The 57671-nt window shown below is 66.2% G+C and carries 52 protein-coding genes (2 of these 52 running past the window's edge); 10 read left to right on the forward strand and 42 right to left on the reverse strand.

Features of this window, described 5'->3' with window-relative positions; translation table 11 throughout:
• The 4 genes from OCS65_RS23275 to OCS65_RS23290 form a co-directional block, all read right to left on the reverse strand.
• Positions 1-77, reverse strand: partial view of an SDR family oxidoreductase gene (locus tag OCS65_RS23275; protein WP_050034676.1) — the beginning only. Its footprint begins 724 nt before the window's first position; only the first 77 of its 801 coding nucleotides appear in the window; its start codon is at positions 75-77; the stop codon falls past the left edge of the window.
• Entirely contained in the window at positions 70-1281 is a 1212-nt protein-coding gene (locus tag OCS65_RS23280) for a cytochrome P450 (protein ID WP_006936246.1), read from the reverse strand. The genes OCS65_RS23275 and OCS65_RS23280 overlap by 8 nt, the downstream gene beginning before the upstream one ends.
• A 3-nt stretch (positions 1282-1284) precedes the next feature.
• The gene (locus OCS65_RS23285; protein ID WP_006936248.1) at positions 1285-1845 is read right to left on the reverse strand and encodes a TetR/AcrR family transcriptional regulator; all 561 of its coding nucleotides are present in this window, start codon (positions 1843-1845) and stop codon (positions 1285-1287) included.
• A gap of 73 nt (positions 1846-1918) precedes the next feature.
• Positions 1919-3142 (reverse strand): cytochrome P450, encoded by a 1224-nt coding sequence (locus OCS65_RS23290; protein ID WP_102799934.1) that lies wholly within the window; start codon positions 3140-3142, stop codon positions 1919-1921.
• A gap of 86 nt (positions 3143-3228) precedes the next feature.
• On the opposite strand from OCS65_RS23290, the gene OCS65_RS23295 reads away from it, so the two are divergent.
• On the forward strand, positions 3229-3822 hold the full coding sequence (locus tag OCS65_RS23295) for a TetR/AcrR family transcriptional regulator (RefSeq protein WP_050034675.1): 594 nt from the start codon (positions 3229-3231) through the stop codon (positions 3820-3822).
• A gap of 50 nt (positions 3823-3872) precedes the next feature.
• On the opposite strand, the gene OCS65_RS23300 is transcribed toward OCS65_RS23295, so the two are convergent.
• The 5 genes from OCS65_RS23300 to OCS65_RS23320 form a co-directional block, all read right to left on the reverse strand.
• Entirely contained in the window at positions 3873-4529 is a 657-nt protein-coding gene (locus OCS65_RS23300) for a TetR/AcrR family transcriptional regulator (protein ID WP_006936256.1), read from the reverse strand.
• A 114-nt stretch (positions 4530-4643) separates the two neighbouring features.
• Positions 4644-5486: an enoyl-CoA hydratase-related protein gene (locus OCS65_RS23305; protein ID WP_263507756.1), complete on the reverse strand. Its 843-nt coding sequence runs from the start codon at positions 5484-5486 to the stop codon at positions 4644-4646.
• A 28-nt stretch (positions 5487-5514) separates the two neighbouring features.
• Positions 5515-7032, reverse strand: coding sequence for a class I adenylate-forming enzyme family protein (locus OCS65_RS23310; RefSeq protein ID WP_263507758.1), 1518 nt, complete (start codon positions 7030-7032; stop codon positions 5515-5517).
• A 124-nt stretch (positions 7033-7156) separates the two neighbouring features.
• On the reverse strand, positions 7157-8533 hold the full coding sequence (locus tag OCS65_RS23315) for an MFS transporter (RefSeq protein ID WP_232334106.1): 1377 nt from the start codon (positions 8531-8533) through the stop codon (positions 7157-7159).
• A 71-nt stretch (positions 8534-8604) separates the two neighbouring features.
• Complete coding sequence (locus OCS65_RS23320) at positions 8605-9567, reverse strand: PDR/VanB family oxidoreductase (protein ID WP_082120195.1); 963 nt, start codon at positions 9565-9567, stop codon at positions 8605-8607.
• A gap of 112 nt (positions 9568-9679) precedes the next feature.
• Between OCS65_RS23320 and OCS65_RS23325 the strand changes: the two genes are divergently transcribed.
• The 3 genes from OCS65_RS23325 to OCS65_RS23335 all read left to right on the forward strand — a co-directional run bounded on the left by OCS65_RS23325 (position 9680) and on the right by OCS65_RS23335 (position 12107).
• Positions 9680-10471 carry an SDR family NAD(P)-dependent oxidoreductase gene (locus tag OCS65_RS23325; protein ID WP_029541674.1) on the forward strand — a complete coding sequence of 264 codons (792 nt, stop codon included), beginning with the start codon at positions 9680-9682 and terminating at the stop codon, positions 10469-10471.
• Between the two features lie 23 nt (positions 10472-10494).
• Positions 10495-11358: an alpha/beta fold hydrolase gene (locus OCS65_RS23330; RefSeq protein ID WP_006936263.1), complete on the forward strand. Its 864-nt coding sequence runs from the start codon at positions 10495-10497 to the stop codon at positions 11356-11358.
• A gap of 86 nt (positions 11359-11444) precedes the next feature.
• Entirely contained in the window at positions 11445-12107 is a 663-nt protein-coding gene (locus OCS65_RS23335; RefSeq protein ID WP_044475956.1) for a TetR family transcriptional regulator, read from the forward strand.
• 96 nt (positions 12108-12203) lie between these two features.
• Here the strand turns inward: OCS65_RS23335 and OCS65_RS23340 are convergent, their stop codons facing one another.
• The 3 genes from OCS65_RS23340 to OCS65_RS23350 all read right to left on the reverse strand — a co-directional run bounded on the left by OCS65_RS23340 (position 12204) and on the right by OCS65_RS23350 (position 15705).
• On the reverse strand, positions 12204-13700 hold the full coding sequence (locus OCS65_RS23340) for an aldehyde dehydrogenase (protein WP_029541665.1): 1497 nt from the start codon (positions 13698-13700) through the stop codon (positions 12204-12206).
• Between the two features lie 19 nt (positions 13701-13719).
• A complete protein-coding gene (locus OCS65_RS23345) occupies positions 13720-14544 on the reverse strand; it encodes a mycofactocin-coupled SDR family oxidoreductase (RefSeq protein ID WP_006936270.1) in 825 nt (274 codons plus the stop codon).
• Positions 14545-14670: 126 nt separating this feature from the next.
• Positions 14671-15705 (reverse strand): GNAT family N-acetyltransferase, encoded by a 1035-nt coding sequence (locus tag OCS65_RS23350; protein WP_263507768.1) that lies wholly within the window; start codon positions 15703-15705, stop codon positions 14671-14673.
• Between the two features lie 164 nt (positions 15706-15869).
• On the opposite strand from OCS65_RS23350, the gene OCS65_RS23355 reads away from it, so the two are divergent.
• Together OCS65_RS23355 and OCS65_RS23360 are read left to right on the forward strand one after the other, a co-directional pair.
• On the forward strand, positions 15870-17039 hold the full coding sequence (locus OCS65_RS23355) for an aromatic ring-hydroxylating oxygenase subunit alpha (protein ID WP_006936272.1): 1170 nt from the start codon (positions 15870-15872) through the stop codon (positions 17037-17039).
• A gap of 52 nt (positions 17040-17091) precedes the next feature.
• On the forward strand, positions 17092-18243 hold the full coding sequence (locus tag OCS65_RS23360) for an acyl-CoA dehydrogenase family protein (RefSeq protein WP_029541658.1): 1152 nt from the start codon (positions 17092-17094) through the stop codon (positions 18241-18243).
• A 52-nt stretch (positions 18244-18295) separates the two neighbouring features.
• Here the strand turns inward: OCS65_RS23360 and OCS65_RS23365 are convergent, their stop codons facing one another.
• The 16 genes from OCS65_RS23365 to OCS65_RS23440 form a co-directional block, all read right to left on the reverse strand.
• Positions 18296-19555: a cytochrome P450 gene (locus tag OCS65_RS23365; protein ID WP_050034670.1), complete on the reverse strand. Its 1260-nt coding sequence runs from the start codon at positions 19553-19555 to the stop codon at positions 18296-18298.
• Between the two features lie 20 nt (positions 19556-19575).
• Positions 19576-20799, reverse strand: a complete 1224-nt coding sequence (locus tag OCS65_RS23370) for a cytochrome P450 (RefSeq protein ID WP_006936278.1) — start codon at positions 20797-20799, stop codon at positions 19576-19578.
• Positions 20800-20839: 40 nt separating this feature from the next.
• Complete coding sequence (locus tag OCS65_RS23375; protein ID WP_080688541.1) at positions 20840-21073, reverse strand: ferredoxin; 234 nt, start codon at positions 21071-21073, stop codon at positions 20840-20842.
• 2 nt (positions 21074-21075) lie between these two features.
• Complete coding sequence (locus tag OCS65_RS23380) at positions 21076-21957, reverse strand: SDR family NAD(P)-dependent oxidoreductase (RefSeq protein WP_029541648.1); 882 nt, start codon at positions 21955-21957, stop codon at positions 21076-21078.
• A 270-nt stretch (positions 21958-22227) separates the two neighbouring features.
• Positions 22228-22380 (reverse strand): DUF1059 domain-containing protein, encoded by a 153-nt coding sequence (locus OCS65_RS23385; protein WP_373867490.1) that lies wholly within the window; start codon positions 22378-22380, stop codon positions 22228-22230.
• A gap of 274 nt (positions 22381-22654) precedes the next feature.
• Positions 22655-24004 (reverse strand): MFS transporter, encoded by a 1350-nt coding sequence (locus OCS65_RS23390; protein ID WP_263507773.1) that lies wholly within the window; start codon positions 24002-24004, stop codon positions 22655-22657.
• Between the two features lie 235 nt (positions 24005-24239).
• Entirely contained in the window at positions 24240-25430 is a 1191-nt protein-coding gene (locus OCS65_RS23395) for an aromatic ring-hydroxylating oxygenase subunit alpha (protein WP_029541646.1), read from the reverse strand.
• 47 nt (positions 25431-25477) lie between these two features.
• Positions 25478-26893 (reverse strand): aldehyde dehydrogenase family protein, encoded by a 1416-nt coding sequence (locus tag OCS65_RS23400; RefSeq protein ID WP_065922959.1) that lies wholly within the window; start codon positions 26891-26893, stop codon positions 25478-25480.
• Positions 26894-26985: 92 nt separating this feature from the next.
• On the reverse strand, positions 26986-27648 hold the full coding sequence (locus OCS65_RS23405; RefSeq protein WP_043799821.1) for a TetR/AcrR family transcriptional regulator: 663 nt from the start codon (positions 27646-27648) through the stop codon (positions 26986-26988).
• The gene (locus tag OCS65_RS23410) at positions 27648-28184 is read right to left on the reverse strand and encodes a flavin reductase family protein (RefSeq protein ID WP_102799942.1); all 537 of its coding nucleotides are present in this window, start codon (positions 28182-28184) and stop codon (positions 27648-27650) included. Before OCS65_RS23410 ends, OCS65_RS23405 begins: the two co-directional genes overlap by 1 nt.
• A 70-nt stretch (positions 28185-28254) precedes the next feature.
• A complete protein-coding gene (locus OCS65_RS23415) occupies positions 28255-28749 on the reverse strand; it encodes a lipocalin-like domain-containing protein (RefSeq protein WP_043799817.1) in 495 nt (164 codons plus the stop codon).
• An 18-nt stretch (positions 28750-28767) separates the two neighbouring features.
• Entirely contained in the window at positions 28768-29943 is a 1176-nt protein-coding gene (locus OCS65_RS23420) for a thiolase C-terminal domain-containing protein (RefSeq protein WP_263507776.1), read from the reverse strand.
• Positions 29940-30422, reverse strand: coding sequence for a Zn-ribbon domain-containing OB-fold protein (locus tag OCS65_RS23425; protein WP_029541633.1), 483 nt, complete (start codon positions 30420-30422; stop codon positions 29940-29942). Before OCS65_RS23425 ends, OCS65_RS23420 begins: the two co-directional genes overlap by 4 nt.
• Before the next feature lie 75 nt (positions 30423-30497).
• Positions 30498-31310 carry a mycofactocin-coupled SDR family oxidoreductase gene (locus tag OCS65_RS23430; protein WP_006936302.1) on the reverse strand — a complete coding sequence of 271 codons (813 nt, stop codon included), beginning with the start codon at positions 31308-31310 and terminating at the stop codon, positions 30498-30500.
• A gap of 51 nt (positions 31311-31361) precedes the next feature.
• Entirely contained in the window at positions 31362-32585 is a 1224-nt protein-coding gene (locus tag OCS65_RS23435; RefSeq protein ID WP_006936303.1) for an LLM class flavin-dependent oxidoreductase, read from the reverse strand.
• A 1-nt stretch (position 32586) separates the two neighbouring features.
• Positions 32587-33063: a cupin domain-containing protein gene (locus OCS65_RS23440; protein WP_006936304.1), complete on the reverse strand. Its 477-nt coding sequence runs from the start codon at positions 33061-33063 to the stop codon at positions 32587-32589.
• A gap of 418 nt (positions 33064-33481) precedes the next feature.
• On the opposite strand from OCS65_RS23440, the gene OCS65_RS23445 reads away from it, so the two are divergent.
• Complete coding sequence (locus OCS65_RS23445) at positions 33482-34720, forward strand: cytochrome P450 (RefSeq protein WP_050034668.1); 1239 nt, start codon at positions 33482-33484, stop codon at positions 34718-34720.
• A gap of 82 nt (positions 34721-34802) precedes the next feature.
• On the opposite strand, the gene OCS65_RS23450 is transcribed toward OCS65_RS23445, so the two are convergent.
• The 8 genes from OCS65_RS23450 to OCS65_RS23485 all read right to left on the reverse strand — a co-directional run bounded on the left by OCS65_RS23450 (position 34803) and on the right by OCS65_RS23485 (position 44180).
• Positions 34803-37229, reverse strand: coding sequence for a CaiB/BaiF CoA transferase family protein (locus OCS65_RS23450; RefSeq protein WP_102799946.1), 2427 nt, complete (start codon positions 37227-37229; stop codon positions 34803-34805).
• Positions 37230-37273: 44 nt separating this feature from the next.
• The gene (locus tag OCS65_RS23455; RefSeq protein WP_065922960.1) at positions 37274-38734 is read right to left on the reverse strand and encodes an aldehyde dehydrogenase; all 1461 of its coding nucleotides are present in this window, start codon (positions 38732-38734) and stop codon (positions 37274-37276) included.
• Positions 38735-38757: 23 nt separating this feature from the next.
• A complete protein-coding gene (locus tag OCS65_RS23460) occupies positions 38758-39951 on the reverse strand; it encodes a thiolase C-terminal domain-containing protein (RefSeq protein ID WP_006936315.1) in 1194 nt (397 codons plus the stop codon).
• Positions 39948-40403 carry a Zn-ribbon domain-containing OB-fold protein gene (locus tag OCS65_RS23465; RefSeq protein ID WP_006936317.1) on the reverse strand — a complete coding sequence of 152 codons (456 nt, stop codon included), beginning with the start codon at positions 40401-40403 and terminating at the stop codon, positions 39948-39950. Before OCS65_RS23465 ends, OCS65_RS23460 begins: the two co-directional genes overlap by 4 nt.
• Positions 40400-40717, reverse strand: coding sequence for a hypothetical protein (locus OCS65_RS23470; protein ID WP_029541620.1), 318 nt, complete (start codon positions 40715-40717; stop codon positions 40400-40402). Before OCS65_RS23470 ends, OCS65_RS23465 begins: the two co-directional genes overlap by 4 nt.
• Before the next feature lie 77 nt (positions 40718-40794).
• On the reverse strand, positions 40795-42282 hold the full coding sequence (locus OCS65_RS23475) for an acetyl-CoA acetyltransferase (protein ID WP_006936321.1): 1488 nt from the start codon (positions 42280-42282) through the stop codon (positions 40795-40797).
• Entirely contained in the window at positions 42279-43316 is a 1038-nt protein-coding gene (locus OCS65_RS23480) for an LLM class F420-dependent oxidoreductase (RefSeq protein ID WP_050034664.1), read from the reverse strand. The genes OCS65_RS23475 and OCS65_RS23480 overlap by 4 nt, the downstream gene beginning before the upstream one ends.
• 48 nt (positions 43317-43364) lie before the next feature.
• Positions 43365-44180, reverse strand: coding sequence for an enoyl-CoA hydratase/isomerase family protein (locus tag OCS65_RS23485; RefSeq protein ID WP_006936325.1), 816 nt, complete (start codon positions 44178-44180; stop codon positions 43365-43367).
• Between the two features lie 96 nt (positions 44181-44276).
• Between OCS65_RS23485 and OCS65_RS23490 the strand changes: the two genes are divergently transcribed.
• The 3 genes from OCS65_RS23490 to OCS65_RS23500 all read left to right on the forward strand — a co-directional run bounded on the left by OCS65_RS23490 (position 44277) and on the right by OCS65_RS23500 (position 48739).
• Positions 44277-45155 (forward strand): glucose 1-dehydrogenase, encoded by an 879-nt coding sequence (locus OCS65_RS23490; protein WP_029541613.1) that lies wholly within the window; start codon positions 44277-44279, stop codon positions 45153-45155.
• Positions 45152-47293 carry a molybdopterin-containing oxidoreductase family protein gene (locus tag OCS65_RS23495; RefSeq protein WP_102799947.1) on the forward strand — a complete coding sequence of 714 codons (2142 nt, stop codon included), beginning with the start codon at positions 45152-45154 and terminating at the stop codon, positions 47291-47293. Before OCS65_RS23490 ends, OCS65_RS23495 begins: the two co-directional genes overlap by 4 nt.
• 84 nt (positions 47294-47377) lie before the next feature.
• Positions 47378-48739 carry an MFS transporter gene (locus OCS65_RS23500; RefSeq protein ID WP_029541610.1) on the forward strand — a complete coding sequence of 454 codons (1362 nt, stop codon included), beginning with the start codon at positions 47378-47380 and terminating at the stop codon, positions 48737-48739.
• A gap of 128 nt (positions 48740-48867) precedes the next feature.
• Here OCS65_RS23500 and OCS65_RS23505 read toward each other — a convergent pair whose 3' ends face one another.
• The 6 genes from OCS65_RS23505 to OCS65_RS23530 form a co-directional block, all read right to left on the reverse strand.
• The gene (locus OCS65_RS23505; protein ID WP_029541609.1) at positions 48868-49608 is read right to left on the reverse strand and encodes an SDR family oxidoreductase; all 741 of its coding nucleotides are present in this window, start codon (positions 49606-49608) and stop codon (positions 48868-48870) included.
• A gap of 7 nt (positions 49609-49615) precedes the next feature.
• Positions 49616-51139, reverse strand: a complete 1524-nt coding sequence (locus OCS65_RS23510) for a class I adenylate-forming enzyme family protein (protein WP_029541607.1) — start codon at positions 51137-51139, stop codon at positions 49616-49618.
• A gap of 88 nt (positions 51140-51227) precedes the next feature.
• On the reverse strand, positions 51228-52862 hold the full coding sequence (locus tag OCS65_RS23515) for an FAD-dependent oxidoreductase (protein WP_050034661.1): 1635 nt from the start codon (positions 52860-52862) through the stop codon (positions 51228-51230).
• Positions 52859-54091: a 3-hydroxyacyl-CoA dehydrogenase family protein gene (locus OCS65_RS23520; protein WP_263507785.1), complete on the reverse strand. Its 1233-nt coding sequence runs from the start codon at positions 54089-54091 to the stop codon at positions 52859-52861. The genes OCS65_RS23515 and OCS65_RS23520 overlap by 4 nt, the downstream gene beginning before the upstream one ends.
• A complete protein-coding gene (locus OCS65_RS23525) occupies positions 54088-56325 on the reverse strand; it encodes a molybdopterin-dependent oxidoreductase (RefSeq protein WP_065922964.1) in 2238 nt (745 codons plus the stop codon). The genes OCS65_RS23520 and OCS65_RS23525 overlap by 4 nt, the downstream gene beginning before the upstream one ends.
• Positions 56315-57671, reverse strand: the 3' portion of a protein-coding gene (locus OCS65_RS23530) for a molybdopterin-containing oxidoreductase family protein (RefSeq protein WP_263507787.1). The gene runs 767 nt beyond the window's last position; 1357 of the gene's 2124 nt are visible here — the last part of the coding sequence; its start codon lies off the right edge, out of view; the stop codon is at positions 56315-56317. Before OCS65_RS23530 ends, OCS65_RS23525 begins: the two co-directional genes overlap by 11 nt.

Consider the following 57671-nt stretch of genomic DNA (forward strand, 5'->3'; position numbering starts at 1 on the left):
GTGGCCGTACCGATGCCGGAGGAGGCGCCGCTGACGATCGCGGGCCGGCGCGGCGGATTGGGTTCGAATCTAGGCATGTCGCCGGGTCACCTCTACGGGCAGGGCCGCGAGGCCTCGGACGTTGGTGGAGTGGACGCGTTCACAGCGGTCGAAGTCGACGTCGTAGTCGGCGACGCGCGCGGCGAACTGTTCGAGCGCGATGTTCGCCTCGAGGCGCGCAAGGTGGGCACCGAGGCAGAAGTGCACGCCGCCACCGAAACTGGCGATCTTGGACGCGCTGTCGCGGCCGATGCGGAAGGTGTCGGGATCCTCGAACACCTCGGCGTCACGGTTGGCCGAACCGATGAGCAGCAGCACCTTGTCGCCCGCGCGGATGGTGCTGTCGTGCACGTCGATGTCGGTGGCGGCAGTGCGCGCGACGATCTGGCTGGAGGTGTCGTAGCGCAGCGTCTCCTCCACCCAGCCCGGGGCTGCGTCCGGGTTGCCGAGGACGCGGGCCACCTCGGTCTTGTTCTTCGCGCCCCAGTACAGTGCGTTGCCGAGCAGTTTGGTGGTGGTCTCGTTGCCCGCGACGACCATCAGGAACATGAAGCCGATGATCTCGTCGTCCTCGAGGCGGTCTCCGTCGACCTCGGCGTCGAGCAGGGCCGAGGTGAGGTCCTCGCTCCGGTGGGCGCGGCGCTGCGCCAGCATGTCCGCGTAGTAGCCGACGAGGTTCAGCGACGCCTCCATCGCCGCGACGGGCACGTCGAGTACGCCCCGCTCCCGGTGGACCACCAGATCCGCCAGCCGGCGCAGTTCGGCGCGGTCGGCCTCGGGCACGCCCATCAGTTCGGAGATGACGTCCATCGGGAGCTTGCCCGCAAAGTCCGCGATCCAGTCGAATTCGTCCTTGTCCAAGGCGGTGTCGAGGTAGTGGAGAGTCAGCTCGAGGATGCGGCCGCGCAGGTCGGCGACCCGGCGCGGGGTGAAGCCCTTGGAGACGAGCCGGCGCATGCGCATGTGGCGGGGGTCGTCCATCGCGAGGAACGACATGACCTTGTGGGCGTGGGGGCCGTAGGCCGCCGGGTCGAGGGACACCCCGTTCGCGCTGGAGAGCCGGGTGTGGTCGCGGAAGCCCGCGACGACGTCGGCGTGCCGGGACAGGGCCCAGAAGCCGAGGTCGTCGTTGCGGTAGAGCGGCGCCTCCTCGCGCAGGCGCCGGTAGATCGGATACGGGTCCTCATGGAAGCCGTAGTCGTAGGGATCGAACAGGAGCGGTTCGAGCGAAGCCTGGGTCATGCGCTACTCCAATAGAAGTTTGGCGGAGGTCTCCAGCCGATCGGCGATCTTCTCGTAGGTCTCGTACCCCATGCCCGCCCGGACGAGGGCGCCGGCGTAGAGCATTTCCAGCGCTTCGATCTCGTCGGGATCGGCGTCGGGGCCGAGGGCCGTGGCGAGCCGGTCCCGGATGTCGAGGCCGATGCGGGCGCGCAGGTGTTCGACGTCGGGGTCGCGGCCGAGCAGCGCGCTGGTGACCGCGCCGGCGAGTTCGGGCTCGTCGGCCATCATCAGCGCGACGTTGCGCAGCACCGCGACCACGCGGTCGACCCGGTCGGTCGTGGCCGCCTCGGGTTCGGGCGAGGCGGCGAGCCGGCGCCAGAACACCTCGGCGACGAGGTGCTCCTTGGACGAGAAGTAGGTGTAGGCGGTGGCCGGTGCGACACCGGCCCGAGCGGCGACGTTGCGTACGGTCAGTCCTGCGAACCCCTCTTCCCGCAGGACCTCGACGGCAGCGCGCGTCAGACGGTCCACGGTGTCGGCCTGCTTCTCGGTGAGACGGCGGCGGGTGGATTCGAGATTCACATTTCTGGACACGTGTCTGGACATTACTACGGTCGCCTGTCCGAGGCAATGGTCCCACCCACCCGAATTCGCTTCAGACCTTCGGATACACCCGTACGGGCATGGATTTGATGCCGTTGATGAAGTTCGAGCGCAGCCGCCGGACCGGCCCTGCGGGCTCGATGCGCTCGATCCGGCGCGCCAGGGTCTCGAACAGGATGCGCAGTTCCAGGCGCGCCAGGTGGGCGCCCAGGCAGAAGTGCACCCCGGTGCCCCCGAACGCCACGTGCGGGTTGTGGGTCCGGCCGATGTCGAAGACGTGCGGGTCCTCGAAGACGTCCTCGTCCCGGTTCGCGCTCGGGTAGTAGACCACCACCTTGTCCCCCGCCTCGACGGGCTGGTCACCGATCGTCGCCGGACACGTCGGCGTGCGGCGGAACCCGATCACCGGGGTGACCCAGCGGAGGATCTCCTCGACCGCGCCGGCGGCGAGTTCCGGCTCGGCCTGCAGGCGGCGCCACTGATCCGGATGGTCGATGAAGGCCTGCATGCCGCCGGCGGTGGCGTTGCGCGTCGTCTCGTTCCCGGCCACCACCAGCAGCACGAAGAACATGTCGAACTCCATCTCGGTCAGCGTGTCACCGTTCTCGTCCGGCCGGACGAGCCGGGAGACGATGTCGTCGCGTGGCTCCACCCTGCGCGCCGCGGCGATCTCGTTGGCGTACAAGAAGATCTCCGCGGCGGCGAGTTCCCCGTCGGCCTGGGTGTTGCCGTACTCCGGGTCGTCGAACCCGATCATCCGGTTGGACCAGTCGTAGAGCCTGCCGACGTCCTCCGTGGGTGCGCCGAGCAGGGCGGCGATCACCTCGAGCGGAAGCGGGGCGGCGGCCACCGGCACGAAGTCGACGACCGCGCCGTTGCGGCCCCGCTCGATCAGATCGTCGACGATGCGGTTGCAGATGTCCCGGATGCGCCCTTCGAGCGTCCGGACCATCCGGGGCGTGAAGCCGCGGCTGACGAGCTGGCGCAGCCGGGTGTGCGCGGGCGGATCGAGGTTGACGAGCATCGCCGCCTGCTTGAGGCGGGTCTCGCCGTCGAACTCGTCGATCTGGGTCGTGCCGAGCGCCGACGAGAACGTCGCGCTGTCGCGGGAGACCGCGGTGACGTCCGCATGGCGCGTCACCGCCCAGTAGCCGGGTCCGTCCTCCTCGTCCTGCCGGTAGACCGGGCAGCCGTGCCGCAGCTCGGCGAAGAAGTCGTGGGGTACCCCCTCGGTGTAGAGATCGGGGTTCTTCAGGTCGATACGTGATGCCGTCACGGGACCACCTCGCACTTGTTTACGAATGATCGTCGTTTATAAGCTACACACATTCGTTTGAAATGGAAGACCCGTAGGATGGGCGGATGGAAACCGAGAAGAAGAGGCCGATGCGCCGTCGAAACCTCAGCCGCGAGAAGGTGATCGAGGCGGCACTGGAGGCGGTGGACGAGTCGGGCTGGGAGCAGCTGACAATGAGCACCCTCGCCGGCCGCCTCGGCATCGTCACCGCCTCGCTCTACAACCACGTCCGTGGTCTCGACGACGTCCGCGGCGAGATCCAGGTGCGGACGATGGCCGACCTCGGTGAGCGGCTGCGCGAGGTGGCGATGGGGCGCAGCGGGCCGGAGGGCCTGCGCACCCTGATCGATGCGCATCGTGCGTGGGCCGCCGAGCATCCGCACCGCTACCAGACGCTGACGACGGAACCGATCGAGCGCAGCGCCCTGATCGCGGCGGCCCTCGACGCGAACAGGGCGCTCCGCTCGATGCTCGCCTCCTGCGGGGTGCCGGAGGAGGACACGCTCGAGGCCGCGGTGAGCCTGTTCACCGCGATGCACGGGTTCGCCACGATCGTGCGCAGCGGCTTCCTCGGCGACGAACTCGACCTCGACCGCATCTACGAGAACGTGGTCGCGGGAGCCTTCGCGGCGGCGGGGGTGACTCCGCTGCCGCGCTGAGCCATTACCCGGTTCGGCGTCCGGGGTCTACCACTCCGTACCCGCGATCTTCAGTGGGTCGGAGTAGCAGCTGCCCCACCGGACCGCAGCTGTTCCGCCGCCTCCTCCGTCACGATTCCCGGAAGCAGGAAGTTGGTGAGCATCCGTCTGTTTTCCGGGTCCCCCTCGGAGCCGAAATCCATCCGCCCGACCAGGATGAGCTGCACCAGCGCGATCCACTGGCAGATCTCCTCGTCGGTGAGGCCTTCGCGGATCTCACCTCGTTCGCGGGCCTCGTCGAGCAGCGGCGCCCACATCTCCTGGGTCAGCCGGACCGCCAGTCCGGTGCTGCCGATCAGAGCCGTCGCCATGTCCATGTGTTCGGGGCTGACGATCAAGCGGACGATCGGATCGTGGCGACCACGGTCGACGAGAAAGATCAGGCCGTCGACGATCTGCTCCGCGAACGTCGTCCGTTCCCTCAGGAACGCACGAGCCTTGTCGAACAGCCGGCGCGACCGCAACTCGATCAAGGCCGTGATCAGCGTGTCACGGTCACCGAAGTAGCGGTAGACGGTCGGCCGCGAAACGCCGGCCTCCTTGGCGATGTCGTCCATCGTGGTCTTCGAGAGCCCGTACCGCTGGAACATCGACTCGGCAGCCTTCAGTATCTGCCCTCGCGCCACCTCTGCGTTCTCACTGAGGACGTTCGCCCGCCGTCGCGCCATGTCGCACCCCCGAACTCGTCCTCACCGACTCCTACGGGCAATGATACAAGTAATGACCATTGTCAAGCATCGGGCCCGCGACTGTGGCACGGAGCGTCCGACGCGGCACCAGTGTCACTCGAACAGATCCGGCAGTCCATCCGAGACGCGATCAGGAAACTTCGGATCACGTTTTTCGAGGAAGGCGTCGACACCTTCGCGCACGTCGTCGGAGGAGCCCCGGACATAGATGCCGATCGACTCGGCGCGGTGCGCAACCTCGGGTTCCGACGCGCCGAGCATCCGCCACATCAGCTGACGGGTCAGTGCCGCCGATACCGGCGACGTGCCCGAAACCAGTTCCCGGGCGACCTCGAGTGCGCGATCCAGTACCTGATCGGCGGGCACGACCTCACGTACCAGACCCCGGTCGAGAGCTTCGGTGACCGGCACCATCTTCCCGCCGACCGTCCATTCGACGGCGGTGGAGATTCCGACCGCCCGCGGGAGGAACCACGTCGAGCATGCCTCCGGCACCAAGCCGCGGCGAGTGAACACGAAACCGAACTTGGCCGTATCCGAGGCGATGCGGATGTCGGCCGGAAGTGTCATCGTGACGCCGACGCCTGCTGCAGGCCCGTTGATCGCCGCGATCACCGGCTTCAGGGAACGGTAGATCCGCAGCGTCATCTGACCACCCGTGTCGGCGGGGGCTCCACCGGTCTCCGGATCGTCGCCGAGGACGAACGTGTCGCCGCCTGCGGCGAGATCGGCGCCCGCGCAGAACGCGCGGCCGGTTCCGGTGAGCACAACCGCGCGTACTTCGTCGTCGGTGTCGGTCTCGTCGAAGATCTCGATGAGCCGGTAGCACATCGCATTGGTGAACGCGTTGAGCCGATCGGGACGGTTCAAGCGCACGACGGCGATCTCTCCGTGCCGCTCGAGGATCACCGCGTCGTCGGTTCCGGTCCGAGCCACGAGGGCTCCTTTCTGCGCGACGGGTGCGTCAGCGCACCTTGTCGAATCGTTCGGAGACGTCCCGGTACTCGGACCGGATCGCCGTCTTCGACAGCTTGCCACTGGGGAGCCGGGGCAGCGGCTCGTCCCGGATCACGACGTAGCGCGGAACCTTGTAGTCGGCGACCAAACGGTCGCAGTATTCCACGATCGTTGCCGCGTCGACCCCGTCCTTCACAGTGACGATCGCCGCGGGCGTCTCGCCGAAACGCTCGTCGGACGCGGCAATGACCGCGACCTCCTCGACACCCGGGATCGCACTGATGACACGCTCGATCTCGACGGGCGAGACGTTGATGCCGCCGGTGATGATGAGGTCCTTGAGGCGGTCGACGAACTTGACGCGCCCGCCCTCGTCGAGGGTGCCCAGGTCCCCACTGTGCAGCCAGCCGTCGCGCAACGCGGACGCCGTCGACTCCGGATCGTTCCAGTAGCCGGGGGTCACGCCGGGTCCCCGCAGCAGGATCTCCCCCTCTTCGCCGGGCTCTGCGTCGGTGCCGTCGGTGCGGACCACCTTCGTCTCGGTGAAGATCGAGCCGGACCCGCAGGTGTCGGGGTGGTCGAAGGCTTCGGAGACGAGAGTCGCAGTCGCGACCCCGCCGGCTTCGGTCATGCCGTAGATCTGACGCAGCGCGACGCCCTTGTCGGCCCACCGCTTCAACAGGGCCGGTGCGACTGCCGCGCCGCCGACGATCGCGGTGCGCAGCGACGACAGGTCGGCCTTCTCGAATTCGGGCGACCGCGAGATCGCTTCGAAGATCAGCGGAACCCCGAACAGAGCCTGCACCTTGTGCTCACCGAGCAGTGCCGCGGCACGACCGGGATCGAGTTCCTTCTCGATGATGAGCGTGCCACCGAGCACCGTGGACATGACCAGCCCCCACACGAGGCCCGGGGTGAACACGAGCGGCAACACCAGCAGCGACGTGGAACCCGGACGGAAGCCTTCCTCGGTGAGGGTGGCCTCGAACACGATGTTGAGCAGAGTCCGATTGGTGCAGATGACGCCCTTCGACAACCCCGTGGAGCCACTGGTGAACAGAAGTGCTGTGGGGTCGTCGGGCGCGAGGTCGACGCGGAAGTCGTTGCGCTCCCCTTCCCGCAGCGCCGCGATGTCGGTGAACCCGAACGTGTCGAAGGGATCGCCGAGGTCACGCGCCTGGGCGACCGTTGCGGAGAACTGTTCCGGCGCGATGACCAGGACGGCACCCGCGTCATCGACGACCTTGCGTAGTTCCGCCGGCTTGAACCGGGGATTCAGCGGGACGAGCACCGCACCGGCCTTGAGTACGCCGAGTGCCACCACGGGCCACGTCACCGAATTCGGGCCGAGCACTCCGACACGCTCACCCGGCTTGATGCCCCGGTCGACGATCTCACGAGCGACGCGGCTGGACCAGTCCTGGAGTTCACGGTAGGTCAGAGCCTCACCGGCAACGATGATCGCGTTCTGTTCCCCCTTGGTCTTCGCCCACCAATACAGGGCCGAGCCGACGGTGGCAGCCATGTGTCCCTTGCCTTCCTTGACCGAGAGAATACGAATCTGTTTTGTGTACAAGAATTTTCAGCGCGAGAGGAGCGCGGGTCCTCATATCGCGTACACCTCAGGCTATAGGCTCACTCATGAGACGTCAATCAAATTTTGTAAATTGCAAAGGGCGGCTCGCACCGGCGACGAACCCGGCGGCAAGCGCGGCCACACCGCCGATCACGAATGCGGCCACAAACGCACGCTCGGAGGGAATGTCGGCACCCGCGATCGTGATCGTCGCGAGGAGCATCCCCACCAGCGCGCTCGCCAGCGAACTGCCGAATGTCCGTGCGATGGCGTTGATGCCGTTCGCAACACCGGTGTCGTGCAGCGACACATGCTCGACGAGCATTGCCGGCAGGGCGCCGTAGGCAACGCTGACGAAAACATTGAGGACCGCCACCGCAACGATCACCTGCCACGGGCGGTCGTGGGCGAACCCGACAAATGCGAACCCACACACGCCGATAGCGCACGCCACCATCAGCACCCGCTCGGCGCGGAACCTCCGCACCAGGAACCCGCTCACCGCAGCCGCGGAGATGCCGACAACCTGCCCGGGCAGCAGGTACAGCAGGCTCGTCTCGAGCACCGAAGCACCGAACCCGTACCCCGCTTCCTCCGGGGCGGCCTGCACGAACACGGCTGTGGCCAGGAACTGCACGAACATCGCGATTCCCACGAGGAACGCGGCAAGGTGGGCGGGCGCCACCGCACGTGCGGTCAGGAGGGCTGGGGCCACCAGCGGCGCATCGGATCGCCGCTCGTGCCGGTACCAGGCGGCAAGCACGAGCACACCCGCGACGACACAACCGATCGTCGGCACGGACACCCAACCCCACGTCCCGCCCTGCGCGAGCGCCAGAAGCAGTGCGGACAGGCCGACCGCGAGCCCGACCGCACCCCAGAGATCGGATCCGGATCCGGTCCCGGAACCGGGCGAACCGGGAACGACCGCCCACGCAAGTGCAGCTGCAATCACCGCGAGCGCCACCAGCAGCCAGAACACGCGACGATAGTCGTCGCCGTCGCTGTACAGCAGTCCGGCGGCGATCATTCCCGCACCGCCGCCGACGCTCATCGTTCCCGACATGATGCCGAGCGCCGCCGTGAGCCGATACGGCCCGAGAGCACTGCGCAGCACAGCGACGCCGATCGGAAACAGCGCGAACGACGTCCCCTGCAGCGCTCGCCCGGCGATGAGTACCGGCAACGAGTCCCACGCGACACACAGCAACGAACCGACGAGCACCACTCCCAGGATGCCCAGCAGCACTCTTCGTGGTCCACGTCGGTCGGCGAGCCTGCCCAGCAGCGGCGTACAGACTGTGGCCGTCAGAAGATTCCCGGTGACGATCCATCCCACCGCATTCGTACCCACCCCGAGCTGCGCCGCGATATCGGGCATCAGCGGCACGACGGCGGTCTGCATGACCGAGGTGATCATCACGACGAAGCAGAGCGCCGGGATCAGCACACCGGGCGAGACGGCAGGTGTGCGCACACGCGTTCGCGCAGTGGCGAGACGGAGGGTCACCATGGGCCGATCTACAGATCCAGAGTGAGCTTGGGGGTGCAGCTGCGGGATACGCAGATCATCATGCAGTCGTTCTCCGCCTGCTCGTCCTCGGTGAGGACGGAGTCGCGATGATCCGGAATTCCTTCCAGCACAGTGGCTTCGCACGTACCGCAGGTTCCCTCGCGGCACGAGAACGGCGAATCGACGCCCGAGCGGAGCACCGCGTCGAGCAGTGTTTCGCCCGAGTCGACAGTGATCGTCTTGCCCGATTGCCGGAGTTCCACCTCGAATGCCCCGTCGACGGCGTCGGCCGGCCGCTCCTTCGCGGCGAACCGTTCGACGTGCAAGGTGACACCCGAGCGGTTGCGGCACTCGTTCTCGATGGCGTGCAGCAGTGGTTCCGGCCCGCAGCAGTAGACACCGGTGCCGTCCCCGAGGGCGTCGAGCGCTGCCGCCAGGTCGAGGAGCCCGCATTCGTCCTGAGGCCGGAGCTCGACCCGGCCGGGATACCGGGCGACGAGGCCGTCCGCGAAAGCCATGCTCGCGCGGGTACGTCCGCCGTACAGGAGCCTCCAGTCGGCGCCGGCCGCGTCGGCCGCCCGCACCATCGGAAGTATCGGCGTGATGCCGATTCCGCCCGCGACGAAGAGATACGACTGCGCGGGCTCGAGGCTGAAGTTGTTGCGGGGGCCGGCGATGCTGACGAGGTCGCCGACCTGCAGCGAGTCGTGGATCCACCGCGATCCGCCGCGTCCGTTCTCCTCACGGAGGACCGCCACAGTCAGGCAGGTGTCGTCGGCCGGGTCGCCGCACAGCGAGTACTGCCGGACCGTCGACTCGTCGATGATGACGTCGATGTGCGATCCGGGTTCCCATGCGGGGACGGTCCCCCCGTCGGGATCGGCGAACCGCACCGCCACGACGCCGTCTGCAAGTGCGTCCTTGCCGATCACCTGCATCTTGCCCTGCTCCACATCGGTGCTTCCGGCCATCAGTGTTTCCGTTCCCCTGGACATCACCTACGCTCTAATCTTAAGTAATTAGTTTTAAGGGACGCAAGGCCCGCAGACGAACCCCATGACACGCAGCACCGGGAGCAGCCACATGACCTCGACAGATACCGCACACGACACCGGCTCGATCCTCGACCTCTTCAGGCTCGACGGGTCCGTCGCCGTCGTCACGGGCGCCGGCAGCGGCCTCGGAGCAGGGTTCGCGCGCGCCCTCGCGGAGGCCGGGGCGGACGTGGTGATCGCCGCACGCCGTCGCGAGAAGCTGGACGCCGTCGGCCCCACGATCGAGGCCACCGGCCGACGCTGCCTCATCGTCCCCACCGACGTCACCGACCCCGAGCAGTGCGACGCCCTCGCCCGGGCCACGGTCGCCGAGTTCGGTCGGCTCGACATCCTGATCAACAACGCCGGCGTCACCCATTCCGCACCCGCGACACGCGAGCGACCCGAGGATTTCCGTTCCGTGCTGGACGTGAATCTGCTCGGCGCGTATTGGGCAGCGCAAGCATGCGGACGCGTGATGAAGCCGGGCTCGAGCATCGTCAACATCGCGAGCATGCTCGGGCTGGTCAAGTCGGTGCTCCCCCAGGCCGCCTACGCCGCGAGCAAGGCCGGTCTCGTCGGCCTCACCCGCGATCTGTCCCATCAGTGGTCGCAGCGAAAAGGGATCCGCGTGAACGCGATCGCGCCGGGTTTCGTCGAGACCGACCTGATCGCCGAGATGTCGTCGGATACCCTCGAGGAGTTCCTGCGCGGCTGCTCGCTCGGTCGCACCGCCACGCAGCGCGAGATCGACGCCGCCGTCGTGTTCCTCGCCAGCCGTGCTTCCGGCTACATCACCGGGTCGACGCTCGCCGTCGACGGTGGGACTTCCGGACACTGACTCCGACGACGAAGGGCGAAACGATGACGATCTCCAGCACCGTGACCACACTTCGGGGCGACGGCGTTTCCCTGGTCGCCGATGTCTGGGAGCCCGCGTCCGAGCGGAAGGGGACCGTCCTGCTGTTGCACGGCGGCGGGCAGACGAGGCACTCGTGGCAGCGCACCGGAATCCGCCTCTCGGAACAAGGATGGCGCTCATACGCGATCGACGCGCGCGGGCACGGCCACAGCGGATGGGCCGACGACGGCGACTACAGCTCCGACGCACACGCGCGCGACATCTGCACGATCGTCGACGAACTCGGTGAGCCACCGGTGCTCGTGGGAGCGTCGATGGGCGGTATGGCCGCACTCGTCGCCGAAGGAGACAATCCGGGGCTCTCCCGCGCGCTGGTGCTGGTGGATATCACCCCGAAGGCCGAACCCGAGGGGTTGGCCAAGATCACCGGATTCATGCGCGCGGGACTGGCGGGCTTCGACAGCCTGCACGACGCGCTCGACGCCGTGATCGCGTACAACCCGCACCGGAGCCGTCCGCCGCGGGTGGAGGGGTTGCGTAAGAACATGCGCGAGCGAGACGGTCGCTGGTACTGGCACTGGGATCCGCGGATGCTGTCGCATCGGACGAACCTTCCGGATGCTGCCGCGGAGCGCGAGGAGCGGGCCCGGGCCGCGGCGCGCGCCGTCGCGGTTCCGACCCTCCTGATTCGTGGTGCCCAGTCCGACGTCGTCAGCATCGAAGGTGCGCGCGAACTCCTGGAACTGATCCCCGGGGCGCGGTACATCGACGTGGGCGGTGCCGGGCACATGGTGGGCGGCGACGACAACGACGTGTTGAGCCGCGGCCTGGTCGAGTTCCTCGACGAGGCCGTCCTCACGGCGTAACCACCGGCCGGACCGGAACAGATAGCATCTATAGGTCACCCGCCGGGCAGACCCGCCCGGTGGACCGCACGAGCTGAAAGTAGATGATGGCCCGACCGTCGAAGCCTCTCATCAGTCGCGCGTCCGCGGTGGCGGCTTCCATCGAGATCATCGACTCCGAGGGACTCGATGCCTTCAGCCTGCCGCGGCTGGCGAAGCACCTCGGGGTACGGGCGCCCTCCCTCTACCACCACTTCGCCGACAAGTCGGAGATCCTCCAGGCTGTCGCGCGACAGATTGCCGGCGCCGGCACCCTGCCACGCCGCAGGCCCGGCCCGGACTGGCCCGAGTACTTCGTGACGCTGAGCATGAATCTGCGTCAGTCGATCCTCAAGCACCGCAATGCCGCGCCGATCCTGCTCCAGTATCTTCCGCGTGATCTGCTGATCGGCACCTACGAGGACACTGCCCGATTCCTGGAGGAGTCCGGCGTGCCGGCCCGCCTGCACGTCCAGATTCTCGACGGCATGGAGCGTTTGACGCTGGGCGCAGTGCTCACCGAGGCGATGCGCAAGCCGAGTACGAAGAACACGATCTTCCCGAACGTCGACCCGGAGTCGCAGCCGCTGCTGGCGCGGGCTCTCGCCGAGAACGAGATGACCTCCCGGCAGTTGTTCGAGGAGATGATCCGCAGCTTCCTCCACGGCGTGGTGCGCAACGCTCAGGTAGAGATCGCGGACAAGAGCCAACTGAGCGTGTCGACCCACTGAGCGTGTCGGCCCACTGACCTGTTCGGCAGTCGTACGACCACCCACGACGCAACGACGACGCCCCGCGGATCGAATCGCGGGGCGTCGTCGTCGGTCCTACCGGGCCGGAGCGGGCATGTGGACGGTCTTGATCTCGAAGAACTCCTCGAGACCTTCGAGGCCGCCCTCACGGCCCACGCCGGACTGCTTATAGCCGCCGAACGGCAGGGTGAAGTCCATCGTCGCGGTGTTCACGCTGATGGTGCCGGTGCGGATGCGCCGCGCAACCTCGAACCCGTGGTCGATGTCCTCCGTGTACACCGCACCCGACAGCCCGTACATCGAGTTGTTGGCGATCGCGATGGCGTCCTCTTCGTCTTCGTAGGTGATCACCGAGATGACCGGACCGAAGACCTCTTCCTGCGCGATCCGGGAGTCGGGGTCGACGTTGTCGAGCAGTGTCGGTGCGACGAAGAAGCCCTTGTCGAATCCCTCCGGTCGACCGCCGCCGAGCACGACCTTCGCGCCGTCCTCCTTCGCGATGTCGATGTATCCCAGGACGCGATCCTGCTGTCGCTTCGACGCGAGCGGGCCGAGGAAATTGGTCGGCTCCCACGGGTTGCCGATCGGCAACGCGCCATACGCGGCCTTCAGGACCTCGAGCACCTCGTCGTGACGCTTGCGGGAGACGAGCACGCGCGAGAGGGCGATGCACGCCTGACCGGACTGCATGCAGCCCCCCATGGGGAGCGTCTGCACCACGTGGTTGATGTCGGCGTCGTCGAGGATGATCGCCGCGGACTTGCCGCCGAGTTCGAGCGAGACACGCGCGATGCGCTCGCCTGCCAGCGACATGATGCGCCGGCCCGCCGCGGTGCTGCCGGTGAAGGTGACGTGGTCGACGTCGGGGTTGGTCACGAGCGTCTCCGACACCTCGCGGTCGGCGCACAGCACGCTGACGACCCCCTCGGGAATGCGACCTTCCGCGACCAGCTCGGCGATGATGTCCGCGAACACCGACGGCGAGAGCGGTGCCTCCGGTGCGGTCTTGAGCACGACCGAGCAGCCCGCGGCCAGCGCCGGGGCGAGCTTGAACGCGATCGTGCCGACCGGGCCGTTCCACGGGATGATCGCGGCAACGACGCCCGTCGGTTCCTTCACGATGCGCGAGACACCGCCCGCTGCGCGCGGACGCTCCTCGGTGGTCTCGAACGTGCGGGCCACAGCGGCCACCGCACGGAACAACCCGCCGACCATCTCCTGGGTCGGCCGGCTGACGCTCACAGGCACGCCGACCTCGATGACCCCGATCGGGGTGAGCTCGTCCACCCGCCGTTCGAGGCGGTCGGCGATGGCGTCGACGACATCGGCGCGCTCTGCCATGCTGCGAGACGACCACTCGCCCTTGTCGAACGATTCACGCGCTGCGGCAACCGCTTTGGCGACGTCTTCGACCGTGGCGGTGCGCACCCGCGCGACCTTCTCCTCGGTGAACGAGTCGACGACGTCGACCCATTCGCCGCCGGTCGAATCGACCCAACGGCCGCCGATGAAAACCTGTTCGCGGTCGGCGATCGACGGGGTGGTACCCGTCGAGGCTTCGGTGGTGGTCATATGTGAAAGCTCCTTCGCTTCAGCGGATGTTGTAGCCGGCGTCGACCGGGAACGTGACACCGGTGACGTAACGAGCCTCGTCGGAGGCGAGGTAGACGATCGCGTTGCTGATGTCGACGGCCTCGATCAATTCGACCGGCATCGGGTTCTTGTACGACTCGTCGGCGGCAACCTCGGGATGGGAGTTGACGAACTCGCCGTACTCCGCGTTCGCCACCATAGGCGTGTTCACGCCGGTCGGGTGCACAGTGTTCACCCGAATGCTGTGCGGGGCAAGCTGTTTCGCGTAGATCCGCATGAGACCGACAACACCGTGCTTGGCGGCGCTGTACCCGACCTGACCGGGGAGGGTGTTCAGCCCGATGCTCGTCAGGCCGGCCGCAGAACTCGTGATGATGATCGACCCGCCCTCCCCCCGTTCGACGAGGTGCGGCACCGTCACCTCGAGCACGTGCCATACCCCGGTGAGCATGGTGTCGATTGCGTCGTGCCATGCCTGGCGCTGTTCACCGGGACCGATCACCGGCATGATGCCGGCGTTCGGCAGCACGATGTCGACCTTGCCGAACTGTGCGATGCCCGCGTCGTAGGCCCGCTGGACATCCTCGATGTTGCGGACGTCTCCAATGGACGCGACGATCGAGCCTCCGGCCTCCTTGACCAGCCGCTCGGTCTCGGCAAGGTCGTCGCTGGTCGCCATCGGATAGAAGACCGTGGGGATCTGGTCGCAGATGTCCATCGCGATGACGGATGCCCCCTCTTCGGCGAGCCGGACGGCGTGCGAGCGCCCTTGGCCTCGCGCCGCACCGGTGATGAAAGCGACCTTGCCTTCGAGTCGACCCATGAGTGTTCTCCTCCGATTGCACGCCCCAGCTCCGGGCAGGCAAGCGCCCGTGCGGGGGAACGTAGTGAAGTTGGGGACCCACACATCAGTGTGAGGCGCACCACAGACGGTAGTTGCCTAAACCCTTTAGGTCAACGTCGGACAAGATTCGTCGCTCGTCTCACCCGGGCGGACTCGGAAGCTGGGCGCCTCGGCCCACTCGCCGACCTGGTAGCAGGAATGTTCCCCCTCCTGCTCGAATGCCATCAACCGGCACGTGCGCACCGCCCCCGCGTCGTCCGGGTCGATACGAATCAGGGCGATCTGGGCCCCCGCGTCGCGCAGCGCCCCGAGTGCCATCGTGAGGAGCGTCATCCCGAGGCCCGCCCCGCGGGCGGTCTCCGTGAGCACGAGCGCCCGGACCGACGCCGCATCCAACTCGAGGTGGGTGGACAGCGCCGGATCGGACCACACGAACCCCACCTTCGCTCCCGAAGAGTCGGTTGCGACCAGCACATTGCCGGAACCGAGGCGGATCTCGTCGGCGAGGCGCTCGCGTTGCGCGGGTACGAGCGACGCCGCGTCCAGCACCTCGTCGATCGCCCGCGACACCGCCGGATCACCGAGCGGACGCGCGTCGCCCGTCGTGATGCCCTCGGGCGCCGCGACCTCGTCGAGCGGGATCGCGAACGGGCCGGACAGGTGGCGGAACAACGTCCACAGCCTGCCCACCGCCGGGATGCCGAACCGTCGCGCGAGACGTTCGGACGCGGGGTGCGTGCTGTACGCCCAGCAGCGCAGAGCCACCGCACCGGTGCGCTCCCAGCCGCCGTCCGCTGTCGTGCCCAGGCCGATCTCCTCGACCAGCATCGTGGCCACACCGCGCGACCGGTAGTCCGGATGGACGACGAACTGCACGGTACCCAGCCCCTCGCCGTCCACCTGCAGGTGCAGGTAGGCCACAATCACCAGCGGCGCGTCGTCGCGCGCGCTCAGGTCCTTGCGCGCCTTGATCGGCAGATGGGAGACGCGGACGCCGTCGCGACTCGTCGAGGTCACATCACCGGGGTGGATCCGCGAGAACCCGGCTTCCTCGTCGTACTCGGCGGCCGCGGCGACAAGAGCCAGCACCTCGTCCCGATCGCCGGAATCCAGTTCCGAACACCACTGATACGAGATCATCCTGTTCGCTCCTCATCTGCGGGTCAGTTCTCATAAATCTAATGCCGATCGGTATAGGGCCGCAACGGCCGAAGCGCCACCCGCAACCGGTCCGGGGTTTACACTTAAAACTACTTGAGTTAGATTTAGCGTCATCGATCCGAACCACCGCCTGGAGGGCAGCCATGACAGAGGTCGGAATTCCCCGCGAGGAACGCATTCGCCGCGCTCTCGACCATCTGCGCAACGACACCACCGACGAATTCGAGCACGTCACGTGGTTCGAACCCGTCGAGTTCACCGATCCGGAGATCGCCAAGCTCGAACGCGAGCGTGTCTTCGGCCGGGTTCCGTCGATCATCATCCACGGCTCCGAGATCCCCCGCGCGGGCGATTTCGTCACCCTCCAGTTGCCGCGGAACAATGTCATCGTCGTCCGTCAGCGCGACGGCAGCGTCAAAACCCTGGTGAACCAATGTCGTCACCGCGGCGCGATGGTCGAGAAGGAGGAGAAGGGCCGTTGCCGCCTGTTCTCCTGCCCGTACCATCGCTGGTCCTACGACACCGACGGCGCGCTGCGCACCATCACCCGCGACAACACGTTCGGTGACGCCGACCGTTCCGAACGGAACCTCGTGCAACTCCCGACCGAGGAACGTCACGGATTCGTCTGGGTTGTCGACGACGCCGACGCCACCATCGATGTCGCAGACTGGCTCGGCCCCGAAATGGACTCGATCATGGGGTCATACGGCATGGACAAAATGGTGACTACCCGAGTTCAGCGCTTCGACGAGCCCGTCAACTGGAAGCTGATGCAGGACGCGTTCCTCGACGGCTACCACATCCAGTACGCGCACCCGAACACCGCCGCCAAGCACATCCACACCAACGTCATGGCCTTCGAGGACTTCGGACATCACTGCCGGTTCCTCAATCTCCGCAAGACCATCGACCGGTGGATCGAGGAAGACCCCGGCGATCGCAGCCTCGCCGAGCACGTGACGGAAAGCCACCTGGTGGGTCCCAACAGCACCCTGCTCAAGCAGCCCGACCATTTCCAGCTGCTCACCTTCCGCCCCCACCGGAGCGATCCGCAGCGCTGCCACATGGAGATCCGTCTGATCGCACCGACGCTCGAAGACAGCGGCATGACCGAGGAGCGCTGGAATCGGATCTGGGACAAGAACGTCGAGATCCTGATCGCGGTCCTCCACAACGAGGACTTCCCGATCCTGCGTGGTTCGCAGGTCGCCATGGACAGCGCGAACGCCGGCAACATGCTCCTGGGCCGCAACGAGGTTGCCAACCAGGTCTTCCGCCGCGAGATCCAGAAACTCGTCGGCGAGAACTGACACCGAACACCACAGCGGGGCGCCTGCGGGCGCCCCGCATCAGGAGGATTACATGGAGAGCGATCTCTTCGAACACGACCACGAACTGTTTCGCGACTCCGTGCGGAGCTTCGTCGACAAGCACGTCGTCCCAAATCTCGAGAAGTGGGACGCCGACCGGCTCATCGACCGGGAAACCTGGCTCGCCGCGGGTAAGCAAGGACTGCTGGGCCTGAGCGTCCCTGAGCAGTACGGCGGGCCCGGCGAGCTCGATTACCGCTTTCGCGTCGTGATCCAGTCCGAGATTGCGCGGGTGGGCGCGTCCGCGCTGCAGTCCGGGTTCTCGACCAACGACGACATCGTCCTCAACTACCTGCTCCGCCATGCCACCGATGAGCAGAAGCAGCGGTGGTTGCCCGGATTCGTCACGGGCGAGACGATCGGCGCGATCGCGATGAGCGAACCGGCCGCCGGCAGCGACCTGCGGGGCATCACCACCACCGCAGTGCGCGACGGCGACCATTGGGTCCTCAACGGGTCCAAGACGTTCATCACGAGCGGCATCCTGGCCGACCTCGTCATCGTCTTCGCCAAGACCGACCCCGCAGCCGGTTCGCGAGGGTTCAGCCTCTTCGTGGTCGAAGACGGAACGCCCGGGTTCTCCCGCGGCCGCAAGCTCGACAAGGTCGGTCTGCACGCCCAGGACACGGCCGAGTTGTTCTTCGAGGATGTCCGCGTTCCCAAGGAGAATGTGCTCGGCGAGCTGGGGCAGGGCTTCGGCTACCTCATGCAGAGCCTTCCGCTGGAGCGGCTCGGTATCGGCATCGCCGCGCAGGTGTCCGCCGAGGCCGTCATGAGCTGGACACTCGACTACGTCAAGGAACGCACCGCCTTCGGCAAGCGCATCGGCGAGTTCCAGGGAATGGGCTTCACTCTCGCGGAACTGCAGACGGCGGTGGAGGTCTCACGCAGTTACCTCGATCGCTGCGTCCGGGAACACAACAAGGGCACGCTCACCGCGGTCGACGCGTCCAAGGCGAAGCTGTGGGCCACCGAGTTGCAGGGCCGTGTGATCGACGCCGGTGTGCAGTTCCACGGCGGCTACGGCTACATGATGGAATACCCGGTCGCGAAGGCCTTCATCGACGCCCGCATCCAGCGGATCTATGGTGGCACCAACGAGATCATGAAGGAAATCATCCACCGTGATCTGCTGAAGGCCTGAGCCCCGGCACACGAGGAAGGGGACCCGATCGAATCGGGTCCCCTTCCTCGTGTCAGCTTCGCGATTCCGGTGTGAATGTGAGCGGTAGCCGCACGCAACCACGCACCGACGTGCCGTGCATCAACGGCGGATCACTGTCGACCAGCGCGTAGTCGGGGATTCTCCGATGTATCTCCTCCATCGCCAAGGTGAGCTCGAGGCGGGCGAGGTGAGACCCGAGGCACCGATGCGGCCCTGCGCCGAACGACAGATGCCTGTTCGGGCCACGATCGATCACGAACGCGTCCGGATTGTCGAACTCGGCTTCGTCGCGGTTGGCCGCACACAGCAGGAGCAACAATTGATCGTCGGCCTTGATGTTGACGCCGGCGATCTCGACATCGCGGGTGGCCCGCCGGCCCATGCTGACGGCGGCTTCGATGCGGAGGATCTCCTCGACTGCGTCCGGCACCAGGCTGCTGTCGTCGATGAGCGCCTGCCGTTGCACCGGGTTGTTCGCAAGGTGCACCATGGCCCAACCGAGTGAACCCTGCACCGTGTGCAGTCCGGCAATGAGCAGCAGGAAGAACATGCGGCGCAGTTCCTCGTCAGTGAGGTGCCGCTCGACTCCGTCCATCCGGATCGGGGTATCGATGATCTGTGCGGTGACGCTCTCCGAGTCCTCCTGCCCGGAACGCACCCGATCCACGAATGCACCGAAGTACTCGAACACGTTCGTTGCCGCTTCTGCCCGGGCACGGGCGGATTCCTCCTCGCCGGCTCCCGGAATCCCCTGGAGCGCAATATCCGTCCACTCCGTGAACTGTTCGGCATCGTCGAGAGGCCAGCCCATGAGACTGAGGAAGACACGAGTCGGCAGCGCATGCGCGAACTCGGCAACGAATTCGCACCGGCCGGAGTCCGCGAAGCCGTCGATCAGTTGGTTGATGATCTCGCGGATCCTCGGCTCGAGCTCTTTCATCCGCGCCGGACCGAACAGTGGCTGGAGCGCCTGACGATACTGCGTGTGCTCGGGCGGATCGATCTCGACCGGGATGAACTTGCCCTGGCCGGCATCGACCAGGTTGTTCGGATAGCTGGAGAACGTCTCGGCATCGCGCAGGATGCGGAAGATGTCCGCGTACCGCGTGACGATCCAGTGCCCACCGTGGTGCGGGGAGTAGACGATCGGTCCGCGGGCACGGAGTTCGGCGGCCTTTTCCTGGAAGACATCGACCGGAGCGGCGAGAGCTGGGTCGTACACGTCGAAGTCGACGAGCAGATCCTCGGATACGTTACTGGCAGTCAACGCGTTGCACCCTTCTGAATCCATGGAACCTACCGATCCGACGCTCAGGTCGTCGGTGTGAACCTGATCGGAAGCCGCAAGCAGCCCCGCACCTGCGTTGCGTGCAGGATCGGCGGATCGGATTCGACGAGTTCGTAGTCCGGAATCCGGCGGTGCAATTCCTCGAGCGCGATCGACAGTTCGATGCGGGCCAGATGTGAGCCCAGGCACCGGTGCGGACCGGCACCGAATGTCAGGTGCCGGTTCGGTGACCGGTCGATCACGAACTCGTCGGGATCCTCGAATTCGCTTCCGTCGCGGTTGGCCGAACAGAGCACCAGCAGCAACTGGTCGCCGGCCTTGATCTTCGCCCCGCCGAGTTCGACGTCGCGGGTCGCACGGCGGCCCATACTCACTGCAGCCTCGATCCGCAGGACCTCCTCGACGGCGTTCGGGATCAGCGAGTCGTCCTCGATGAGCGCGGCGCGCTGACGAGGATTGTTCACCAGGTGGATCACGGCCCAGGCCAGCGATCCCTGAACGGTGTGCAGACCTGCGATGAGCAGGAGGAAGAACATGCGGGTCAGCTCTTCGTCGGTGAGCAGTCGCTTGCCGTCCTCGAGGTCGACCTCGGTGCGGATGAGTGCGGAGGTGACATCCTCACCGGGGTTCGCGCGACGCTCGTCGACGATCTTCTGGAAGTAGGCGAACATCTGCTGGGCTGCCTCGGCGCGTGCCTTCGCCGACTCGTCCTCGCTGGCGCCGGGCTTGCCCATCAGGGCGGTGTCGGTGGCCTCGGTGAGTATCGGGGCGTCCTCGAGTGGCCAGTCCATCAACGCGAGGAAGACGCGGGTGGGCAGCTCGTGCGCGAAGTCGGCGATGAACTCCGCCTCACCCTTGCCCGCGAAACTGTCGATCAGTTCGTTGACCACGCCCCGGATCTGCTCGGACAGCGCCTTCATCCGGTTCGGGGAGAACAGCGGCTGCAGGGCCACCCGATATCCGGTGTGCTCCGGCGGGTCGAGCTCGAGCGGCAGAAACTTGCCGTCCCCGGCATTGACGAGGTTGTTCGGGTAACTCGAGAAGGTTTCCGGGTCGCGGAGGACCTCGTGGAGCTCCTTGTACCGGGTGACGATCCAGTGGCCGCCGTGCGCGGTCGAGTAGACGACAGGGCCTTTGGCCGCGAGTTCGGCGACCTTCTCCTGCACGGTGTCCACCGGGTCCGTGAGCGACGGGTCGTAGATGTCGAAGTCGACGACAGGTGTCGACATTTCGTCGGTGATGGTCATGCTGATCGCCCCGTTCGAAGGGTCTGTGTTGCTCGAGAAGTCAGAGTGTTTCGAGGCTCAGGGCTCGTTCGGGGCACATCGCGACGGCCTCCTCGGCCGCCACGATGTGCTCCTCGGTCCTGAGCGTTTCCTGCACGAGCACCGGGTATCCGGCATCATCGCAGTCGACGATTTCGGGGGCGCGGCCGTAACAGAGGCCGTGCCCGGCGCACGCCGACCGATCCACGACGAGTCGGCGCGTGCCTGACTGCGCTTCCGTGTCGTGGGCAGTCATCGTCATTCCTCGCCGGTGACCATCGGCGGCGGGTTGTTCCCGTCTTCGGGGAACATCATCGCCACACGAGACAAGGTGCCGCCGTCGGTGGTCGGCAGGGTGACACCGGATATGTATGCCGACTCGTCCGACACGAGGAACAACGCAGCCCGCGCATTGTCCTTCAGCGACGGCGGACGATTGAGCTTGAGCGGAATCGGCGAGACACTCGGGTCCCACGGACCGGCGACCTCCTCGTACGACTGCCCCACCACCGGAGCACCGGCCGGCGCCAGGAAGTTCGGCGACATCCCGTGCGTCGGGGCGATCGCATTCACCCGGATCCCGTACTTGCCCAGATCCAGGCTCAGACCGCGAACCATCCCGTTCACACCGGCCTTCGTCGCCGAATACGCTGCGATGCTGTGGTACGCCACGAACGACGCCGCCGACGAGGTCGCCAGGATGACACCGCCACCATTGGCCCGCAACGCCGGCACCGCCGCCTTCGCGGTGTAGAACACGCCGGACAGGTTCACCCCGATGACGTCCTGCCAGTCCGCGTCCGTCAGATCCTGGAACTCGACCTGCTCACCACCCGCAACGGACGGCACACCACCGCGCGAGACGATCCCGGCATTGGCCCACGCGATGTCGAGCTTGCCGAACGCCGCCACCGTCGCCGCCACCGCATCGACCACCTGCTGCTCGACGCGTACATCGGCGGTGACCGCGATCGCCGAACCACCCTGCTGCTCGACCAACTCGACCGTGCCCTTCGCACGCTCCGGATCGATATCGACCACCGCGATCTTCGCGCCCTCCGACGCGAACAACTGCGACGCCTCGCGTCCCAACCCGGACCCGGCACCGGTGATCAGCGCGACCTTACCTTCGAGTTTCATCAAAGCTCCTCAGCTCGAACATGTAACAGAGGGATGGAAGATGCTGGAGGACGGCGACTTCCCTACAGGGTTCGCACCGTCATGTGATTCAGCTTACATACATGAGAAGTGATACGTCAATCGTTCTTTGTAAATCAGCCGAGCCGGATCGACGTGTCGAGGACCCTTGCGCGGGAATCGACTCCTCACCGCATCGATGTCGTTGATGAACAGCCGCTTGACCATTGGCGAAACACTGCCGGTACGCGACACTGCTAGTACGCGACACTGCTAGTACGCGATGAAGAGAATCTCATCGCGCGAGTACTCCATTCCGGGATGTGACTCGCTCAGGTGCGACCGGGCCTTCGCAACCAGGTCGTCTTCATCCGTGCCCGTGACCACGGCTCCACACGGGCAGGTCAATCTCGTCTTCATCCTCATAGCGGTCGGCCCTTCTGCGCCATCGGTACGGTCGGTGACACCCCTGTCCGCCCTCGTCGACCGAGAGGCTCGGGAGCGCCGGGCCGGATGTGGGCGACATCACACCACAATATCTAACGTACGTAGGTTACACAACCGCCGGAGCCCTGATGCCGGCCCTCTGCTGTCGATAGAGCCGCCAGTGCGACACAGCAGGAACGTCGCGAAGCTCGGGTCGCAGATGAAGGCTACGTGCGCGCCTCCGTCTCCCAGCCCCCTCACGTTTCGGAATCGATCAGGCAGGCTCCGCGGCCTTTTCGACAGGCGCGTCCGTCCGATGCATGGCATTGGTCCTTCGGGGAACCAACGACACCAGCACTGCGGCAGCCACTCCAGCGAACGCGAAGGCGTAGTAGGCCCAGTCCGCTCCGAGCGCAGAGCTCATGATCATTCCGGTGAGAATGGGCCCGCAGACACCACCCAACCGGCCCAGCCCCACCGCCAGTCCGAGCGCTGTGCCACGCGCAGCGGCCGGGTAGAAGACCCCGACGAATCCGTAAACGCCCGTCGTGGAGGACGCACAGAAGCCGATCAGCAGAACCAACCCGAACACGAGCGCCTGTGCCGGCTGCAGGGTCAGGGCGGACACTGCGATCGCTCCCCCGACAAAGCTCACCGAGATCACCGGACGCGATCCCAGTCGATCCGCCAGACCGGTGATGACCACCATGCCGAACCCGCTACCGATGTTGAAGGCGAGCAGGAACGTCAACGCGGACCCGAGATCGTAGCCGGAGGCCCTCAGCATCTGAGGAATCCAGGTGTTCATGCCGTACGAGACGAGAAGGCCGAAGAAGGTGATGAGCGGGAACATGATCGTCGCGATCCTGTATCCGGGTGCGAACAGGAGCTTCAGACCCGACTTGGAACCGGCATTCGCGGTTTTCGACTCCTCCAGGGCCAGGCCGGATTCGGCACCGTGATCAACCGAGTAACGCTGCGTCAACGCGCGGGCCTCATCGTGCCGGCCCTTGCTCACGAGGAAAGCGATCGATTCGGGCAGGCTTCGGTATGCGATGACGAACAACACGACCCCAAGGAGGCCACCCACTGCGAACATCGATTCCCAGCCGAAGGCAGGGATCATGAAGATGGCGGCGATGGCGACCACGCACCCGCCGATGGGAAAACCGGTTTGGATGACGCCGTTGTAGAACTGCCGTCGGTCGACCTTGACGTATTCCTGGGTGAGCGCAATCAGGGTGGGGAGGGCTCCGCCGAAGCCGAGGCCGGCAAGCAACCGGAAGAGGCCGAAGGTCTCGAGATTCGGCGCAATGGCACATAACCCGGTGAACAGACTGAAGCTCACAATGCAGGCGAGCACGATCGGTCGCCGGCCGACGAGGTCCGTGAGGTAGCCGGCCAGCATTGCGCCGGCCATAATTCCGAACAGCGACAAGCTGCCGATCAACCCTGCCGAGGCGGTGGTGATCCCCCACTGTTCGATTTCCAGCAACGTCGGAAGCACTGCGCCGAACATGATGAGGTCGACACCATCGAGGATGGTGATGGCCAAGCAGGTGAGGACCACGGATCGGGCACCCGAGACGGCCCTTTCCTTCCCCAGGCCGGAGATCTGCGACATGTTGGTTCCTTCGGGTTGTGGGGTATCTGGGTTCGATGCCGATGAACGCGCGAGTGGCGGTTGTCGACGTGTGTCGACAACGGGGCAGAATCGTTCGATTGCAAGCTCATCGCGACCGTCGAGGTGCGGGGCTGCGGGATAAGCCCTTTACCACCGCGGTATGCCCTGCATCACACGGGCAGTAATCTAATGTCTATCGGTACTGGCGACAAGCCCGGAATGAGCACTTCGGAGCTCAGCCCCACTTCCTCGAATCCTCGAACGCACGCGCCATCCACTGATGAAAATGCTGGTTGGCAATCTCGTTTCGCCCGAAGTAGATCGGTCCGATGTCCGTGTTCGTAACGGCCTTCTGCAGACCCTCGTTGACGACGAGGTCCTCCTCTCGAAGTACCGCCATCAGAATGTTCCAGTTCTTGTCCCACCGCGCCTTCTGCTCGTCCGTCACGGCAGGTTCCCGAGTGAGAAGACGCATCTGCATCCGAGTCCCGACGGGCGTGCCCGGAGCAGGGACGAAGTTGAGCACCTCCAGATGATCCGGTTGACGCAGCACCGACATATTGGGCATCAGAAAGTGCGCAACGGTGATGTGCCGGTCGATCGGGGCGTCCGCGGGCGCGACACCTCGCACCGTGTCGATGCTCTTGCGTGCCGTGACCATTCGTCCGTGCCTGCCCATGGGTTCCCAGGATTGCGCGTTGTTGTAGAAGTACGGCGCAACAGTTCCGGCGTGGGTCGAGGTGATGTGGTAGCCGTCGAGGAAGGCATCCATCAAGACCTTCCAGTTGATGTCCACATCGAAGTTCTGGGCGATATGGCAGTGGTACTTGTCCATCTCCATGGCGGCGAGGGACTCGTCGAACTCCCGGCCGAGCCACTCCGCGATGTCGATCGTTCGATCACCCGCGGCGGAGTCGACGACCCAGACGAAACCATGTCGCTCCTCGACCGGAACCTCCAGCAGGCTCATGCAGCGACGATCGACCCTCCCGAACGTCGGCTCGTCCGCGATCGACCGCAGACTGCCATCGCTCCCATACGCCCACCCGTGGTAGCGGCACGAAAAGATGCGCTTCGAACCCCTCTCCTCGGGAACGAGCCGGGCGCCTCGATGCCGGCAGGTGTTCACGAACCCACGAACCCCACCGTCCGCCTGCCGAACGAGAACAATCTCGTTGTTCGGCAACTGGACCGTCGCAAAGTCGTGGTTGCCGGGCAATTCGGTGCTGTGCGCCGCGATGATCGGCACATATCCGAACAGCTCTCTGCGCTCGCGGGCCGCCAGTTCCGGATCGGTGTAGACGCGCGGATCGACCTCGAGGATCTCCGGCGCCATATCGGTGGTGTCGTGGTCGAGGTGATCGAACAACGCCCGGGCAAAACCCGCTTTCGTCGCCTCGTCGTACGGAAGATCGGTGTAGACCATCGTGCTCACTCCTTCGCGGGACCGCGGCGGTCCCCGCAAGAACGTCGCTAGAGCTGCAGACTCTTGATTTCGACAAACTCCTCGAGGCCGAATGCCCCGCCCTCACGCCCAAGGCCGGATTGCTTGAATCCGCCGAAAGGCGCAGCGCCGTTGAACTTTCCACCGTTGACCTCGATCTGCGTCGCACGCATCCTGCGCGCAACCGACTTCGCGCGCTCGGGGTCGCCGGACCACACAGCGCCGGCGATACCGAAGATCGTGCCGTTCGCGATCTCGATCGCTTGCTCGGGTGTGTCGTACGCGATGATCGACAGCACCGGACCGAAGATCTCCTCCTGAGCGATCGTGCTGTCCGGGTCCACCTCCGAGAACACGGTCGGTTCGACGAAGAATCCGGTACGGGCCGGTGCGTCGACCGACCCGGCGACGAGCTTTGCGCCCTCCTTGACGCCGGCACGGATGTAGTCGAGGACCCGCTCACGCTGAGATGCGGTAACCATGGGTCCGAGCTTCGTGTCGCCGTCGGCGGGATCGCCGGGCGCATATGCCGCGGCCGCCTTCGCGGCGAGCTTCTCCGCCTCGGCCAGGCGGGAGCGCGGTACGACCAAACGAGTCTGCGCACTGCAGGACTGTCCGCCGTTCATGTAGCAGGCACGCACGGTGTGCGGCACGGCCTTACCGAACTCCTCGTCGCTGAGGTCGTCGAGCAGCACAGCGGCGCTCTTTCCACCCAGTTCGACCGACACCCGCTTCACTGTCCCGGCGGCCAGTTCGAGGACTCGCTTGCCGACCGAGTTCGATCCCGTGAAGCTGACCATATCGATGTCCGGATGAATGGCGATGGCCTCGCCGACGATCGGACCGTACCCGTGAACCAGATTGAATACGCCGGCCGGAACTCCGGCAGCGTCGACCGCTTCCGCCAGGGCGTGGGCGGTGAACGGGGCAACCTCGCTGGCCTTGACGACCACCGTGCACCCGGTCACGAGCGCAGCCCCGATTTTGGCGGTGATCTGGTGCAACGGGTAGTTCCAGGGCGTGATACACCCGATCACCCCGACAGGCTCACGCACGATCAGGGAGTTGCGGAGCTGTTCTTCCCACGGGAAGTCCCTCGCCGCGGTCACGGCCTCACGCAGGTCGACGATACCCAGTCCGACCTGGGCCCAACGCGCCACCCTGCGTGGGGTGCCGACCTCGGCGACGACGATATCGGTGATCTCCTCCTGTCGCCGCTCCAGTTCGTCGGCCAGACGCGAGACGAACTCCGCCCGCGTGTGCGGCGCGGTCTGTGACCACTGCTCCAAGGCCCGCCGCGCGGCAGCCACCGCCACATCGACATCTGCGGCAGCCCCGGCGGGGACATCCCCTATGCGTTCCTCGGTGGTCGGGTTGACGACGTCGATACGCTCCGCGCTCGTGGAGGCACTCCACGTGCCGTCCACGTACAGATCAAGGGTCACGATGGCTTACTCCGTATCATCGAGTTGACAGAATTCACCGGTACACCGAGCTGCTCGTCACCGAGAAGGCATAAGAAGCAACGGCTTACCGCTTACGATCCGACGAGGTCCCGCAGACCTTCGTCGCTCACCGGTGCGGTGGCCACACCCATCACACCGGCGAGGAATCCTCGGATCGCTACCACGAAGAGCTCGCGCGACGACCATCGGTTGGCTGCCAGCGCGCGGGTGAGCGTCGGGTGTCTCCGCTCGTCGACATTCGGGAAGACCTCCGTGCTGCCGACCGGGTCGCGCATGAGATCGCTCAGAGTGGTGGCGAGTGCCAGTTTCTCCAGTCCGTCCAGGATCACCACGTGCAGGCGCGCCGGTACGCCCCCGTCCTCGAGGATTCGGGCACACATTTCGTACGTTCTCGTGAGGACGTCGCGCGGAAGAAACTGCACCAGCACGAGAGCGGCATTGGGATGGCGGAGAATCGCGTCGCGGTAGTTGAGGCTGAGTTCGACGAACCATTCCACCCAGTCGGTATCCGACGAATACTCGGGCACCGTGGCCCCGGTCATGAGCTCCTTCGCCACCTCTGTCATGAGCTCACGGCGATCGGCGAAGTGGTGATACAGCGAGGAGGTTTTCACGTTCAGGTGTTTGGCCACGCGCGGCAGGCTGAACGCAGCCATACCTTCGGTGTCGATGATCTCGATGCTTGCCGCGATCGTCGAACTCCGGCTGATCAGAGGCTTTGCCGGTCGTCCCATCACGTCCCCCTTTCGATCGACCCGAGACTCAGTTCCACAACCCCGCCGTATCGACTCCGATGGAAAACCAGTGGCTGCGTGGTCGGATCGGACCCGAAGTCGAGGAGGTCGGCAACCGCGATGAGGTGATCGCCACCGTCGTGCTCCGCAGCCAGCGCCACCTCGAACCACGCTGCCACCCCGCCGATGATCGGCGCGCCGCCCTCGGCCGGGCGCCACCGCACTCCGTCGAATTTCCGGCCCCCCGATTTCGCAAAGCGGTCACTGAGAGCGTGTTGGCCCGAGGAAAGTACGTTGACACAGAACGTCTCGACGGTACGAATCGCCGGCCAGCTCGTCGAACGCCGGCTCGGGCACAGCAGGACCTGGGGCGGATCCAGCGACAGCGCCGAGAACGACTGACAGGTGAATCCGGCCGGTTCGTCGCCCACCATCGCCGTCACCACCGTCACACCGGAGCAGAAATGTCCCAAGACGTCGCGGAGCGCCCGAGTGTCCGTTGCCGGGCCGGTGCTGCTGTCCACTCGCGTCGACACGTGTCGTCCTCTCATCTGGCCGGTGCGATGTGCACCCGGATCTCGCCTGCAGGAACGAGCTGCATCGGGCTCATGGCGCCGTCCGTACCGCGCGGGGAGTGATCCGTCGCCAGACCAGTGCCGGAGACAGCGTGGTGGTGCGGAACACGAGCGGATCCGACGACAGGGTCATCACGTCACCCTCGAAGCGCACGTACCGCTTCTGGTCGTCGCCGATCCAGTTCGGAAACAGCGATACCGCCATCTCGTGCCAGACAGCGGAGTTGTCCTCGTCGACACGGTAGGGACCCGAATAGGCGAGGTACCCCCCGGCGGCCTCGCTTCGTTCGCCCATCTCGCCGCTGTGCACGTTGCGGGTCCGGTAGAGGGTTCGGCCGGAACGCATGATCTGTGCCGACATGTACCCGTCCGCCGAGTAGATGATCAGTCCGCGAGCCTCGGGACCCAGCGGGTAGTCGACCTTTCCCGTATCGGAGGTTGTCGAGTACTCGACGAGTTCCCAGGCCCCGACGATCCGCTGGGCGATCGAGACGCCATCGATGTCGGTGTCGGTGTCGGTGCTCATGTCCTGCTTCCTTTCAGCTCACAACACGTCGCGCGTGCAGAGAAGGACCGAACTCGAGAGTGCGGCCATGGGCCCGCCGATGAACAGGGACACCTTCGCCCCGGGCACCTGGTTTGCCGAGCTTCCGCGCACCTGGCGCACGGCCTCGACTGCCAGCCCCATCCCGTTGACGAACGAATCTGCGAGATTGCCCCCGCTGGTATTCACCGGGAGCAGTCCGTGCGGAGCCGTCAGATTCTCGAGGGTCATGACCTTGCCGGCTTCGGCGCCGGGTGGGCACAGCCCGTGATCGATCAGCGCGGCCACCCCGGAACCACTGAAGTTCTCGTAGACCTGGACGACATCGACCTGGTCGGGACCGAGGTCGGCATCTGCCCACAGACTCTCCGCGACCCCCGCCGCCCCGGAGAATCCCGCCGAGGTGTAGTCGAGATCGTTCTCCGTGTCGACGGCGTAGCCCCCTACCGCGCCCTGACTGCCGGCCAGCACGTAGGCCGGATTCGGATGGAGCTTCTCGGCGCGCTCGGCAGCGACGAGGATCAGAGCAACGGCTCCGTCGTTCTCACGAGAACAATCGTAGAGCCGGTACGGCTCGACTATCATCCGCGAGGCTTCGTAGGTCGACTCGTCGAGAGGACGCCCGAACGCCGCGGCACCCGGATTCTGCTGCGCATGTACGTAGTCGGCGAGAACCAGGGACCTCATCGCGGATTCCGGGACCCCGTCGTGCTCGAGCATCCGCTGGGTGCGCAGTGCGCAGGCCTGGGCGGGGGATCCGACTCCGTGCGGGAGCATGTGACCGTCGAAATGGTGCTTGGCATATCCGAGGCGGCCGGAATCCCGCTGTGCCATGGCGCGGTACACGACCACGCACTGTGCTTGGCCCGCTGCGATAGCGACCGCCGCGTTGGTGATCGCCGCGGCGGCACCACCACCGCCACCACCCCAGATCATGGTGGACCAGCGGATCCGGTGCGACATCAGTGACGCACCCACGACGGTCCCGTCGTTGTCACCGCCGCCGTACGAGACGAAGCCGTCGATCTCGCGGGGCGACACCCCGGCCTCGGCAGCAGCCTCGACGATGGCGCGCAACGTCATCCGAAGTTCGCTGTCGGGCGATTCGCCTCGTTTGTAGTGGAATTCGCTGACGCCCACGATGGCTGCGGCACCGCGGAGAAATGAGCCGGTCATCGCTCGTCTCCCCGTTCGGTCCCGTTCGCAGTGCTCGCGAGGCGCCAGCGGAGCACCGGCCAGGGCGAGTCGGCAGGTTGCTGGATGATTCCCGCAGCCGAGTCACCGATGGCGATGTCCGCATCGTCGTTCTCCGCCAGCAGACCGAGCACTCGTCGCCCCCCGGCGTGCGGGAGCTCGACGAGAACCGTGACGTACGGCAGTTCGCCGGCCAGCTCCGGGATGAAGGGGTGCCAGGTCCGCGACCACGAGAAGACCCGTCCGACCGGTTCCACGGCGACCCATGCCGGGTCGAACGCCCGGCACTGTCCGCACATCCAGCGTGGTCCCCAGATCCACAGTCCACACCGGCCGCATCTCTGCAGCCGCAGCTCACCCGCCCGCAGACCTTCCCAATACGGCAGGTCCAGGCCGTCCGCGTACGGACCGGCCAGGACGGTGGCCGGGAACTCGCGGGCCACCCCGGGACCCGGTGTCATCGGATCGCACCGCTTTCGTGAATCGGCATATCGCTCCTTCGCCCTACGGGCGGGTGTCGCAGAAAGTCCGGTCGGTCAGTGCTTGGTCAGGTAGCCCGCGTCGATCGGCAGGTCGATCCCGGTCACGTACTTCGCGCCGTCGGACACGAGCCACAACACGGCGTCGGAGATATCCTGTGGTTCGAGCATCATCACGTCGAGCAGATTCGTGCGGTCGTTGTGCTTCCACTTCCGCACCACGTGTGGCAACACCTTCGACAGTCCCTCCGCCATGGGCGAATTGACCCCTGTGGGGTTGACCGTGTTGACGCGGATGTTGTGATCGGCGAGCTCGAACGCGAGTGTGTCCTTCAAGCCTTGGAGTCCGTGCTTCGCGGCGCCGTAGTGCCCCCACGAGGGAGAAGCGCCGAGTCCGTCGACCGACGAGGTGATCACGATCGATCCGCCTCGACCACCCTCGATCATCACCGGTACGACAGCCTTGCACGCCTTCCACGCTCCGGTGAGGTTGACGTCGAGCATCGTCTGCCACGCGTCGTCTTCGATCTCGATCGTCGACTCGCAGTGATCGTGGATTCCGGCGTTCGCCAGCAGGATGTCGATCCTTCCGAATTGCGATACCGCAAGATCTGCGACAGCCTTCATGTCCGCACTGCTTCGCACATCCGCCTGCATGCCGGCAATCTCACCCCCGGCTTCCTTGACCAGCTGGATCGTCTCCTCGAGGTCCCCCGGTGTCGCGAGTGCATACTGCACATTCTTGATCGGTGCGGCGACGTCACACACCACGATCCTGGCGCCGGCAGCGGCAAGCGTGAGCGCGTGGGCGCGACCCTGGCCGCGAGCTCCGCCGGTGATGATTGCTACTTTTCCGTCGAGTGAGGTCATCGATTCTCCTGCTGTCGGATAACGGTGTTGAGCGGGGTCTTGCCGGATCGACTACCGCGCGCTCTTCACACGCTCGTAGTCCTGCGTCGCTTGGCTGATGCCGGTCGCGAATCGCTCACTGAAGCCGTCCTTGCGCGCTTGGGTCCAGTGATAGGAGTTCAGCAGCGGTTCGCAGGCGCCCGTGAAGCGCGGCATGACGTCGCGCATGAGGATGCGGTACATGCGTGAGGTGGCCTCGGTGTCGGCCCAGTCGTGTGCTGTCGCGAGGAAGGTGCCGAAGCCGCCGGTGCGGTCGATGATCTTCTGGATGTAGTCGATGGCGTCGTTCGCATCGCCGATGCAGCCATATCCGGACTCGTTGACGCGCCGGACCAGTTCCTCGTGCGCGACTTCTTCGCCGGGTTCGATCATTTTCATCGGGGTGACGACGTGGCGGTAATCCATGAAGTCGCGCAGCCCGTACCGGGTGTCCTCGACGGCCTGCTCGAAGGTGTCGGCGATGTGGATGTTGCCGACGATCGCCCAGTCACCGCGGTCGACCGTCCGACCGTGCTCGTTCGCCTCGTGGGTCGTGATACCCCACGTCTGCTCGAGCAATTCGAACGACTTGTCACTGGTGCCACCGATGGAGAGCAGACCGAGTCCGTACTTGCCTGCCAGCTTGGGTCCGGACGGGGACATCGCCGCCGCGACGGTGATCGGCACGCCGGGGTACGAATAGGGGCCCAGCTGCACTCGGGCATCCTCGAGGGAGAACCATTCGGTCTTCCGGTCGACCGGCCCCGGTGTCTCGAGCAGTTCCAGGATGGCGTCGAGGGATTCCTCCATCCGCGGCCGCAGAAGGTTGTAGTCCATGCCCATCATCTGCGAGTCGGCCACGAGCGCGCCCGGCCCGACACCGATCCTGATGCGTCCTCTAGTCATGTGATCCAAGAACGTGATTCGGTCGGCCACCATCAACGGATGGTGGTACGGGAGAGAGATGACACCGCTGCACAGCTCGATGCGCTCGGTGCGCTGTGCAGCTGCCGCGATCATCAGTTCCGGTGACGGACCGACCTCGTATCCACCGCTGTGATGCTCGCCGAACCACACCTGGTGGAAACCGAGCCGATCGAGATCCTCGACATGGCGGAGATCCTGTTCGATCGCCATCGTGGGGTTACGGCGGGGATTGTGGTACGGCGGAAGGAACACTCCGCACCGGAGCGGAGCCTTCCTCGCAGCCGGCGCATAGTTCACGTTCGACCCGGTGTTCTCGGTTGCCGATTCCATTTCAGTTCTCCTGTCGGTCATTGCGTGACGCGCCGCAGATGGTGACGATGGCCCGAGCGGTCCGTTCTCCTCGGTTGTGCCATCGGTGCCTGTTCCCGTTGATCACCACCGTGTCGCCGGGATTCAGTTCGATCTCCACACCGTCGTCGAGTTCGAGCACGAGCGAACCCTCGAGAAGGACGTGCACGTCCACGGAATCCGTCCGATGAAACCCCGGATCCTCGTCGTCCATGACGACGATTCCGTTGTCGCTGTCGCCGATGCGACCAGGCTCGAGCACCCAGCCGATCACCCACACTCCGCCCGGATCCGGAAATCCGACGGCGTCCGGTACTTCACCGGAATTGGGGACCTCGGGATCGGAGTCGGTTCGCCAGATGGGGTCGATTCCGGCGGCGTCCAGCCTCTCGATCTGCTCGTCGGCGACGAGCACAGCCGCGCCCTTGCGTTCGACTGCGATTACGCGACGAAAGCCCATGTTTGCCCCTCCGGGAGACAATTCTGTGACGACGAACGGCGCCGGGATTGCAGACAGTACGTTCTGTCCCACAACAGATTTCAGTTCACGGACACGAACAGGGAAGCACCGCGTGCTACGTGTGATACGCGCCCCACCCGCAGCACGCGAGTGCTGCGCATCACACCGATCAATCTAAATGCTATCGGTTAATCGGTCAAGCGGGCACCGACTGCGCGACAGCAATTCCCCTGCGAAACGCAGACATGAGCACATACGCTGTTGACCGGTCGGAAACGACTGATCTACCGTCGTCCCAAGGCAATCGCCCCTCCCCACGTCAGCCCGCGCTCGTCACAGCGCCACATCACCTGACTCCCCGGAAGACCCCTCCCCGCCGAGGCGCCCTCCGGATCACTCCCCTCGCGAAGGATCGCCGATGATCACGACACAGATCGAAATTCCCGCACATCTGATCACCGACTTCGATGTGTACGACCCGTCCCTGGCCGTGCCGGCCGATGTGTTCCAGGAGCGTGTCGCTGCGTTACGCAAGCAAGGGCCGGTCCTCTACTCCCCACATCACGGCGGACACTGGGTCGTCACCCGATACAGCGAGGCACTCCAGGTGCTCCAGGATCCGGAGACGTTCTCGAGCTTCCCGAACAACCTGCTCAATGCCGCGCAGGGCAAATTCCTTCCACTCGAACTCGACCCGCCCGAACACAGCTACTATCGGCAGGCACTTCAGCCGCTGTTCAGTCCCAAGCAAATGAAGGCGCTCGAGCCCGAGATCCGGGGCATCATCACCGCGCTGATCGACGACTTCGCAGAAAAGGGCGAGTGCGAGTTCATCTCCGAGTTCGCACACGAACTGCCGACGCGGATCTTCCTTGCGCTCATGGGGTGGCCACTGAGTGACGCACCGCAATTCACGGAGTGGACCGACATCACGCTCCAGGGCATCCCCGGCGCGAGCGAGGAGGAATCGGCCGAGGCCCGCGCGAAGGCCGCCGGCGAGATCTACGAGTACTTCGGGCAGGTGGTCGCCCGGGTCCGCTCCGGCGACGACAACTCCGGGAGCCTCACGGCGCAGATCATCAACACCCCACTCGACGTCGAAGGAACACCCAGGCAGCTCACCGACGAGGAACTGTGCCGGATGTTCTTCCTGCTTCTCGTCGCGGGACTCCACACCGTCCAAGGCGCTCTCGCCTGGGGACTCATCCACCTGTCTCGTAATCTCGAGCAGCGCGAGGCGATCCTTGACGACCCGACGCTGATTCCGTCGGCGGTGGAAGAGATCCTGCGGATCGAGACTGCCACGAGCGGCGGCCGGCGTGCGACCCGAGACACCGAGATCGGTGGTGTCTCGATCAAGGCCGGCGACCAACTCTTGGTGTTGATGACCTCCGCCAACCGGGACGACGACGAGTTCGACAACCCTGACGAGCTGCAGATCGAACGGCACCCCAACCGCCACATCGGGTTCGGCGCCGGCCCGCATCGCTGCCTCGGCTCCCATCTCGCGCGGCTCGAGCTGAGGCTCGCCATGGAGGAGATTCACAAGCGGATTCCCGACTACGCGCTCGTTCCGGACAATCCCGCGGTCTTCCATTCGTCCCAGGTCCGTGGATGCGAGAAGCTGCCGATCACGTTCACGCCGTCGACGCGCTGATCCCGCTCGACCCGGTCGCAGGAAGTCGGCCCGAACAGTAGAAGGTCCCCGGAGGAAGCTCCGGGGGACCTTCTCGGCTGTGTCACACAGTGGAGGGAACCGGCGACAGCGCCGGATCGTCGGCGGGCGGTTGCAGCACGCCGTCGCGCACGAGCGAATCGATCTCGACTGTGCTCAGCCCGAGCACTCTCTCGCAGATCTCACGTGTCTGCTGACCGGCCAGGGGCGCCTGCCGCAGCGGCCAGTCCGGCAACGTCGCGAAGTGCGCCACCTGCTTCGCGGTCGGGAGCGGCGCCGGAAGCAGCTCGTGTTCGAGCTCGGTGTACGCACCGCGCGCGATCAGCTGAGGGTTGGTGAGCAGCTCCGGCAACCGGATCATGGCCCCGGCCGGTATTCCAGCCGCCTGCAGAGTCACCATCGCCTCGGTCGGCGTGTGCCGCAGCAGCCACTCCGTCAGCACCTCGTCGGCCTCGGCGCGGTGGTCGATCCTGAGCTCGGCGGTGGCGAAACGAGGGTCGTCGGCGAGGTCGGGCCGGCCGACTACACCGCACAGCCTCGCCCAGTCCGTGTCGTCGCGGACGGTGACGACACACCACTCGTCGTCACCTCCACACGGGTACACCCCGGAGGGCGCCGAGTACGGATCGGAATTTCCCGGTGCGCCGATCGACCCAGGCTCGAGATGTTCCGCGACGAGCTGGCTACCCAGTTGCACGATCGCGGTGTCGGCCTGAGCGACCTCGATCGCGGCGCCACGCCCGGTCCGCAGCCGGTGGATCAGCGTGGCGAGAATCGTGGTTGCGGTGACCTGTCCGGCGATGTGATCGGGGTAGACAGTCGAGCCGTCGCACAGTGCATCAGTGGTGTCCGAGTACCGCCAGAGCGCCGAGACACCACAGGCTGCCCGTACCAGCGGTCCGTAGCCGAGCCGCTTGTTCCACGGGCCGACACTGCCGAAGGCGCTGCTCTCGGACACGATGATGCGCGGATTGATCGCGGCGAGCTCGTCGTACGAGAGCCCCATCGAGGCGAGAGTGCCGGGCTTGAAGTTGGCGAGCACGATGTCCGCTTCGGCGGCCAGCCGCTTGAAGATGCGGATGCCTTCGGGACTGCGCAGGTTCAGTCCGAGGCTGCGGCGGTTACGGTGGCCCCACGCCACGGACGCGGCGAGGGCCGCACCCCGCTTCGACTGGCGCAATCCGTCCGGGAAGTTCGAGTTCTCGATCTTGATGACGTCGGCGCCGTTGTCCGCGAACTGGCGCCCGAGTTCAGCACCGAACACCACGACACCCATATCGAGGACCCGAAGACCCTCGAACGGCCGCCCACCCGGTTCGCGCTGCAGTGCGGGAATCGGATCGTGAGCCCCGTCGATGTCGGACCCGAACACCGTGTCGTTGTGCTCACCGAGTTCTGGCGCACGCATGCGCACTCCGGCTCGCTGCCCGTCGACCTTCGCGTACCCGGACGGGACTCGCGCGGTGACGCCGGGTGAGATCTCGGTATCGACGAACGTACCGGCCGCATCGAAATGCTCGGTCGTCAAGACCTCCGACACGGTGTTGAGACCACCGATCGGGATGCCCCGGGCCGCACCTTCGACGACGAGTTCGTCGCGGGTATAGGTGCTGAACAACTGTTCGATGAGCGGATTGAGGCGAGCGGACGCAGCGAATCGCGCGGGAATGGTGTCGTATGTCGGATCCGCGAATTCCTCCGGCTCACCGAGCCATTCGAACATCGCCCGCCACTGCCGCTTCGCGAGCAGGCAGATGCGCACCTGCCCGTCGCCGCAGCGATAGACCGGGTAGAAGTTGGCGGCGTCCGGCCGGCCCCGCGGGAAGTCCTCGGAACGGCCGGCGGCAGCGGAGCCCTGCACACCGAATCCGGGATCGAAGCCGTGCACGATGACCTCGAACGCCGAGATGTCGACGCTCTGGCCACGTCCGGTGTGCAACCGGTCGAAGTAGGCGAGTAGCGCCGACCACGCCGTGTGCACGCCTACCGACTCGTCGATCAGCCCGTCGGGCGGCAGCAGCGGCTGCTCCCCCGGCTCACCGGAGCGCGACAATACACCGCTGAGTGCATACAGGACCGGCTCTGTCGCCGCCCAGTCGCGATACGGACCGTCCTGACCGAAACCGGTGATCGACACGGCCACGAGCGCGGGATTGGCCCGGCACAGGTCCGCAGTACCCACGCCGCGCGCAGCGAGGAAGCCCGGCGGGAACGACTCCAGCAGAATGTCCGAGCGCCGCGCGAGGGCGCGCAACCGGTCCCGGCCTTCGTCCTCCTCGAGATCGAGCGTGACGCCGAGCTTGTTCGCGTTGCGCAGCGCGAACGGAACGCTCACACCGTTCCGGACCGGTTGCGCCGAGCGCGAAGGCGAGCCTCCGGGCAGTTCGACTCGGACGACCTCGGCCCCGAGGTCGGCGAGGAACCGGCCCGCGGTGTCGCCGAATCCGTCCGTCAGTTCCAGTACCCGGACACCATGCAGAGGTAGTGCCATCTTGTGCTCCAATAGTGTGTGCTCGCCGCGAGACCTGGCTCTGGTCAGCGAGTTCCGAAGTACACCGACTTCGCGGTGAAGTACGGTGCCAGTCCCTCCGGGCCGAGCTCGCGGCCCAGCCCCGACGACTTGACGCCGCCGAACGGCGCGTCCAGATCGAGGGCGTAGTAGTTCACTCCGACTGTGCCGCTGTGAATCCGCGCCGCGAGGTCGAGGCCGTGCTGTTCGTCTGTGGTCCAGACAGTACCGCCGAGTCCGTACTCCGAGTCGTTGGCGATGGCAACTGCCTCGTTCTCACCGTCGTACGCGGTGATGGTCAGCACCGGACCGAAGATCTCCTCCTGCGCGATGCGCGCGGAGTTGTCGACGTCGGCGAACACGGTCGGCTCGACGAACCACCCCAGCGGCTGGTCGGCAGGGACGCCGCCGCCGGTGGTGATGCGGTAGCCGTCGGCGCGGCCCGAAGCGATGTAGCCGAGGACGCGGTCGCGCTGCGCGGCCGAGACCAGCGGACCCACGTTGGTGGCCTTGTCGAGCGGATCACCGACGGTCAGTGCCCGCACGGTCTCGGTGACCGCGTCCACGACCTCGTCGTACCGCGAGCGCGGGGCGAGGATCCGGGTGCTCGCGTGGCAGGTCTGGCCGTTGTTGACCAGCGACACCTCGAGCAGGTTCTTCGCGAAGACGTCGAGATCGGCGTGCTCGGTGACGATCGCCGCGGACTTGCCGCCGAGCTCGAGCGTGACCGGCCGCAGCAGCCGACCGCAGACCGCCCCGATCGCGCGACCTGCCGCGGTGGACCCGGTGAACGCCACCTTGTCGACGCCCGGGTGCGAAACCAGGTAGGCACCGGCGTCGCGGTCGGCGGGGACGACGTTGACCACACCGTCGGGCAGACCCGCCTCGAGCGCGGCGTCGGCGAAGGCGAACGCATCGAGTGCGGTCTCGGGGGCGGGCTTGAGCACCACCGTGCATCCCGCCGCGAGCGCGGGAGCGAGCTTCATCGCAGCGAGCGGCTGCGGGTAGTTCCACGGCGTGATTGCCGCGACCACGCCCACGGGCTCGCGGCGCACGACGGTGCGACCGCCGAATGCACTCGGCCGCACGTCCTCGTTGGACGCTTCGCGGATCAGACCTGCGTAGTACGAGAGCATCGCCGCGGGGCCGAAACCGTTCACACCGCCCGACAGCGCGATCGGCATGCCGTTCTCGCGGCTCACCAGCCGGGACGTGTCGCGACCACGTGACTTGAGGGCGGCCGCGAACGTGTCGAGCAGGTCGGCCCGTTCGACGTTGGTCAGCCTGCTCCACGGACCCGTCAGGGCGGTACGCGCGGCCGCGACGGCCGCATCGATGTCGGCGTCGGACGCGAGAGCGGAGGTACCCAGCACCTTCTCGGTGGCCGCCTCGATGACGTCCACGCCGCCACCGGACTTCGGCGCTACCCACCGTCCGCCGATGAACAGCTCGCTCCGGTCCAGACTATTGGTGTCACGGTCGTTCATGTCGTGCCTTTCGGACGTGGCGGTCAGAGGGTGTCTTCGTGGCCGAACAGCACCGAGCTCACCAACGGCGCCATCGGGCCGCCGATGAACAGGGAGGTCTTCGCGCCCTCCACCGGGTTGGTCGAGGTGCCGCGGATCTGCCGGACCGCTTCGACCGCGAGGTTCAGACCGTTGATGAACGAATCGGCGAGGTTGCCGCCGCTGGTGTTGATGGGCAGTTTGCCGTTCGGCGCGGTGAGGTTCTCGACGGTCATGAAGGTGCCGGCAGCTTCCCCCGGCGGACAGAGGCCGTGATCGATCAGTGCCGCGACAGCAGGACCACTGAAGTTCTCGTAGACCTGGACCACGTCGACATCATCCGGTCCGAGACCGGCTGCAGACCAAAGCCTTTCGGCGACACCGGGTTTTCCGTTGTTGGCCGGGCCGAATCCGGCGGTCATGTACTGCTCGCCGAGATCGTTGTCGATCAGTTCCGAGTATCCGCCCGGTGCACCTTGCGCGCCTGCCAGTAGATACGCCGGGTCGGGACGCAAGGTCTTCGCCCGCTCGGCCGAGACGAGCACCAGCGCGACCGCACCGTCGCTTTCACGGGAGCAGTCGAACAGGTGGAACGGCTCTGCGATCAACCGCGAATCCTCGTAGGTCTCCTCGTCGAGTGGGCGTCCGTAACCCTGCGCCGTCGGGTTGCTCTGCGCGTGCTGGTACGACGCGAGGACCAGGGATCGCATGGCCGACCGCGGCACCCCGCCGTGCTCGAGCATCCGCTGGGTGCGCATCGCGCAGATCTGCGCGGGCGAGCCGATGCCGTGCGCGAGGAAGTGACTGCCGTAGTGGTACTTCGCGTATCCGAGCCGACCCGTATCCGCCTGCGTCATCGCGCGATAGACCACAACACACTCGGCTTGACCGGTGGCGATCGCAGTGGCTGCATTCGTGATGGCCGCTGCGACGCTGCCGCCGCCCCCACCCCACATCATGTTCGACCAACGCAGTTCGTCGATCAGCAGTGCGCCGCCGATGATGGCGCCGTCGTTGGCGCCGCCCGCGTAGGAGACGAAGCCGTCGATCTCGCGGGGGTTGATACCCGCGTCGGCACACGCCCGGAGGATGACCTCGAGAGTCATGCGCTTCTCGCTGTGCGGGGCTTCGCCGCGCTTGTAATGCTGTTCGGCGACGCCGACGACGGCCGTCGCGCCGCGCATGATGTTGGCGCTCATCGCATTTCTCCCTCTACGATCGAATCGGCCCGGCGCCAGCGCAGCAACGGCCAGGCGGCGCCCTCGGTCCGCTCGAAGACTCCGACGACCCGGTCGCCGATCTCGGGGTTCGCGTCGATGTCGTCTGCGAGAATGCCCAGCACCCGTCGGCCACCGGCGTGCGGCAGTTCGACGAGCACCGTCACGTACGGCAACCGCTCGGCATATTCGTCCATGTACGGGTACCAGCTGCGATTCCAGCTGTAGACGGTGCCGGCCGGCTCGACGGTTTCCCATCCGAGGTCGAAGCTGTGGCAGTGACCGCAAATGGCCTGCGGCCCCCAGATCCACGTGCGGCAATCGCTGCAGCGCTGAAGGCGCAGCTCACCGGCAAGGAGACCGTCCCAGTACGGCTGATCGAGTCCGTCCGGCGCGGGTCCCCAGGGTTCGGTCGCGAGTTCTGTTGCGGTCATGCGTTCGCCTCCGTTCCGGCGGGGAAGTTCTCGAGCTTCGCCGCGAGCCAGCGTCCGTCGTGGAGCTCCCAGATGGAGCGCAGCCCGATCGAACGGTCGCCCATGTCGTAGACGGTCTCGCCCACCATCCGGTCGCCCTCGGCGCGCACGTCCTTGATCTCGAAGCCTTTCGTGGCCTCGCGGGGGGTGTCGATTCCGTCGAAGACCTGCGGAATGTTCTCTCGCACCATGTCGGCGAGAGCGGCCTTCATGTTTCCGGCGACAACGTAGCCGACATGCTGTTCGTACAGTGCACGAAAGTCTTCGACAGACATCTGTGAACTCCTCGATTCGTGACACGAGCCTGTCGTGTCCGTCAGTGCAATAACCTTATGTCGTTAGATAAATGCCGTCAACGTCGCGCGAAGTGGAACTGCCCGTCCTCCGTGATCGAAACGTGCTGACCTGCAACATCGCCCTCCGTGAGGCGCGCGAGATCCTCGGCGTCCGTGGTCGCCGCGAGGGTTCGCTCCCCTGCGGCAGTGCGTGCCGCGAGGAAACCACGCTCCGGCGAACCGTCGCGGCCGTACACCACGGTCCACGACTCCGCCGACGCCGTGCCCGCGTAGGACATGAGCGCGGCGGTCGTGGGCTGCCCCGCCACCTCGGCCTGCACGTCCAGCCGCCGGAATCCTCCGGCGGGAGGTTCCGTCCGGTACACGCCCATGGCGTGCTTCGTGAGATAGCCGCTGTTGGCGGTCACCAGACCGTACGAACCCGGGGACTCACGCACCCGTTTCGCCATGGTCGCGATCGAATGGCTCACGTAGTTGTTCCACGGGCCACCCCCGAACGTCAGACCACCGGTCACGGTCAGCGGCCGACCCGGATCATCCAGCGCCAACCCCAGCTCGTTCGCCGCAACCTGTACCGCCGACGGAAAACACGAGTACACATCGACGTGCGCGACATCGTCCAGCCCGATACCCGCGAGCTCGAGAGCCCGCGCCCCCGCAATGCGAATCGCCGGTGACCCGTCGAGGGCACCCCGTTCGGCGATCGCATACGTATCGTGCGATTCGGTGCCGGACTGCGGAAAGACCCAGTTCTCCCGCGGGATACCGAGCCGGGCGGCCGTCTCGACCGAGCACATCAGCAGCACCGCGCCCTGATCGACCATGTTGTTCGAGTTCAGCAGCTTGGTGTAGGGCGTGGAGATCATCCGGTTCTCGGGCGACGGTGTCGCGATCTCCGCCGCGGTGTACTCCCGTTGCACCCACGCATTCGGGTTCGTTGCCGCGATCTTGCTGAACCGCGACCACAGGCCCCCGATGAACTCGCGGTGCTCCTCGAGGGAGCGTCCCGCCGAGACCCGCAGCGCCTGCTCGAACAGCGGATAGACGTACGAGGGCCGGTCCAGACCGATCCGGCGTTCGCTCTCGTCCGCCATCGGCACATCGGTGACCATGATCTCGGCGGCGGGCACCGACTCGTCCTGCACGCTCCACTCGGGTCGCTGCTTCTGCGCCCGCAGCTTCATGCGGGTCCGCCAGGATTCGGCGCCACCGATGAGCACGACGTCGGCGCGGCCAGCGGCGATGTCCTCGGCGGCACCGTTGACCAGCACCTGCGGCGTGCTCCCACCGTTTCCGGAGTAACCGGTGTGCCGTACGGTCGCGCCGATGCGCTCGCCGACGAGTGCGCCCGGGTCGCGGTAACGCCAGGACAGGAGCCCGACCACGCGGACGGAGTCGACCAGTTCGAGCAGGCGCGCGGACCCGGCATCGGCAGCGGCCTCGCGCGCCGCGCGCACCATGAGATCGACGGGCTCCACGCCGCCGCCGCGTTCGTCGACCTGGCCGGTGCCGACCAGGATCGGGGTTCTCGGATCGAGGGTCACGACTGCACTGCCTCCAGAATGCGCTCGCGGTTCTCCGGCTTCGGCCACCCACCGAGGATGAGGGTGGTCAGGCACGTGGACTTCCACTTGGTTTCGATCTCTTCGATGATCTTGTCCGCGGGACCGACCAGGGCGACGTCCTCGACCATCTCGGTGGGCACGGCCTGTGCGGCGAGCTCGGGCCGCCCGCTCAGGTACAGCTCCTGGATCTCGGCGCACACCTCGCCCCACCCCATGCGGGCGAACACGTCGTTGTGGAAGTTGGCACCCTTGGCCCCCATACCGCCGGCGTAGAGCGCGACCGTCGGCTTGAGCCGGGCGGCGGCCTTCTCCACGTCGTCGTTCTCGAGGAGCCAGCACACGTTCGCAACCTCGAAGTCATCGGCGGTGCGGCGCGCTCCCTCACGCGAAAAGCCTTCGGCGAGTGCCGTGCGGTAGAACTCGTCGCTCTTGGGCGAGAACCACAGCGGCGTCCAGCCGTCGGCGATCTCGGCGGCGAGCGCCACGTTCTTCGGGCCCTCGGCGCCCATGTAGACGGGGACGTCGTCACGCAGGGGGTGGACGATCGACTTGAGCGGCTTCCCCAGTCCGGAGCCGCCCTGGAGCGGCAGCTGGTAGTGCCGTCCCGAGTAGGTCACCGGCTCCTCACGCGCCCACACCTGCCGCATGATCTCGATGTACTCGCGGGTGCGTTCGAGAGGTCGCGGGTAGGGCTGCCCGTACCAGCCCTCGACGACCTGCGGCCCGGACGCGCCGATGCCGATGATCACGCGACCACCGCTGAGGTGATCGAGGGTCTGCGCGGCCATCGCCAGCGCCGTCGGTGTGCGCGCCGACATCTGGCACACCGACGTCCCCAGCTTGATCCTCGACGTCTGCGCACCCCACCACGCGAGAGGTGTCAGCGCGTCGGACCCGTAGGTCTCGGCGGTCCAGAAGCTGTCGACCCCGAGCGCTTCGGCCTCGGCGAGCATCCGTTCGACATTGCGCGGCGGGCCCGAACCCCAATACCCTGCGGCGATTCCAACTCTCATGCTGCTTTCACTGCCTCTTCGGTGTGTCGTCGAATCAATCGGTGCCGGTCAGTGATTCTGGAACGCCGGCGGCCGCTTCTCGAGGAACGAGACGACGGCTTCCTTGTGATCGCGCGTCAACGAGCTGAGGATCTGCGTACGGTTCTCGAGGTCGATTGCAGCGCGCATGCTGGGCGCCTCCAGGTTCGACCACATCACTTCCTTGGTCATCCAGACGCCGAACGGGCTGTTCTGCGCGATGGCCCCGGCGGTGTCCAGCGCGACGTCGAGCAGCTTGTCGGCGGGTTCGACGGACGAGACGAGCCCGATCCGTTCGGCTTCGGCGGCGTCGATGGACCTGCCGGTGAGCATGATCTGCGCAGCCCGGGAGAAGCCGATCATGCGGGGCAGGAGCCAGCTCATTCCGATGTCGCAGTTGGACAGGCCGCGGCGAATGAACGCGGCATGGAACACCGCGGATTCGGACACGATGCGTATGTCGGACATGAGGGCGAGCGACATTCCGCCGCCCGCCGCGGCCCCGTTGACGGCCGCGATGATCGGTGGCCGCGCACCGCGGAATGCATCGACGAGACCCGCGATGTGCTTCTGCACCCGCAGTCCGAGTTGCGCGCGACCCTCCCCCTCGGTCGCACCCTGCGGGATTCCGTATCCGCGCAGATCCAGACCTGCGCAGAAGGCACGTCCTTCACCGGTGAGCACAATCGCGCGGGTGGTCGAATCGTCCCGCACCTCGGCGAGCACCTCGTGCAGCGCGTCGATGAGGTCGACGTTCATGGCATTGAGCTCGTCCGGGCGATTGAGGCGAATCAGGAGAATGCCCGGCCGCGGCCGCTCGGTCAGGATCGGTGTCGCATCGGACATATGGCTCTCCCCAGGGACGAAGGATTCGACAGAAGAAGACTAATGGCTTTAGATTAAAGCTCGAGGAACCGGCGAGCACAACCGAAGGAGTCCACCATGACGAACCTCGACGGCAAGGTTGCCGTGGTGACGGGAGCCGCGAGCGGAATCGGCGCAGCCACTGCTCACGTGTTCGTCGAGCGCGGGGCGCGTGTGATCGTCGCGGATATCGACGACGCTCGCGGGGAGACCGTTGCTGCCGCCCTCGGTCCCCGCGGCGCCTACCTGCACACCGATGTACGCACCGAATCCGAGGTCGAGGCCGCCGTCGCGCTGGCGGTCGACCGGTTCGGACGGCTCGACTGCATGGTCAACAACGCGGGCCGCGTCGGTGCCTGGACATTCCTCGAGGACACCTCCCTCGAGGAATGGGAAGACGGGTTCGCCGTGCTCGCACGCAGCGTGTTCCTCGGAACCAAGCATGCCGCGCGCGTGATGCGCGACCAGGGCTCCGGCAGCATCGTCAACGTCTCGAGCGTCGCGGGCGTGCGCACCGGATTCGGACCGCATCCCTACAGCGCCGCGAAGGCCGCCGTGCTCCAACTGACCCGGACCGCGGCCGTGGAGCTGGCCGAATTCCGGATCCGCGTCAATGCACTGGTCCCCGGAGGAGTCGCCACCCGCATCGTAGGCCACGGTGCGGGACTCGAGGACGAAGCACTCGACCGCAGCGTCGACGCCGTACGGGGCAGCCTGACGACGTTCCAGCCCATCCCGCGAGCCGGCGAACCCGAGGACCTTGCGCACGCCGCGGCGTTCCTCGCCTCGGACGACTCCGAGTTCGTCACGGGCCAGGCCCTCGGAGTCGACGGGGGACTGACCCTGGGCAAGAAGTGGCCGTCCAACTATCGGGACGAGGCGCAGGCGGCATCGACTCGCGCAGCCGCCGTGGGCGGCATCGACTTGCGCAGCCGCCGTGGGCGGTTGACCAGGTGACGACGCGCCGGGTCCACACGTTCTGCCGCATCTGCGAACCGGGGTGCGGTCTCGTCGCAGACGTCCGGGACGACCAGGTAGTCTCACTGCAGCCGGACAAGGATCACCCGATCCACCAGGGATTCGCCTGCCACAAGGGTGTGCACTTCCTCCAGGTCCACGACGATCCGAACCGCCTCGACCGCCCGCTCAAGCGCACGAATCCTCGCCACGAGGAGGTCGGCGACTTCGTACCGATCGACTGGGACGATGCGGTACGCGAGATCGCCGACAAGCTCGGGGACATCCGCCGGCGGTACGGGCGCAACGCGCTCGCCGTCTACCAAGGCAACCCGTCGGCGTTCAACGGCACCTACTACGCCAACGCGGCGGCACTCGCGCGTGGTTTCGACACCAGGATGCGTTTCAGCGCCGGCACCCAGGATACCTCTGCAAAATACGCTGCAAGCGAGGCGATCTACGGGGCGTCGATGGCGCATCCGATCCCGGATCTGCTGCACACCGACTATTTCCTGTGTCTCGGCAGCAACCCCCTCGTCTCGCACATGACCCTCATGCACATCTCGAACCCGATGGCCAAGATCAAGGCGGTCAAGCAGCGCGGAGGGACCGTCCTGTTCGTCAACCCGCGGCGGATCGAGTCGTCGGGACCGGACACCGGTGACGTGCTGCTGATCAAACCCGATTCCGACTTCTACTTCCTCGCGGCGATCCTGCACGAGATCGTGTTCCGGATCGGGTACGACCGCACCGCGGTGGAGAAGCATGCACGCAACATCGACGGGCTGCTCGATTTCCTCCGGGCGTATCCCGTCGAGCGAGTAACGGCGGCGACCGGCATCGAGGCCGACGTCATCAGGAAGGTCGCCGAGGACTTCTGCACCGCCCCCACCGCCAGCATCTACATGGCGACCGGCGTGAACCAGGGACGCCAGGGCACGCTGGCGTACTGGATGCTCAACATGATCAGTCTCTTCACCGGCAACCTCGGCCGCCGAGGCGGCAACATCTACTCCCGCGGCATGACCGACGTCGTGCAGAATTCGAAGCGCAAGCGCGAGAATCCGTTCTTCCATAACAGCGTGGGCGAGGTCCGCACTGTCAGTGGGGATCTGCCCGCAGCAATGCTGTCGGAGTACATCGAGACTCGGGATGATCCGATCAGAGCGTTGATCGTCATCTCCGGTAACCCGCTGTTGTCGGTAGGCGGAGAAGAGCGCCTGCGCCGCGCCCTGAAAGACCTGGAACTGATCGTGACGATCGACCTGTACCGCACGGTCACCGGCGAGATGGCGGATTACGTTCTCCCCGCCACGGATTGGCTCGAACACGAGGACCTCAACTTCCTGAACACGATGGGCGTCGCGATGGAGCCCTACGTGCAGTACACCCCCGCGGTGGTACCGCCGAGGGGCGACCGGCGCGACGACTGGTGGATCCTGTCACGAATCCAGCAGGAGATGGGCGTGGAGACGCTGCTCGACAGTCCCGATCCCGACCCCCTCGCCAACGCGGATGCCGCCATGCGCGACTCGGGCCTGAGTATCGAGCGGCTGAAGGAAATGCCTTGCCAGACCGCGGTGTTGCCCGAGGCGGACCCGTCGCACGTGTTCACCATCGCAGTGCAGCACGACGACGGCCTGATCGACTGCTGCCCGGCAGTTTTCCGGCGCGCATACCGCACCGCCGAGGACATTCTCGAGGAGTTGTCCACCGAGAGTGCCGACCAGCTCAAGCTCATCACACGCCGCACCCTGTACATGGTGAACAGCTGGCTGCACAACCTTCCGGTACTGAAACAAGGAGTGCACCAGAATAATCCCCTGTGGATGAACCCGGCCGACGCGGAGCGGCGCGGACTGGTCGCCGGTGACGACGTCACCGTCCACAACCGTTACGGGTCGGTCGACGCGGTACTGGCATACGACGAGGCCCTCAAGCCGGGCGTAGTCGCGATGACACACGGATGGGGTCAGAGCTCCGCTCGCAGCCTCGAGGTGGCGCGGCGCCAGCCCGGTGCGAACGTGAACAGACTCTCCCCCATCGGGAAAGACGGATACGACGTCCTCAGCAATCAGTCGCACCTCACCGGCATCAACGTCGATGTCACACGGCGCGGGCACAACGGACCCCGATAGACAAATCTAATGCCTATAGCTTAATGTGGTTTCCGTCACTGCATCATTCGGGCAGATCGCCCATCACTCACATCGAGGTTTCGCATGACCGAACGTACGACCGCGGCTGCAGGCCCTCCCCCGAACACGACCTCCGGGCCCTCCCGCGCGGACTCACGACGCGCAAGCCGTGCCGCCTTCGTAGGAACCCTGCTCGAGTACTACGACTTCAGCCTCTACGCCTCGGCGGCGTCGATTGTCTTCGCCAGCGTGTTCTTCACCGGCTCGAGCCCGTTCCTGGGAACACTACAGGCGGTCGCCACGTTCGCGGTCGGCTTCCTCGTCCGCCCGGTAGGTGGCGTGATTCTCGGCAGCCTCGGTGACCGCATCGGACGCAAGAAGATCCTGGTCTTCACGATGCTGCTGATGGGAGGGGCAACCCTCCTCGTCGGGCTTCTGCCCAGTTACGCGCAGATCGGATGGGCTGCACCGGCTCTGCTGGTCTTCCTGCGCATTCTCCAGGGTATCGGGGCCAGCGGTGAGTACGGCGGTGCCGCCCTCGTCGCCGTCGAGTTCGCACCCGAGAAGAAGCGTGGGTTGCTCGGCTCCCTCCCCGGCATGGGCGCGGCACTCGGTGGCGTGCTCGGAACCTTGTCGCTCCTCCTGGTGTCCGCCCTGATGTCCCAAGAGGCCTTCCTCGCGTGGGGCTGGCGCATTCCGTTCCTGCTCAGCGTCGTGATCCTCGCCTACGGCCTGTGGCTCCGTCGCGCCCTGCCCGAGACGCCCGCGTTCCGCGAGATCAAGGAATCCGACGCCCTGTCGAAGAGTCCCATTCTCGATGTGATCCGACAGCAGCCGCGCGCCCTTCTGACCGTCCTTGTGATGACCATCGGACAGACCGGTATCGGCTACTTCTACATCGTGTTCATGGGCACCTTCGGCACCAACCAGCTCGGTTTCGGTAGAACCGAAGTACTGGTCGGCCTGATCGCTGCGCAACTCACGAATACCGTTCTGATCCCGCTCTTCGGAGCACTCTCGGATCGTGTCGGACGACAGCCTGTGATCATGTTCGGCTTCCTCTACAGCGCCGTATTCGCGTGGGTGGGCATTTCACTCCTGTCGGGGGCAGCAACTCCTCCGTTGCTGTACTGGGTGGTCATGGCACTGGGCAACGGGGTCGGAGTCGCCGCCATCTTCGGTCCGATGGGCGCGTACGTCATCGAGTTGTTCCACACGCAGCACGCCTACAGTGGCCTCGGTCTCGGTCGTGAGGCCGGCAACGCGCTCGGCGCGGCAATCGTCCCGGTCATCGCAGTCGCCTTGGCGTTCGACGACACGACGGTGTGGCTCAGCCTCCTGGTCTGCGTCGTCTCGCTGCTCGGTTTCGCAGCAACCGTCCTGTCCCGTACCCGGTCGTCGTCCGTCCTGAAGCAGGACGACGACCGAGCCCCGGTGTCGGTGTAACACCTACCCAACACCGTGCGCGTTTCTGGTAGCGAGAGCTACCAGAAACGCGCACGGGTGCAGGGGGCACGCAACAACGATGCGACCCGTGCCGATCGAATCGGCACGGGTCGCATCGTGGTCGCATCTCAGACGCCGACCGGACCACCCCGCCACACACCGATCTCCTCACCGGAGACGTCGGCGGCGTTGTCGCTCACCAGGAACGACACCGTCGAGGCGATCGACTCGGGCGGAATCGACGGCCAGTGCCTGGTCAGGGCCTCCACGCCGGCTTCGCCTCCCGACGACACGATGTCCGTGGCGACGAAGCCGGGCATCACAGAGTTGACCGTGATGCCGCGACGGGCCACCTCCACCGCCATCGTCTTGGTCATGGCTACGAGACCGGCCTTGGCTGCGGAATAGGCACTCATGCCGGGCGACGGCCGGCGCCCGCCCGACGGGCTGTTCACGAACACCACACGGCCCCAACCTGCGTCGTACATTGCGGGCAATGCGAAGTGTGTACAGTAGAACGCGCCGTTGAGATTGACCGCAATGACTTCGTCGAACTCGTCGGGGGACTGCTTACGGGCCGCACCGGCCTTGTTCATGCCCGCATTGTTGACGAGCACGGTGGGAGCACCCAGTCGGGCCGTCGTGTCGGCGATGAGCCGTTCCGCGTCGGCGGCTTTCGAGATGTCGGCCCTGATTGCCACGGCCTGTCCGCCGTCCGCGACGATCTTCGCGACTACGTCCTCGGCATCGCGCGCACTACGCGAATAGTTGACCGCGACGGCGAATCCATCGGCGGCGAGCCGCTGCGAGATGGCCGCGCCGATGCCGCGCCCCCCGCCGGTAACGACAGCAACTTTCTGCGGGTTCACCACTGGATTACCGGACCTTCTCGTAGTTGTCGGGCACATCCGCGAAGGTGTCGCGCAACTGGCGCTTCGCGATCTTCCCGCTGGGCATCCGGGGCAGCGGCTCGTCCATGAAGACGACGTAGCGCGGCACCTTGTAGTCGGCGAGGCGCTCGTTGCAGAAGGCGACGACCTCGGATTCCTTCATCTGCGCGCTCGTCCTGACCAGCGCTGCCGGGGTCTCGCCGAACTTGGCGTCGGGGACGCTGATCACCGCGACCTCCTCGACCCCTGGGATCTGGTTGATGACGGTCTCGATCTCGGCGGGCGAGATGTTCAGGCCACCGGAGATGATCATGTCCTTGAGGCGGTCGACGTACGTGAGGTAGCCGTTCTCGTCGAGCTTGCCGAGGTCGCCGGTCTGGAGCCAGCCGTCGATCAGAGTCGCACGGGTGGCCTCCTCGTTGCGCCAGTATCCCGGCATCATGCCCGGTCCGCGCAGCAGGATCTGACCGGTTTCGTTGGGCGGGAGGTCGTTTCCTTCGGGGTCGACCACCCGGATCTTCGTGAAGATGCCGCCCCACCCGCACTTGTCGGGGTGTTCCGCGGCTTCGTCCCGCGGCATTGCGGTGGCCGATCCGCCGATCTCGGTCTGACCGTAGATCTGCCTCAGGGACACCCCTTGGGCCTGCCACTTGTGCAGCAGGTCGACAGGCACGCGGGCACCGCCGACGTGTGCGGTGATCATGTGGCTCAGATCCGTGTCGGCAAATCCGGGCACCTTCGCGATCTGTTCGAAGAGAATCGGGGGCCCGGTCAGGGTGTTGGCCTTGTCCTCGGAGAGGATGCGCAGCGCCGACGACGGGTCGAATCCCGGCTGCAGGAACAAGGTTCCGCCGTGCAGCACGACACGCGAGATGCCCCAGACGATGCCGGCGGCGGTGAACAGCGGAAGCACCAGTACCGGGCGCAGACCGTTCGGCTGAATCGGTTCCATCAGCGACCACTCGTGCATCTCACCGGCAATCGTGGCGTGCGTGAAGATCACACCCTTCGGCTTCCCGGTGGTGCCGCTGGTGAACACGATGGCAGTGGGAGTGTCGAGATCGACGACCGGCGAGCGGTACTTCGCGTGTTCGCGGCCGCGCAGCGGGCGCACATCCTTCTCGAACACGGCGACCGAGAAGGTGTTGCGTGCCTGCTGGACCTCTTCGAGTCGCGGCAGCAGTGCCTCTTCGCAGTAGACCACGGAGGGTTCACAGTCGTCGACGAGGGTGGTGAGCTCGCCGGTGAGCATGCGCTGGTTGAAACCCACGGCGATGGCGCCGACCTTCATGGCGCCGAGCGAGGCCACGGCCCATTCCAGGCTGTTGGCACCGAGGAAGCCCACTCGATCACCCGGCGCGACGCCACGGGAGGCGAGGTCGTGCGCAACACCGTCTGCCCAGCTCGACAGCTCTGCGTAGCTGACGACATCGCCGTCGAAATCGATCGCGGGCAGATCCGGCTTCGACCGAGACCAGTAGGTCAAAGCGTCTACAACGGTGCCGCTCATGTAGCCCTCCATGAATGTGTGTCGTCGATGCGGGCCCACCTCGGTGAGGCGCAGATCACACCCGCCTGTTAAATCTAAAGGTTGTTGTTTATTGAGGCAAGTACGAATGGGCGTCCGCACCATGGGCGACGGCGCGCATCGCATCGACCTCGACCAGTTTCCGACGGGCACGGCCTTGACGACGCCCCTCGGTACGTTCGTACCGGTCGATGCGCCGCCAGCCGTCGAAGCCGAACGCGTCCGGACAGCGCGTCTCGACGATCGCCGCCAGATCGTCGCCCGTGCGGCTCGGCCGCGACAGGAGGGCGCGTTCGTGGTCAGCAACGATCGCTTCGACGGTCTCGGCTGCGCAATATCGATTGGTCCCGATCACGCCGGTCGGCCCCCGCTTGATCCAGCCTGCTACGTAGACACCGGATATCGGACGGTTGCCGGCCGGATCGACGACGCGACCTGCGACGTTGGGTATCGTTCCGCGGACCGCGTCGAACGGCAGACCCGACACCGGACGGCCGCGATACCCCACAGACCGCAACACCAGAGACGCGTCGAGGTCCTCGCCGGGCCCCGCCTGGCCGTACGGTGCGATCCGCAGACCCTCGACGCGAGTGCCGCCGAGAATCTCGACCGGCGCGGCCTGGAAGCGTAGCGTGATCCTCCGCCTGCCCGGTTGCGGACGCCGGTGCGCGTACTCGGCGATCGTCTGCAGCTTGATCGAGGCGCCCTCCGGCGCGTCGTAACCGCCGTGGACGGTCACGTCCAGCTCGGGCAACGAGCCCAGCGCCAGCAGTTCCGGTGTCGTGAACGCCCCGTGCTCGGGGCCGCGGCGCCCGAGCACCACCACCTCCTCGATCGCGCTGCGGCGCAGTACATCCAGAGCATGCTCCGCGATGTCGCCGGGCACGAGCCGCTCGGGATCGCGTGCCAGGATCCGCGCTACATCCAACGCGACATTGCCGTTGCCGATCACCACGGCGCGACGCCCCGACAGATCGAACGTACGGTCGGCGTAGTCCGGATGCCCGTTGTACCAGGCCACGAATTCACGTGCGGCAAAGCTGCCCGGCAGGTCTTCGCCCGGGATACCGAGCTTCCGGTCGTCGGAAGCGCCGCCTGCGTGGATCACCGCATGGTGGTGGTCGAGCAGTTCGTCGACGCTGAGGTCACGTCCGACCTCCACACCGAGAAATGCGCGGAAGCCGTTGCGGCCGGCGGTACGGGCGAAGACCCGCTCGACGGCCTTCGTCGTCTGATGATCCGGTGCCACACCGAAGCGGACGAGCCCACCGACGACGGGGAGCCGCTCGAACATGGAGACCTCCACGTCGATGTCACGCCGTTTCAGCAATTCCTCGGCAGCGTAGAAGGCGGACGGACCGGAACCCACGATCGCCACCCGCAGCGGACCGGGCCGCTCGGCGACGACGACGGGCTCCTTCGGCACCTCCGTCGGGCCGGACACGGTCGGGTTCCCCAGGAAGTATGCGGCATTGAGATCCTTGTAGATCTCGGTCTCGGCTGTGAGATCGCTGTCGGGCGCGATCGCCTCCACCGGACACACGTCGGCGCACGCCCCGCAATCGATGCAGGTGTCCGGATCGATGTAGAGCATCTCGGTGCGCGCGTACTGCGCTTCGTCGGGAGTCGGGTGAATGCAGTTCACCGGACACACCGCGACACACGTCGCGTCGTTGCAGCAGGCTTGGGTGACTACGTATGTCATGGATACTCCGGTTGATCGTGTGCTTCCGAACTCTGTTCCGGCGGGAGGAAGCGGTGGCCGTAGCGGTCGGCAAGTTCGCGGGCGCGAGCCGTGAATCCCTCCGCACCACCGGTATAGGACCGCCTGAACGACACGACCCCACCGGTGTGCGCGGGGAATCCGATGCCGAGAACGGATCCGGTGTCTGCGTCGGCCTCGGAACCGATCACACCTTCGTCGAGACAACGCAGCGCTTCGATCACCTCGACGAAGAGCAACCGGTCGCGCATGTCGTCGACCGGGATACTCCGGGTCGTCCCGAACACGTCGCGAAGGCCGGGCCACAATCCGATTCGCGTGCCGTCGGTGTCGTACTCGTAGAATCCGCGTCCCACCGATCGACCGACTCGACCGTGCTCGTCGATCATCCGGTCGCGGACACGGTCCGCACCAGTCGCCCGCCACGCGCCGCCGGCGGTCCCGACAGCGGCTCGGTTCTCTCGCTGCACCGCGCGGTTGAGGGTCAACGTGATCTCGTCGAGCAATTGCAATGGCGGCACCGGGTATCCCGCTTCGAGCGCCGCACGCTCGACGAGGACCGGATCGATTCCTTCCCCGACCGCGACCATCGCCTCGTCCAGATAGGGCTGCATCACCCGGCTGGTGAAGAACCCCCGGCTGTCGCGCACCACGATGGGCGTCTTCCCGAGCTTCCGTGAGTACGTCAAGGATGCCGCGAGAGTGGTCTCCGACGTGCGCGTACCGGTGATCGTCTCCACCAACGCCATCCGGTCGACGGGCGAGAAGAAGTGCATCCCGACGAAGTTCTCCGGACGTGCCAGCGTGGATGCGAGGGTTGTGATCGGCAGGGTCGACGTCGTCGACGCGAGGAAGGTGCCCGAGTCGGTGACGGCCTCGACCGACTGCAGGACCTGTTGTTTGGCGGCGACGTTCTCCGCCACGGCCTCGACCACCAACGAGGCCGGCGCGAGGTCCGAAACCCGTTCGGTAGGCGTGATGCGGGCGAGCAACGCCTGTGAGACCGCCGTATCCGTCGTCCCGGCCTGCAGTGCATGCAGTTCGCGCCGGTCGGCGTACGCCCTTCCGCGGCGCGCACCCCCGAGGGTCCGCGCAACGAGCACGACGTCGGCGCCGGCCCGTGCGCACGTGTACGCGAGGGCCGATCCCATCATCCCGGCGCCGACGACACCGATCGTGGTGCCGGTCAGAGCACCCGACTCCCCGGTCATGACTGCGGCCTTTCCACGCGGGTGACGTCGACGGGGAAACCGTTGAAGATCGGGGCGCCTGTCAGCGGTTCGACCACGGTGTCGTCGACCAGGGCATTGACGTTCGCACCGGGTGCAGCGGCCGAGCGAGTGGTGCGGAGACCACGGCCGTCGTGACCCCACCCGTGCGGCAGGCTCACCACGCCCTGACGCATCGCGTCGGTGATGCGCAGTTCGGCGACGACAGCGCTGGTCTTCGATGCGATACGCACCGTGTCGCCGTCCACGAGGTTGCGTGCGGCAGCGTCGAACGGATTCATGAACAGCGCACACTGACCTGTGTCGGGCTGTGGCAGCGCATTGTGCAGCCAGGAGTTCATACCGCGACGCTGTCGCCGGTTGACGAGGACCAGCTCCGGCACGGGTTGTGCCAGCGTGTCACGCAGGCGCGGCAGGTCGGCGGTCAACGCATCGGGGACGAGGTTGATCCGTCCATTCGGGGTCCGCAGCACCTCGGGGATTCGCGGTTGCAACGGCCCGTAGTCGATGCCGTTGGGATTGCGTTCGAGCAGTTCGAGGGTCAGTCCGCCGGGAACGGCACCGAACCGGTCGCCGTACGGGCCGCTGCGCAACCGCAGGTCCAGCAGCCGCTGCGGGCCGGTGCGGCCCGCGGTCGCCCGTACGACGTCGTCGAGTTCGCAGCCCGCGAGCTTCGCTGCGCGACGGATCGCTGTGGTGGCGACCTCGTCGTCGAGCTCGGTGACCGGCCGCTCAGGTTCGCCACGGACGATTGCCGCGAGGCGCAGCAGGATCTGCCACTCGGGGACCTGGCCCGGACTCGGCTCGAGCAACGGGGCCGTGTACCGGGCCACATTGCGCACCTGGAAGTGGGTGAGCGCGAGGTCGTGGTGGCCCCGCGTCGTCAGCGGTGGAGGTGGCAGGATGACATCGGCATAGCGGGTCGTCTCGTTGAGGTACCCGTCGATGCACACCATGAATTCGAGATCGGCCAGGGCGGCCTCGACAGCGTGGCTGTTCGGAAACGACCGTGCCAGGTTGCCGGAGATCGTGATCAGGCTCCGCACCTGTCCCGGGCCCGGGGTCAGGACTTCCTCGGCGAAACAGACCGCGGGGATCTCTCCCATCGCCTCCGGCATGTTCCGGACCCGCGACCGCCATCGGTCGAACACGAGCGGAGCCTTCGGGTTGGCGGGCCAGGTGGTCGGACCGCCTGCCGGTGGCACGGGGAACATCGCGCCCCCCGGCCGATCGAGGTTGCCGGTCACGATGTTGAGGATCTCGACCATCCAGTTGGCGACCGAACCGAACTCCTGTGTGCACGAACCCATCCGGGAATGGGCAACGGCCGAGTCGGCAGCGGCGAAATCCCGTGCGATCCGGCGGATCACGTCGGCGTCGATACCGCAGATCTCCGCGACCGCGTCCGGGGTGAACTGTTCTGTGAGCCGAAGGACGTCGTCCAATCCGTCGACGTACCCGGTCAGGCGCCCGGGCGCAGCAAGCCCCTCGGTCGCGATCACCGAGACGAGTGCGAGCAGGAGAAACGCATCGGTACCGGGCCGGATGGCGAGATGGAGGTCGGCGACCTCCGCCGTCCGGGTGCGCGCCGGGTCGACCACCACCAGGGTGCCACCGCGCTCTCGCAGCGCTTCCAAACGCCTCCCGATTCCCGGCGCGGTGACGGTGCTCCCGTTCGACACGAGCGGATTCGACCCCAGGATCAGCAGATACGACGTGCGGTCGATATCGGGGACCGCCATTCCGAGCCCGGTTCCGTAGAGCAATGCGTTCGCGTAGTTCTTCGGAAGGGTGTCGATGCTGGCGGGCGAGTAGACATTGCGGGTGCCGATCGCCGAGATCAGCGGCAACGTGTAGAACGACGGGTCCAGGTGGTGCGCGGCCGGGTTGCCCGAGTAGACAGCGCAACTGTTGGGGTCCGCCGCGATGATCGGAGGCAGTCGCCGACCGATCTCGGCAAACGCCTCGTCCCACGTTGCCTCACGGAAATCGTCCCCGTCGCGGATCAACGGAGTGCGGATGACGTCGGGGTCGTTCTCCAGTTGCCCGAGGCCCAGCCCCTTCGCGCAACTGTGCCCTGCGGTGAACACGTCGTCGGGGTTCGGCCTCACCGACGTCACCGTGCGTCCGCCGAGTTCGAAGAGCAGACCGCACGTCGCTTCGCACAGCGGACAGATGCGTGCGCCGACCGTCGTGGCGGAAGTGTCAGTGAGCACCGGCGGGGACCTCCGATTCGACGGCCACCGGCACCGCAGTCATCACCGGCATCGCGTTGATGTTCTGGACTCGGTCGTAGCCGGTCAGGTCGTTGACATTGCTGCCGACTCCGCGGGGGTCCGCGTCGGCGTCGGACGCACCCCAGCAGTGGGTCATCGAGACCGTGCCCTGTCGGACGGTGGGGTCGGTGTGTGCGACAGCCCGGATGCGGCCGTGGGCCGAGCGGATGCGCACGATGTCGCCGTGTTCGATGCCGAGCTGCCGCAGGTCCTGCGGATTCACGTGTGCGGGGTTGTAGCCGAAGCGTGCGAGCCCGCTGACATCCCGGCCCACCGAATTCATCAGCTCCCGCATGCGGCGCACCGTCAGCCGCATGGTGAGCCCGCGTTGTGGCGTCGACTCACCCAGTGCAGCAGCGATTTCTGCGCTCACATCGTCCGGGCACAGGGCGAGGCGATGTTCGGACGCTCCTTCTGCGGGCGGACCGACCACCTTCTCCTCCGGAGGCGCGAGCGTGCCGCGTCGTGCCGACATCACTTCGTCCATGGAAACGCGCCCGCGTTCTGCGAACATCGCGAGCATTTCGTCCGAGGTGGGCGGCACGTCCGGATCGAGCACCCGCCCGGCGAACTTCACCGTGTGCCCGGCCGCAGAGGCAAGGCGGAAGAAGAACTCCCAGTCCTCGATCACGCCTGCGGGCGGAGCCACGAGTCGTGGTGTGTATTGCGCGAAGGGCCGGGCGAAGAAGAACTCCATCAGCAAGGTGTGGTCGGGTCGCTCGTACGCCATCGTCGGCGCGATCACATAGTCGGCCAGCCGGGCGGTGTCGGACATTCGCGTGTCGACGCACACCAAGAGCTCCAGCTCGCTCAGTGCACGTTCGACCTTCTCCCGATCCGGCAGGGCCCGCGCCGGGTTCCCGCCCGAGACCACCAGTGCCCGCACCCGGTCGGCGCCCGGCTCGAGGATCTCGTCGGCAAGAATGCCCGACGGCAGCTCGCCGTTCATCGTGCCGATCCGGCCGATGCGGCTGCGGAACCCGGATTCCCAGGTCCGGTACGGCGGACGAACCTCCGCCTTCAACGGGGTCGTCCGTGCGAGAACGTTCCGGTTGGGTGTCACCTCGCCTTCGCGGAGGTACCGACCGCAGACGACGTTCAGGCACGCGGCCAGGTGTTCGGCGACATTGGAATGCGGGCCCATGCACACCCCGGTGCCCGTTGTCGCCATGCCCCGCCGCCCCGCCGCGAACATCCGGGCCGCGCGGATGACATCGGCGGCCGGCACGCCCGTCACCGCTTCGGTGTGCGCCGGTGTCGCCGGTGCGACCGCCGCGCCGAGCTCC

Source organism: Rhodococcus aetherivorans (genome assembly GCF_025722975.1).
GTDB classification, from domain to species: Bacteria; Actinomycetota; Actinomycetes; order Mycobacteriales; family Mycobacteriaceae; genus Rhodococcus; species Rhodococcus aetherivorans.

Bases quoted from the DNA above. Each gene is read 5' to 3' on its own strand.
- OCS65_RS23335 (WP_044475956.1), top strand. From the start codon at position 11,445: ATGGCCCGACCGTCGAAGCCTCTCATCAGTCGCGCGTCCGCGGTGGCG.
- OCS65_RS23395 (WP_029541646.1), bottom strand. From the start codon at position 25,430: ATGGTCTACACCGATCTTCCGTACGACGAGGCGACGAAAGCGGGTTTT.
- OCS65_RS23480 (WP_050034664.1), bottom strand. From the start codon at position 43,316: ATGAGAGTTGGAATCGCCGCAGGGTATTGGGGTTCGGGCCCGCCGCGC.
- OCS65_RS23300 (WP_006936256.1), bottom strand. From the start codon at position 4,529: ATGGCGCGACGGCGGGCGAACGTCCTCAGTGAGAACGCAGAGGTGGCG.
- OCS65_RS23515 (WP_050034661.1), bottom strand. From the start codon at position 52,862: ATGACATACGTAGTCACCCAAGCCTGCTGCAACGACGCGACGTGTGTC.
- OCS65_RS23455 (WP_065922960.1), bottom strand. From the start codon at position 38,734: ATGAACGACCGTGACACCAATAGTCTGGACCGGAGCGAGCTGTTCATC.
- OCS65_RS23405 (WP_043799821.1), bottom strand. From the start codon at position 27,648: ATGGGACGACCGGCAAAGCCTCTGATCAGCCGGAGTTCGACGATCGCG.
- OCS65_RS23460 (WP_006936315.1), bottom strand. From the start codon at position 39,951: ATGAGCGCCAACATCATGCGCGGCGCGACGGCCGTCGTCGGCGTCGCC.
- OCS65_RS23430 (WP_006936302.1), bottom strand. From the start codon at position 31,310: ATGACCTCACTCGACGGAAAAGTAGCAATCATCACCGGCGGAGCTCGC.
- OCS65_RS23440 (WP_006936304.1), bottom strand. From the start codon at position 33,063: ATGGGCTTTCGTCGCGTAATCGCAGTCGAACGCAAGGGCGCGGCTGTG.
- OCS65_RS23470 (WP_029541620.1), bottom strand. From the start codon at position 40,717: ATGTCTGTCGAAGACTTTCGTGCACTGTACGAACAGCATGTCGGCTAC.
- OCS65_RS23520 (WP_263507785.1), bottom strand. From the start codon at position 54,091: ATGACCGGGGAGTCGGGTGCTCTGACCGGCACCACGATCGGTGTCGTC.
- OCS65_RS23345 (WP_006936270.1), bottom strand. From the start codon at position 14,544: ATGGGTCGACTCGAAGGCAAGGTCGCTTTCATCACCGGTGCGGCGCGA.
- OCS65_RS23375 (WP_080688541.1), bottom strand. From the start codon at position 21,073: ATGACTGCCCACGACACGGAAGCGCAGTCAGGCACGCGCCGACTCGTC.
- OCS65_RS23425 (WP_029541633.1), bottom strand. From the start codon at position 30,422: ATGACACCGGGTCCCGGGGTGGCCCGCGAGTTCCCGGCCACCGTCCTG.
- OCS65_RS23295 (WP_050034675.1), top strand. From the start codon at position 3,229: ATGGAAACCGAGAAGAAGAGGCCGATGCGCCGTCGAAACCTCAGCCGC.
- OCS65_RS23355 (WP_006936272.1), top strand. From the start codon at position 15,870: ATGACAGAGGTCGGAATTCCCCGCGAGGAACGCATTCGCCGCGCTCTC.
- OCS65_RS23365 (WP_050034670.1), bottom strand. From the start codon at position 19,555: ATGGATTCAGAAGGGTGCAACGCGTTGACTGCCAGTAACGTATCCGAG.
- OCS65_RS23510 (WP_029541607.1), bottom strand. From the start codon at position 51,139: ATGAGCGGCACCGTTGTAGACGCTTTGACCTACTGGTCTCGGTCGAAG.
- OCS65_RS23370 (WP_006936278.1), bottom strand. From the start codon at position 20,799: ATGACCATCACCGACGAAATGTCGACACCTGTCGTCGACTTCGACATC.
- OCS65_RS23280 (WP_006936246.1), bottom strand. From the start codon at position 1,281: ATGACCCAGGCTTCGCTCGAACCGCTCCTGTTCGATCCCTACGACTAC.
- OCS65_RS23330 (WP_006936263.1), top strand. From the start codon at position 10,495: ATGACGATCTCCAGCACCGTGACCACACTTCGGGGCGACGGCGTTTCC.
- OCS65_RS23310 (WP_263507758.1), bottom strand. From the start codon at position 7,032: ATGGCTGCCACCGTCGGCTCGGCCCTGTATTGGTGGGCGAAGACCAAG.
- OCS65_RS23445 (WP_050034668.1), top strand. From the start codon at position 33,482: ATGATCACGACACAGATCGAAATTCCCGCACATCTGATCACCGACTTC.
- OCS65_RS23500 (WP_029541610.1), top strand. From the start codon at position 47,378: ATGACCGAACGTACGACCGCGGCTGCAGGCCCTCCCCCGAACACGACC.
- OCS65_RS23415 (WP_043799817.1), bottom strand. From the start codon at position 28,749: ATGAGCACCGACACCGACACCGACATCGATGGCGTCTCGATCGCCCAG.
- OCS65_RS23420 (WP_263507776.1), bottom strand. From the start codon at position 29,943: ATGACCGGCTCATTTCTCCGCGGTGCCGCAGCCATCGTGGGCGTCAGC.
- OCS65_RS23380 (WP_029541648.1), bottom strand. From the start codon at position 21,957: ATGAAACTCGAAGGTAAGGTCGCGCTGATCACCGGTGCCGGGTCCGGG.
- OCS65_RS23435 (WP_006936303.1), bottom strand. From the start codon at position 32,585: ATGGAATCGGCAACCGAGAACACCGGGTCGAACGTGAACTATGCGCCG.
- OCS65_RS23465 (WP_006936317.1), bottom strand. From the start codon at position 40,403: ATGACCGCAACAGAACTCGCGACCGAACCCTGGGGACCCGCGCCGGAC.
- OCS65_RS23320 (WP_082120195.1), bottom strand. From the start codon at position 9,567: ATGGCCGGAAGCACCGATGTGGAGCAGGGCAAGATGCAGGTGATCGGC.
- OCS65_RS23485 (WP_006936325.1), bottom strand. From the start codon at position 44,180: ATGTCCGATGCGACACCGATCCTGACCGAGCGGCCGCGGCCGGGCATT.
- OCS65_RS23450 (WP_102799946.1), bottom strand. From the start codon at position 37,229: ATGGCACTACCTCTGCATGGTGTCCGGGTACTGGAACTGACGGACGGA.
- OCS65_RS23340 (WP_029541665.1), bottom strand. From the start codon at position 13,700: ATGACCACCACCGAAGCCTCGACGGGTACCACCCCGTCGATCGCCGAC.
- OCS65_RS23350 (WP_263507768.1), bottom strand. From the start codon at position 15,705: ATGATCTCGTATCAGTGGTGTTCGGAACTGGATTCCGGCGATCGGGAC.
- OCS65_RS23490 (WP_029541613.1), top strand. From the start codon at position 44,277: ATGACGAACCTCGACGGCAAGGTTGCCGTGGTGACGGGAGCCGCGAGC.
- OCS65_RS23325 (WP_029541674.1), top strand. From the start codon at position 9,680: ATGACCTCGACAGATACCGCACACGACACCGGCTCGATCCTCGACCTC.
- OCS65_RS23360 (WP_029541658.1), top strand. From the start codon at position 17,092: ATGGAGAGCGATCTCTTCGAACACGACCACGAACTGTTTCGCGACTCC.
- OCS65_RS23385 (WP_373867490.1), bottom strand. From the start codon at position 22,380: ATGAGGATGAAGACGAGATTGACCTGCCCGTGTGGAGCCGTGGTCACG.
- OCS65_RS23390 (WP_263507773.1), bottom strand. From the start codon at position 24,004: ATGTCGCAGATCTCCGGCCTGGGGAAGGAAAGGGCCGTCTCGGGTGCC.